At 38.0% G+C, this 56251-nt stretch carries 64 protein-coding genes and 1 tRNA gene (2 of these 65 only partly in view); 37 read left to right on the top strand and 28 right to left on the bottom strand.

Annotated features, from left to right (window positions below; all coding sequences use genetic code 11):
* Positions 1–3: the end of a dihydrolipoyl dehydrogenase gene (lpdA, locus tag ACICP9_RS03960; RefSeq protein WP_395496962.1), read on the top strand. 1410 nt of this gene lie to the left of the window's left edge; only the last 3 of its 1413 coding nucleotides appear in the window; its start codon lies off the left edge, out of view; it ends in the stop codon at positions 1–3.
* 141 nt (positions 4–144) lie between these two features.
* Positions 145–1035, top strand: coding sequence for a hypothetical protein (locus ACICP9_RS03955; RefSeq protein WP_071661892.1), 891 nt, complete (start codon positions 145–147; stop codon positions 1033–1035).
* Here ACICP9_RS03955 and recG read toward each other — a convergent pair.
* Positions 1032–3191, bottom strand: coding sequence for an ATP-dependent DNA helicase RecG (recG, locus tag ACICP9_RS03950; protein ID WP_395496960.1), 2160 nt, complete (start codon positions 3189–3191; stop codon positions 1032–1034). The two genes, ACICP9_RS03955 and recG, sit on opposite strands and share 4 nt — an antisense overlap.
* A 240-nt stretch (positions 3192–3431) precedes the next feature.
* Between recG and accB the strand changes: the two genes are divergently transcribed.
* The 4 genes from accB to hemA all read left to right on the top strand — a co-directional run bounded on the left by accB (position 3432) and on the right by hemA (position 7430).
* Complete coding sequence (gene accB / locus ACICP9_RS03945) at positions 3432–3872, top strand: acetyl-CoA carboxylase biotin carboxyl carrier protein (RefSeq protein ID WP_395496958.1); 441 nt, start codon at positions 3432–3434, stop codon at positions 3870–3872.
* A 75-nt stretch (positions 3873–3947) separates the two neighbouring features.
* Positions 3948–5288, top strand: a complete 1341-nt coding sequence (gene accC, locus ACICP9_RS03940) for an acetyl-CoA carboxylase biotin carboxylase subunit (RefSeq protein ID WP_395496956.1) — start codon at positions 3948–3950, stop codon at positions 5286–5288.
* Positions 5289–5309: 21 nt separating this feature from the next.
* Positions 5310–6200: a 50S ribosomal protein L11 methyltransferase gene (gene prmA, locus ACICP9_RS03935; protein WP_395496954.1), complete on the top strand. Its 891-nt coding sequence runs from the start codon at positions 5310–5312 to the stop codon at positions 6198–6200.
* A gap of 6 nt (positions 6201–6206) precedes the next feature.
* Positions 6207–7430 carry a glutamyl-tRNA reductase gene (gene hemA / locus ACICP9_RS03930; RefSeq protein WP_395496952.1) on the top strand — a complete coding sequence of 408 codons (1224 nt, stop codon included), beginning with the start codon at positions 6207–6209 and terminating at the stop codon, positions 7428–7430.
* A gap of 89 nt (positions 7431–7519) precedes the next feature.
* Here the strand turns inward: hemA and ACICP9_RS03925 are convergent, their stop codons facing one another.
* Both ACICP9_RS03925 and ACICP9_RS03920 read right to left on the bottom strand, forming a co-directional pair.
* Positions 7520–8203, bottom strand: a complete 684-nt coding sequence (locus tag ACICP9_RS03925) for a hypothetical protein (protein WP_395496950.1) — start codon at positions 8201–8203, stop codon at positions 7520–7522.
* A gap of 157 nt (positions 8204–8360) precedes the next feature.
* Entirely contained in the window at positions 8361–9578 is a 1218-nt protein-coding gene (locus tag ACICP9_RS03920) for an MFS transporter (RefSeq protein ID WP_395496948.1), read from the bottom strand.
* A 137-nt stretch (positions 9579–9715) separates the two neighbouring features.
* On the opposite strand from ACICP9_RS03920, the gene ACICP9_RS03915 reads away from it, so the two are divergent.
* On the top strand, positions 9716–9889 hold the full coding sequence (locus tag ACICP9_RS03915; protein WP_395496946.1) for a hypothetical protein: 174 nt from the start codon (positions 9716–9718) through the stop codon (positions 9887–9889).
* Between the two features lie 33 nt (positions 9890–9922).
* Here ACICP9_RS03915 and ACICP9_RS03910 read toward each other — a convergent pair whose 3' ends face one another.
* The 5 genes from ACICP9_RS03910 to ACICP9_RS03890 all read right to left on the bottom strand — a co-directional run bounded on the left by ACICP9_RS03910 (position 9923) and on the right by ACICP9_RS03890 (position 13872).
* On the bottom strand, positions 9923–10570 hold the full coding sequence (locus ACICP9_RS03910) for an ABC-type transport auxiliary lipoprotein family protein (protein WP_395496944.1): 648 nt from the start codon (positions 10568–10570) through the stop codon (positions 9923–9925).
* 1 nt (position 10571) lies between these two features.
* Positions 10572–11372 (bottom strand): MlaD family protein, encoded by an 801-nt coding sequence (locus ACICP9_RS03905; RefSeq protein ID WP_395496942.1) that lies wholly within the window; start codon positions 11370–11372, stop codon positions 10572–10574.
* Positions 11362–12150 (bottom strand): ABC transporter ATP-binding protein, encoded by a 789-nt coding sequence (locus tag ACICP9_RS03900; protein ID WP_395496940.1) that lies wholly within the window; start codon positions 12148–12150, stop codon positions 11362–11364. Before ACICP9_RS03900 ends, ACICP9_RS03905 begins: the two co-directional genes overlap by 11 nt.
* A gap of 58 nt (positions 12151–12208) precedes the next feature.
* Positions 12209–13339: an MlaE family ABC transporter permease gene (locus ACICP9_RS03895; protein ID WP_395496938.1), complete on the bottom strand. Its 1131-nt coding sequence runs from the start codon at positions 13337–13339 to the stop codon at positions 12209–12211.
* Positions 13340–13548: 209 nt separating this feature from the next.
* Positions 13549–13872 carry a hypothetical protein gene (locus ACICP9_RS03890; RefSeq protein WP_395496936.1) on the bottom strand — a complete coding sequence of 108 codons (324 nt, stop codon included), beginning with the start codon at positions 13870–13872 and terminating at the stop codon, positions 13549–13551.
* A 165-nt stretch (positions 13873–14037) separates the two neighbouring features.
* Here ACICP9_RS03890 and prfA point away from each other — a divergent pair, with 165 nt between their 5' ends.
* The 6 genes from prfA to pncA all read left to right on the top strand — a co-directional run bounded on the left by prfA (position 14038) and on the right by pncA (position 20105).
* The gene (gene prfA, locus ACICP9_RS03885) at positions 14038–15120 is read left to right on the top strand and encodes a peptide chain release factor 1 (protein WP_395496934.1); all 1083 of its coding nucleotides are present in this window, start codon (positions 14038–14040) and stop codon (positions 15118–15120) included.
* A 38-nt stretch (positions 15121–15158) separates the two neighbouring features.
* Complete coding sequence (locus ACICP9_RS03880) at positions 15159–15488, top strand: hypothetical protein (protein WP_071661904.1); 330 nt, start codon at positions 15159–15161, stop codon at positions 15486–15488.
* Between the two features lie 126 nt (positions 15489–15614).
* Positions 15615–16457 (top strand): peptide chain release factor N(5)-glutamine methyltransferase, encoded by an 843-nt coding sequence (gene prmC, locus ACICP9_RS03875; RefSeq protein ID WP_395496932.1) that lies wholly within the window; start codon positions 15615–15617, stop codon positions 16455–16457.
* 655 nt (positions 16458–17112) lie between these two features.
* Positions 17113–17613, top strand: a complete 501-nt coding sequence (dksA, locus tag ACICP9_RS03870) for an RNA polymerase-binding protein DksA (RefSeq protein WP_084028680.1) — start codon at positions 17113–17115, stop codon at positions 17611–17613.
* Between the two features lie 192 nt (positions 17614–17805).
* On the top strand, positions 17806–19296 hold the full coding sequence (locus tag ACICP9_RS03865) for a nicotinate phosphoribosyltransferase (RefSeq protein WP_395496930.1): 1491 nt from the start codon (positions 17806–17808) through the stop codon (positions 19294–19296).
* Between the two features lie 191 nt (positions 19297–19487).
* A complete protein-coding gene (gene pncA / locus ACICP9_RS03860; protein ID WP_395496928.1) occupies positions 19488–20105 on the top strand; it encodes a bifunctional nicotinamidase/pyrazinamidase in 618 nt (205 codons plus the stop codon).
* A 50-nt stretch (positions 20106–20155) separates the two neighbouring features.
* On the opposite strand, the gene epmA is transcribed toward pncA, so the two are convergent.
* The 5 genes from epmA to rsmD form a co-directional block, all read right to left on the bottom strand.
* On the bottom strand, positions 20156–21139 hold the full coding sequence (gene epmA, locus ACICP9_RS03855; RefSeq protein WP_395496926.1) for an elongation factor P--(R)-beta-lysine ligase: 984 nt from the start codon (positions 21137–21139) through the stop codon (positions 20156–20158).
* Positions 21126–22262 (bottom strand): Dot/Icm type IV secretion system ATPase DotB, encoded by a 1137-nt coding sequence (gene dotB / locus ACICP9_RS03850; protein ID WP_395496924.1) that lies wholly within the window; start codon positions 22260–22262, stop codon positions 21126–21128. The genes epmA and dotB overlap by 14 nt, the downstream gene beginning before the upstream one ends.
* Positions 22237–23160, bottom strand: a complete 924-nt coding sequence (locus ACICP9_RS03845) for a type IV secretory system conjugative DNA transfer family protein (RefSeq protein WP_395496922.1) — start codon at positions 23158–23160, stop codon at positions 22237–22239. The genes dotB and ACICP9_RS03845 overlap by 26 nt, the downstream gene beginning before the upstream one ends.
* A complete protein-coding gene (gene dotD / locus ACICP9_RS03840; protein WP_395496920.1) occupies positions 23147–23629 on the bottom strand; it encodes a type IVB secretion system lipoprotein DotD in 483 nt (160 codons plus the stop codon). The genes ACICP9_RS03845 and dotD overlap by 14 nt, the downstream gene beginning before the upstream one ends.
* 79 nt (positions 23630–23708) lie before the next feature.
* The gene (rsmD, locus tag ACICP9_RS03835) at positions 23709–24281 is read right to left on the bottom strand and encodes a 16S rRNA (guanine(966)-N(2))-methyltransferase RsmD (protein WP_395496918.1); all 573 of its coding nucleotides are present in this window, start codon (positions 24279–24281) and stop codon (positions 23709–23711) included.
* A gap of 143 nt (positions 24282–24424) precedes the next feature.
* On the opposite strand from rsmD, the gene ftsY reads away from it, so the two are divergent.
* Together ftsY and ACICP9_RS03825 are read left to right on the top strand one after the other, a co-directional pair.
* Positions 24425–25420 (top strand): signal recognition particle-docking protein FtsY, encoded by a 996-nt coding sequence (ftsY, locus tag ACICP9_RS03830; protein ID WP_395496916.1) that lies wholly within the window; start codon positions 24425–24427, stop codon positions 25418–25420.
* Between the two features lie 129 nt (positions 25421–25549).
* Positions 25550–25732 carry a rubredoxin gene (locus tag ACICP9_RS03825; protein WP_395496914.1) on the top strand — a complete coding sequence of 61 codons (183 nt, stop codon included), beginning with the start codon at positions 25550–25552 and terminating at the stop codon, positions 25730–25732.
* Here ACICP9_RS03825 and hemJ read toward each other — a convergent pair.
* Positions 25727–26155, bottom strand: coding sequence for a protoporphyrinogen oxidase HemJ (gene hemJ, locus ACICP9_RS03820; protein WP_395496912.1), 429 nt, complete (start codon positions 26153–26155; stop codon positions 25727–25729). The genes ACICP9_RS03825 and hemJ overlap by 6 nt on opposite strands.
* Before the next feature lie 56 nt (positions 26156–26211).
* On the opposite strand from hemJ, the gene hemF reads away from it, so the two are divergent.
* Complete coding sequence (hemF, locus tag ACICP9_RS03815; protein WP_395496910.1) at positions 26212–27126, top strand: oxygen-dependent coproporphyrinogen oxidase; 915 nt, start codon at positions 26212–26214, stop codon at positions 27124–27126.
* Between the two features lie 48 nt (positions 27127–27174).
* Here hemF and ACICP9_RS03810 read toward each other — a convergent pair whose 3' ends face one another.
* Positions 27175–28413: a tyrosine-type recombinase/integrase gene (locus ACICP9_RS03810; RefSeq protein ID WP_395496908.1), complete on the bottom strand. Its 1239-nt coding sequence runs from the start codon at positions 28411–28413 to the stop codon at positions 27175–27177.
* 147 nt (positions 28414–28560) lie between these two features.
* Here ACICP9_RS03810 and ACICP9_RS03805 point away from each other — a divergent pair, with 147 nt between their 5' ends.
* From ACICP9_RS03805 to ACICP9_RS03795, 3 genes are all read left to right on the top strand, one after another.
* On the top strand, positions 28561–30069 hold the full coding sequence (locus tag ACICP9_RS03805) for a hypothetical protein (protein WP_395496906.1): 1509 nt from the start codon (positions 28561–28563) through the stop codon (positions 30067–30069).
* Positions 30070–30184: 115 nt separating this feature from the next.
* Positions 30185–31579, top strand: a complete 1395-nt coding sequence (locus ACICP9_RS03800) for a hypothetical protein (RefSeq protein ID WP_395496904.1) — start codon at positions 30185–30187, stop codon at positions 31577–31579.
* A gap of 42 nt (positions 31580–31621) precedes the next feature.
* Positions 31622–32536 carry an SPFH domain-containing protein gene (locus tag ACICP9_RS03795; protein ID WP_395496902.1) on the top strand — a complete coding sequence of 305 codons (915 nt, stop codon included), beginning with the start codon at positions 31622–31624 and terminating at the stop codon, positions 32534–32536.
* Between the two features lie 8 nt (positions 32537–32544).
* On the opposite strand, the gene pdxT is transcribed toward ACICP9_RS03795, so the two are convergent.
* The 3 genes from pdxT to ACICP9_RS03780 form a co-directional block, all read right to left on the bottom strand.
* A complete protein-coding gene (gene pdxT / locus ACICP9_RS03790; RefSeq protein ID WP_395496900.1) occupies positions 32545–33123 on the bottom strand; it encodes a pyridoxal 5'-phosphate synthase glutaminase subunit PdxT in 579 nt (192 codons plus the stop codon).
* Positions 33120–34001, bottom strand: coding sequence for a pyridoxal 5'-phosphate synthase lyase subunit PdxS (gene pdxS, locus ACICP9_RS03785; protein ID WP_395496898.1), 882 nt, complete (start codon positions 33999–34001; stop codon positions 33120–33122). Before pdxS ends, pdxT begins: the two co-directional genes overlap by 4 nt.
* A gap of 208 nt (positions 34002–34209) precedes the next feature.
* Complete coding sequence (locus ACICP9_RS03780; protein ID WP_395496896.1) at positions 34210–35496, bottom strand: DEAD/DEAH box helicase; 1287 nt, start codon at positions 35494–35496, stop codon at positions 34210–34212.
* A gap of 515 nt (positions 35497–36011) precedes the next feature.
* Between ACICP9_RS03780 and ACICP9_RS03775 the strand changes: the two genes are divergently transcribed.
* Entirely contained in the window at positions 36012–36875 is an 864-nt protein-coding gene (locus ACICP9_RS03775) for an outer membrane protein (RefSeq protein ID WP_395496894.1), read from the top strand.
* An 85-nt stretch (positions 36876–36960) separates the two neighbouring features.
* Here the strand turns inward: ACICP9_RS03775 and ACICP9_RS03770 are convergent, their stop codons facing one another.
* From ACICP9_RS03770 to ACICP9_RS03735, 8 genes are all read right to left on the bottom strand, one after another.
* Positions 36961–37911 (bottom strand): hypothetical protein, encoded by a 951-nt coding sequence (locus ACICP9_RS03770; protein WP_395496892.1) that lies wholly within the window; start codon positions 37909–37911, stop codon positions 36961–36963.
* A 206-nt stretch (positions 37912–38117) separates the two neighbouring features.
* Positions 38118–38297, bottom strand: a complete 180-nt coding sequence (locus ACICP9_RS03765; RefSeq protein ID WP_071661816.1) for a hypothetical protein — start codon at positions 38295–38297, stop codon at positions 38118–38120.
* Between the two features lie 139 nt (positions 38298–38436).
* Positions 38437–38622 carry a hypothetical protein gene (locus ACICP9_RS03760; protein ID WP_395496890.1) on the bottom strand — a complete coding sequence of 62 codons (186 nt, stop codon included), beginning with the start codon at positions 38620–38622 and terminating at the stop codon, positions 38437–38439.
* 333 nt (positions 38623–38955) lie between these two features.
* Complete coding sequence (locus ACICP9_RS03755) at positions 38956–39723, bottom strand: hypothetical protein (RefSeq protein WP_395496888.1); 768 nt, start codon at positions 39721–39723, stop codon at positions 38956–38958.
* Positions 39724–39758: 35 nt separating this feature from the next.
* Positions 39759–41033, bottom strand: a complete 1275-nt coding sequence (locus ACICP9_RS03750; protein WP_395496886.1) for an HBL/NHE enterotoxin family protein — start codon at positions 41031–41033, stop codon at positions 39759–39761.
* Positions 41034–41068: 35 nt separating this feature from the next.
* Positions 41069–42322, bottom strand: coding sequence for an HBL/NHE enterotoxin family protein (locus ACICP9_RS03745; RefSeq protein WP_395496884.1), 1254 nt, complete (start codon positions 42320–42322; stop codon positions 41069–41071).
* A gap of 173 nt (positions 42323–42495) precedes the next feature.
* Complete coding sequence (locus ACICP9_RS03740) at positions 42496–43572, bottom strand: tyrosine-type recombinase/integrase (RefSeq protein ID WP_071661811.1); 1077 nt, start codon at positions 43570–43572, stop codon at positions 42496–42498.
* An 82-nt stretch (positions 43573–43654) separates the two neighbouring features.
* Entirely contained in the window at positions 43655–43999 is a 345-nt protein-coding gene (locus tag ACICP9_RS03735; protein WP_071661810.1) for a hypothetical protein, read from the bottom strand.
* A 122-nt stretch (positions 44000–44121) separates the two neighbouring features.
* Here ACICP9_RS03735 and ACICP9_RS03730 point away from each other — a divergent pair, with 122 nt between their 5' ends.
* The 10 genes from ACICP9_RS03730 (at position 44122) to cgtA (ending at position 49855) form a co-directional block, all read left to right on the top strand.
* A complete protein-coding gene (locus ACICP9_RS03730) occupies positions 44122–45048 on the top strand; it encodes a YdaS family helix-turn-helix protein (RefSeq protein ID WP_395496881.1) in 927 nt (308 codons plus the stop codon).
* Between the two features lie 33 nt (positions 45049–45081).
* A complete protein-coding gene (locus ACICP9_RS03725) occupies positions 45082–46050 on the top strand; it encodes a hypothetical protein (protein ID WP_071661808.1) in 969 nt (322 codons plus the stop codon).
* The gene (locus ACICP9_RS03720; RefSeq protein WP_071661807.1) at positions 46047–46628 is read left to right on the top strand and encodes a DUF6475 domain-containing protein; all 582 of its coding nucleotides are present in this window, start codon (positions 46047–46049) and stop codon (positions 46626–46628) included. Before ACICP9_RS03725 ends, ACICP9_RS03720 begins: the two co-directional genes overlap by 4 nt.
* 56 nt (positions 46629–46684) lie before the next feature.
* Positions 46685–46864 (top strand): hypothetical protein, encoded by a 180-nt coding sequence (locus ACICP9_RS03715; RefSeq protein WP_071661806.1) that lies wholly within the window; start codon positions 46685–46687, stop codon positions 46862–46864.
* Positions 46865–47011: 147 nt separating this feature from the next.
* A complete protein-coding gene (locus tag ACICP9_RS03710) occupies positions 47012–47215 on the top strand; it encodes a hypothetical protein (RefSeq protein WP_216095000.1) in 204 nt (67 codons plus the stop codon).
* 136 nt (positions 47216–47351) lie between these two features.
* On the top strand, positions 47352–47519 hold the full coding sequence (locus ACICP9_RS03705) for a hypothetical protein (protein ID WP_395498918.1): 168 nt from the start codon (positions 47352–47354) through the stop codon (positions 47517–47519).
* 467 nt (positions 47520–47986) lie between these two features.
* A tRNA-Asn gene (locus ACICP9_RS03700) sits at positions 47987–48062 on the top strand.
* Positions 48063–48199: 137 nt separating this feature from the next.
* Positions 48200–48505 (top strand): 50S ribosomal protein L21, encoded by a 306-nt coding sequence (gene rplU / locus ACICP9_RS03695; protein WP_071661827.1) that lies wholly within the window; start codon positions 48200–48202, stop codon positions 48503–48505.
* A 10-nt stretch (positions 48506–48515) separates the two neighbouring features.
* A complete protein-coding gene (rpmA, locus tag ACICP9_RS03690; protein WP_071661828.1) occupies positions 48516–48797 on the top strand; it encodes a 50S ribosomal protein L27 in 282 nt (93 codons plus the stop codon).
* A gap of 44 nt (positions 48798–48841) precedes the next feature.
* Positions 48842–49855, top strand: coding sequence for an Obg family GTPase CgtA (gene cgtA, locus ACICP9_RS03685; RefSeq protein WP_395496877.1), 1014 nt, complete (start codon positions 48842–48844; stop codon positions 49853–49855).
* 38 nt (positions 49856–49893) lie between these two features.
* Here the strand turns inward: cgtA and ACICP9_RS03680 are convergent, their stop codons facing one another.
* Entirely contained in the window at positions 49894–50205 is a 312-nt protein-coding gene (locus ACICP9_RS03680) for an HU family DNA-binding protein (RefSeq protein ID WP_395496875.1), read from the bottom strand.
* A 35-nt stretch (positions 50206–50240) separates the two neighbouring features.
* On the opposite strand from ACICP9_RS03680, the gene ACICP9_RS03675 reads away from it, so the two are divergent.
* Together ACICP9_RS03675 and hda are read left to right on the top strand one after the other, a co-directional pair.
* Positions 50241–50846 carry a CDP-alcohol phosphatidyltransferase family protein gene (locus tag ACICP9_RS03675; RefSeq protein ID WP_071661831.1) on the top strand — a complete coding sequence of 202 codons (606 nt, stop codon included), beginning with the start codon at positions 50241–50243 and terminating at the stop codon, positions 50844–50846.
* Positions 50847–50893: 47 nt separating this feature from the next.
* Positions 50894–51589 carry a DnaA regulatory inactivator Hda gene (gene hda, locus ACICP9_RS03670; protein ID WP_395496872.1) on the top strand — a complete coding sequence of 232 codons (696 nt, stop codon included), beginning with the start codon at positions 50894–50896 and terminating at the stop codon, positions 51587–51589.
* A gap of 65 nt (positions 51590–51654) precedes the next feature.
* Here hda and wrbA read toward each other — a convergent pair whose 3' ends face one another.
* Positions 51655–52248 (bottom strand): NAD(P)H:quinone oxidoreductase, encoded by a 594-nt coding sequence (gene wrbA, locus ACICP9_RS03665; protein WP_395496870.1) that lies wholly within the window; start codon positions 52246–52248, stop codon positions 51655–51657.
* Between the two features lie 224 nt (positions 52249–52472).
* Between wrbA and rpsB the strand changes: the two genes are divergently transcribed.
* The 5 genes from rpsB to ACICP9_RS03640 form a co-directional block, all read left to right on the top strand.
* Positions 52473–53264 (top strand): 30S ribosomal protein S2, encoded by a 792-nt coding sequence (rpsB, locus tag ACICP9_RS03660; RefSeq protein ID WP_395498916.1) that lies wholly within the window; start codon positions 52473–52475, stop codon positions 53262–53264.
* Positions 53265–53268: 4 nt separating this feature from the next.
* The gene (gene tsf, locus ACICP9_RS03655; RefSeq protein ID WP_395496868.1) at positions 53269–54168 is read left to right on the top strand and encodes a translation elongation factor Ts; all 900 of its coding nucleotides are present in this window, start codon (positions 53269–53271) and stop codon (positions 54166–54168) included.
* A gap of 152 nt (positions 54169–54320) precedes the next feature.
* On the top strand, positions 54321–55046 hold the full coding sequence (pyrH, locus tag ACICP9_RS03650; protein ID WP_071661836.1) for a UMP kinase: 726 nt from the start codon (positions 54321–54323) through the stop codon (positions 55044–55046).
* Between the two features lie 3 nt (positions 55047–55049).
* The gene (gene frr, locus ACICP9_RS03645; protein WP_071661837.1) at positions 55050–55610 is read left to right on the top strand and encodes a ribosome recycling factor; all 561 of its coding nucleotides are present in this window, start codon (positions 55050–55052) and stop codon (positions 55608–55610) included.
* A 12-nt stretch (positions 55611–55622) separates the two neighbouring features.
* On the top strand, positions 55623–56251 hold the 5' portion of the coding sequence (locus ACICP9_RS03640; protein WP_395496866.1) for an isoprenyl transferase. 121 nt of this gene lie beyond the right edge of the window; only the first 629 of its 750 coding nucleotides appear in the window; the start codon lies at positions 55623–55625; its stop codon lies off the right edge, out of view.

The raw sequence follows: 56251 nt of genomic DNA, 5'->3' as shown, positions 1-56251 counted from the left end.
TAATCAAATAAGATGAGTATCAACGAATAGGCACATCTATTATTTTTAATTAATAAAAGAAAGACTGATCCAAGGCAAGGAAGGTGTTACACTTTTTAATGACAGTAGTTTGATAAGAATAGATTTTATTTGCAAGGAGAGTATATGAAAACTTATCGAATAAAAAAAATCTATGCAGATAGTCTAATAGGTTTGCATGGTCTGTATATGACGCCTTCAGAATGTTGGTATTGCGTGAATGTTAATGTGTTTGACCATCAAACGACAAATAGTTTTTTGGCATGCCCTGATTTGTTGACGCATTTACCTAAAAGTTGCGATAGTGGGCTGGTCCATACGGTTTTAAAACAAGCTCAATTTGATAAAAATGCGCCTGAGCAATTCAAAAGACTCAAAGAATATTTGAAGTTAGCCCAACAAAAAGATAAAAATGATGAAATAAAATTTGATTTGGGAGACTCGATTAGGCAATTTTTTTTTGGTTTTTTGGTCATTGCAGTTGGTGGTGTTGGTATTGCTTTGATGCTTCTTCTTATGGGTTTGTCACCCGCTAATTCTGGCTGGATAGCATTATTATTTATTATTCCTGTGCTAGTCTGTACAACGCATGGTTTTATCAAGCTAAGTATAAGCTATTTAAAATTAGGGATGGGAATTTTTTTGTCTTGTTTTAGGAAAAAAAATGTTAGACGGCTAACGGAATTAGAAAATGAACTACATTTTTTTTGCTCTCAAGTACTGCCGCCACCAAGTTATACGGATGTGATGGCAAGTAGTAGTAGTACAGTTTCTCTTTCTGCGCCTGAGTGGGATGTAGAACCTCCTACTTATGAAGAGGCAATTAGATTGGCGCATATGGTGACAGCTCCAGCTTCAGTTCCAATGTCTCTTTCTGCATCGGCTTTATTGGGCAGTCATTCAACCCATTTTTTTCATCAGGCTCATTTTGTTTCTAGCAACAGTCTAATCAATGATAATCCATCATCGCTAACTAGTCAGTATGGTTTTAGTAAAACGATCGCTGCACAACACTAAACTTTGCTATAGCTACCATCATTATTTTCTGCCCAGCGTTGAATAATAGGTTTGATTAAATGAGGATAGTCGCTGTTTAGTGTTGTGCTGAGATTTAAGACATGTGGAATTAAATCATGATCGCGTTTAAGATCAGCGATGCGTAATTGCTGCCAACCGGTTTGGCGCAAGCCCCAAATTTCACCGGGGCCGCGTAATTCTAAATCGCGTTGAGCGATCATAAAACCGTCGTTGCTGCTTCGCATAATACCTAAACGTTCTTTAGCTAATGGGGATAAGGTTTGATAAAGTAAAATACAAAAACTTTTGTTATCACTACGACCGACGCGACCCCGCAATTGATGAAGTTGTGCTAAGCCTAAGCGTTCAGCATTTTCAATGACAATTAAATTAGCACTACTGACATCGACACCCACTTCAATGACTGAAGTGGCTACTAATAAATCAATCTCACCCTTTTTAAAATCACGCATAATCCGTTCTTTTTCAGCACTCGGCAGTCTTCCGTGTATTAATCCCAAGCGTAAATCGGTTAAATCCGCTTTTAATGCTTTAAAAGTCGTTTCAGCCGCTTGATAATGTTGTAAATCCGATTCTTCTATGAGTGGACATACCCAATAGACTTGTTTTTGTTGAGTGCACGTGGCACGCACTCTTTCTATTACATCTGAACGGCGATGATCGGAGAGAACAATAGTTTGTACAGGTAGGCGGCCGGGTGGTAATTCATCTAGAAAAGAAATATCTAAATCGGTAAAACTTGTCATGGCTAAAGTTCGCGGAATCGGTGTGGCGGTCATGAATAGCTGATGGGCTTGTAAATTTTCTTGCTGACCTTTTTTCCATAAGGCTAAACGTTGTTGTACACCAAACCGATGCTGTTCATCGACGATAATGAAACCTAAGTTTTCAAAATGCACGCCATCTTGAAAAAGTGCGTGAGTGCCAATAGCGATATGTGCTTTGCCAATTTTTATTTCATCCAAAATTTGTTTTTTGACTTTGCCTTGTAAACCTGCATTTAAACACACCACATGAAAACCTAAAGGGGTTAGCCAGCGATGAAAATGCTGATAATGCTGTTCACTTAATAATTCAGTTGGAGCCATGAGAGCGACTTGATAGTGATTAGCAATGGCAATTAATGTAGCAAAGGCAGCGACGACGGTTTTACCTGAACCCACATCACCTTGTAATAAGCGCTGCATCGGAATCACGCCTTGCATATCGTGATTAATTTCTTTGATGACGCGTTTTTGTGCTTGAGTTAATTGAAAAGGTAAGGCAGTCAAAAACCGTTTAATTAAAGCAGGATCAGCTTTTAAATGAGGTGCAATTTCGGCAGCACGTTTTTTCTTCATTTGTTGAACACTAAGCGAATGAGCGAGTAATTCTTCTAAGGCCAAACGTTGTTGGGTAATATGTTTTCCAGTTGCTAATTCGTCTAAAGGGGCATCGGCAGGAGGGCGGTGGATGTAATATAAAGCTTCCAATAAAGTAGGGAATTGGATGCGTTTTAGTAAATCTTCGGGTAAATATTCAGGAAAATAATGCTGTTGTTTGTGGATTAACTTAGTTTCAGCCTTTGTGAATAATAAATGTAATACTTGAGTGATCAGTTTGTGCCATAGGCGTTGGGACATACCCGGTGTACTGGGATAAATACCGGTTAAATAATTGGGTAAAATAAGCTGATTATGACTGCGTAAGAATTCATAGTCGGGATGAATCATTTCTAATTCAAAAAACTTATTTTTTTTTGTGCGTATTTCTCCAAAGCAAAGTAAACGCAGTCCTTTTTTAAATTGTTGAGATTGCTTAGGTTTGAAATGAAAAAATCGTAGCGTAATACAGCCTGTCTCATCACTGAGGTTACAAGAATAGCCTTTTCTGCTTTTAATGCGGTGTGAGTCGGCCTGAATAACGCCTGCAATTAGTGCGTGCGTGCCACTACGAAGCGCTTCGATAGGCGTAAGTTGAGTCCTATTTTCATAACGTAACGGTAGATGCAGCAGCAGATCTTGTAAGTTAAGTATTCCACATTTGTTCAAATAGCCGGTTATTTTTTGGCCAACACCGAGCAATTGTGTACAGCTAATTTCTGCCAACGTCTGTTTGTTAGCGACATTGGGGTTTTTTAAACCTAGGTTTTGCATAATGCAATCTCTACGCTAGCGATTATTTAAACAACCAATAAAAATGTCATTATACTCAGCTTAACAAACTTGAGTGTATACTCATAGCAATTGGTTTTTTGGCAAGTGGCGCGAAGAGAGCGAGTTGAGCAGCAACACAGACAAAAATTCAAGTGGGAAGAATAGATAAAGACTAGCAAAGTCAGCTAGGATATGCTCCAATAAGTCGCATATTATTGTTTGAAAAAGAGGCCGTTTTTTATGGATTCGGAAAAAATTAATCAGCTTATTAAACTCCTGAATGAGCATGGTTTGACTGAAATTGAATTTTCTGAAGGGGATCAATCGATACGCATAAAGCGACAATCATCTTCACCTGCTCGGACAACACGCTTACAGCCTAGTTCTGCGGGTGAAATTATGCCACCTCAAACAGCGTCTTCAGCCTTTTCAGATGCTGAAATAAGTGGTCATAAAGTGCGTTCACCGATGGTAGGTACTGTTTATTTGGCGCCCAGTCCAGATGCTCCTCCTTTTGTGAGTTTAGGTCAGACAGTTAAATTAGGTGAAGTGTTGTGTATAGTCGAAGCTATGAAAATGATGAATCAGATTGAAGCAGATAAAGCGGGCATCATTAAAGCTAGGTTAGTAGAAAATGGTACGCCCGTTGAATATAATCAAGCGTTATTCGTGATTGAATAGAAACTTACTAATTGACTTTATTTCGTTCTTGCAACAGCGGGTGTTACGGCTAGAAAAAATGAGTAGGTAAAAATAATGCTAAATAAAGTGGTTATTGCAAATCGTGGTGAAATTGCTTTACGTATTTTACGTGCCTGTAAAGAATTAGGTATACAAACCGTTGCCTTACATTCAACTGCCGATGATAATTTAAAGCATGTGAAATTAGCTGATGAAACGGTTTGTATTGGTCCTCCGTCTGCTGCGAAAAGTTATTTAAACATTCCTGCCATTATCAGTGCGGCTGAAATTACCGATGCGATGGGTATACATCCAGGTTATGGTTTTCTTTCTGAAAATGCAGATTTTGCAGAACGTGTTCAGCAAAGTGGTTTTGTTTTTATTGGGCCTGAGCCTGAGACCATTCGTATGATGGGTGATAAGGTATCGGCAATTGCTGCGATGCGTAAAGCTAAGATTCCTTGTGTACCTGGTTCAGAAGGAGAATTAGATAATGATGACAAAAAAAATCTAAAAATTGCGCAAAAAATTGGTTATCCAGTTTTGATCAAAGCGGCAGGAGGTGGTGGTGGGCGAGGAATACGCGTGGTGCATAGTGAAGCAGCGCTTTTAAATGCGATTGCGATGACACGATCCGAAGCACACGCTAATTTTAAAAACGCAAGCGTCTATTTGGAAAAATTTTTAACGAATCCTAGACATATCGAAATTCAGGTATTAGGTGATGGTCAAGGTCATGCTATACATTTAGGTGAGCGAGATTGTTCAATGCAACGCCGTCATCAAAAGGTTATTGAAGAAGCGCCTGCTGTCGGGATTACTGAAAAGCAACGTCAGCATATGGGTGAACTGTGTGTGAAAGCCTGTCGTGATATGAACTATCGAGGGGCGGGTACTTTTGAATTTCTGTATGAAAATGGTGATTTTTACTTCATTGAAATGAATACACGTATTCAAGTCGAGCATCCTATTACGGAAATGATTACGGGTGTTGATTTAGTGGTTGAGCAATTGCGTATCGCATCCGATGAAAAATTAAATTATAAACAAAAACAAATTAGGATACGGGGTCATGCGATTGAATGTCGTATTAATGCTGAGGACCCGAAAACGTTTATGCCTTCCCCAGGAACAATTACCTTATATCATCCTCCAGGGGGTCCTGGGATCCGTGTTGATACGCCCATTTATACTGGATATCGGGTGCCGCCTTATTATGATTCCTTGATAGGTAAATTAATTGCGTATGGAGAGACACGCGAAATTGCACTGGCACGATTACGCAATGCCTTAGATGAAATTGTGATCGAAGGTATTCATACTAATATTGCGATGCATCAAGCTTTAGTACGTGATGCCAATTTTATTAAAGGTGGAACCAATATCCATTACCTTGAACAACGTTTAGCGTTATAAATAGTATGAGATCTCATTTCAATGATGGCTTGCTTACAATTACATCTTAATACACAGCGCGAGCATACCGAAAGGCTGAGTGAATTTTTAGAGAACGCCTCCGCTTTATCGATTACTTGGCAGGCATTGGATGAACAAAGTGTGTATGAACCCCCTTTAGATAGCACACCCCTTTGGCAGCAAGTTAAAATCAGTGCTGTCTTCCCAGAGCATACTTCATTATCTGCGTTGATGGATGCTTTGCACCAAGAATTTAATGAAAAAATTATTTTAGCCAGTCATAGTGAAATATTAGCGGATCAAGCTTGGGAACGACTATGGCTGAATGATTTTAAACCAATGCGCTTTGGAAAAAAGATCTGGATTTGTCCTAGTGCTTATGAACCACCGGTGAAAACCGCTGTGAATATACGTTTAGACCCGGGTTTAGCCTTTGGTACCGGCACCCATCCGAGTACTGCCTTATGTTTAGAATGGTTAGATAGCCAGCGACTTCAAAATAAAACGGTAATCGATTATGGCTGCGGTTCCGGTATTTTAGCGATAGTGGCTGTCAAATGTGGCGCAAAGCAGGTGATAGCCGTGGATCATGATCCGCAAGCATTAGCTGCAACGACAATGAATGCTGAGAAGAATGAGATATCCGCAGAAAAATTAAAGATTTTTTTGCCTATTGATTTTCAATCGCAGGAACCGGTCGATATTTTTCTGGCTAATATCTTAGCTCAACCCTTGATCGATTTAGCGACTTATTTTAGGTCCTTAGTTAAATCGGGAGCCTATTGTGTATTAGCAGGGATTTTAAATGAACAAATTGAGTCTGTGCAGCAAGCCTATCGTGTTGCAGGATTTAAAATAATGACTATTCATCATCAACAAGAATGGGTCAGTTTGGTGGGGAGTGCAGTGTAAAATTTTATGAAATTGCTTGCCTGTGGAATTAATCATGAAACAGCGGATCTCACAATCAGGGAACAGTTAAGTTTTAGTAAAGATTATTTGGCAAGTTCTTTGCGCGCTATGTTACAGGATACCTTCACAGAAGAGGTTGTGATTTTATCGACCTGTCATCGTACGGAATTCTATTGTATTAATGGTGATCCACAAAATACTATGAACTGGTTGTATCGACATAAAAAGCTTCCACAAGATAGCCTAAAATCTCATTGGTATGTTTACCAGCAAGAAGATGCTTTGCGTCATTTACTGCGTTTAGCCAGCGGTTTAGATTCTAAAATTTTAGGTGAACCACAAATTTTAGGGCAGATAAAACAGGCCTATTCTTTAGCACATTCCTTAGGAAGTGTGGGGGCGCATTTTAATCAACTGTTTCAATATGTATTTTCTGTCAGCAAACAAGTGCGTTTTGCCACTGATATTACCGCCCACCCGGTATCGCTTGCATTTTCGGTGGTGACTTGCGCCAAACAAATTTTTGCCCATTTGGCTGATACGCGGGTTTTGTTGGTAGGTGCGGGCGAGACGATTTCCTTAGTGGCTAAACATTTATTCTCACAAGGCGTTTGTCATTTCTGGATTGCCAATCGAACGCCACAGCAAGCAGAAAAACTGAGCACAGCTATCGACGGCCAGGCGATTTGTTTAAATGCGATCCCTTATTTTTTAGCTAAAGCCGATATTATTATTGCCGCGACGGCGAGTGATGCACCGCTAGTTAAAAAGGTTATGTTAGAAGAGGCTTTAAAAGAACGTAAACGCCGACCTTTATTTATTGCTGATCTCGGTATGCCTAGAGATATAGAGCCTAGTGTCCATGAATTAGAAGATGTATACCTTTATACACTTGATGATTTGCATAAGTTAATCCAGAAGAATCAACAAGGCCGAAAAGCCGCAGCTGTAAAAGCTGAAAGTCTGATAGAAGAAAAGGTTCAACATTACCTAGAACAGTTGAAAATAAAAGCCGCTGCTACACCGATCATTTGTTCTTATCGCCAGAAAGCGGAACAATTCCGTGATGCAGAAGTCAAAAAAGCCTTAGCTTTGTTAGAGAAAGGCCATGCACAAGAGGAAGTCATCAAACACTTAGCTTATCGATTAACCAATAAACTCATCCATGCGCCGAGCGTTGCTTTAAGTAAAGCGGCGAAACTCAATCAAAAAGATCTATTCACAATTTGATCAATGAGATTATGCAAGGACTATAATGCGGGATGGGATGTTCAGGCCGAAACGCAAGCCTCAGCCTGGGGTTGACAAATTATAACGAGTTAGAAGCTTTTACTTACTTGTTTCGTTGGGATTGTATTTTGAGAGTCTTCTATATTTTGACTGCTTGTATTGTTAAATACACTGTACCGTCTGGGTACTGTTACTGTTTTGAGGCTTTCTGAAGCGTCTTCTCCGCTTGACGAAACCAATCTTTCCAATTCATTTTCAATGGATGATTTCATCGATGAATGATGAGGTATTGTTTCCATTATATGATTTCTAGCGTGTTCTAATTGCTTTGATAGATCCTTACTGATCTCAAGTGTTGTTTTAATTTTATTGCAACTGCGTAATGCAAAGAGACTTGCTATGCCCAGACCTGCGCTGGGTAAAAAGGTAGTGAGTACGAGTAAAGGCAGCCAACTCCCGATCGCTGTAAAGATGGGTAGGATAAGCGCAGCCGCAGGCGGAAAAAATTGGACTAATAATGTTGCAGCAGCGAACAATAGGACTGTCGTTATAAAAGCTCCACTAAGCCATAAAATCATTTTATTAGTTTTAATTTTCGCTTTTTTAAAAGCATCTTCAGTTTGAGCTTGATAAGTTTTTTCAAGTGAATCTAAATTTTCAATGAGGCTAGATAGTTTTGGATCGATCTGAGGATTAGCTAAATATTCGCGACTGGCTGGACAAAGTAAAGGGGTATTAATAGTTTTTTCATCAAAATCAAATAGGACGGGCATAATAACCTCATTTTTATTGTAATAAATAATTAATTGCTTAATAGTGTCAATTCACTATTGAGTATTTTGATCTTACAGGATGAGGTTAAAAAAAAACTAATTCGAAGTTTACCTAAGCAGTAATAATTTTGGTAATCACATCTAAAAAATAAAAATTTTAAACACTAAAAAAGTATTTCAAGCTAAACCAACGCACTAAACTGGCGAGACTGGCGAGTATAAATAATAAGCTAGCAAACCAGAGTAAGCTGCCGGTATAAGTGAAGCTAAATAAAAAGCTCGCTAAAGTGCAAAATAAACTCATCAAAGTGGCATAGATGGCTATCCGTGCTTCCATCGGTTCAGGGCTTGCTTCGATGCAGAGTCGTTGTAAAGGACTGGACAGTGCGGTACCGAAACAAAAAATCATTAAGCTGATAACCAGTCCGATGAGCTTATTTGGAAAAATAAAACTTAAACCTACTGCGAGTAAGCTCGAGAATAAGGAAATGACTAAGCCGTAATTAATTAAATGATTTATTTCTATATGATGGATAATTCGTTGCACAATTCGTGTGCCTAAAATCTGACTGCCAAATATTAAAATTTGTATTAGACCAAAATAAAGCGAATTTAATTTAAATTGACTGATGATTAAAAACGGACCACCCACGATCCATGCCATTTTAGCTGAGACATTAAAACTAATAATAAATAGATTAAACATAAATGCTTTATTTTTAAGAATCTGCTGATAGTTTATTAGTACAGGTGACCATCTGAACATTAATCTTCGGGTGTTTGTGTGAGTTCCTGGCATGATGAAACATAAACCTAACCAAATGATACTGGCACTTAGCGCTAAAAAAACAAATATCCAACGCCAGTTGAGCGATTGTAAAAAAATCCCACCTAGCAGAGGTCCTACAGCCGGAGCTAAGATCACTACACTGCTCATCACAGTTAAAATTTGAATCGCTTGTTTACGTTGATAAGCTTCGTGTATGCAGGCGTAACCGGCTGGACTTAAAGTAGACACCACAGCTCCTTGCATAAATCGTGCGATGAGTAAAATGCTAATGTTCTCAGTGAATGCGCAGATCCACGTGGCGGTAGTAAATAAAACTCCACCTATCAGTAAAACGGATTTTCTACCAAATCGATCCGAGATAGGACCTGATAATAAATGAAAAGCGCTTGCGCCGAAAAACCAGGCAGTTAAAGTTTGTCGGCCTAATTCGGCACTGATTCCGAGATCGTTAATCATATTCGGCAAAGCCGGTAAGTACATATCGTTGGCTAAATAATTAATTATTTCGTAGCAAACTAATAACAACGGAAAAAATGGGATCAGTAGAATTTTTTTTTTAAATTCTATTTTTAAATAGTGAGACATATTTTTAATAATTTATTGAGTCAATTTAATTTTTATTTAATATAGGCTTAATATAATCTATTTATACTAATTATCTATTTTTTTATTTTATTAAAAATTTATTAACTCATTTTAACATTAAGAGGTTAAGCATCGCTATGTTATCGATACCAAAAAGAATTAAGAAAAAGAATCACCGTTATTCATTGAGGAAAAAAGTAAATGGCTTGAAGAAAATCAGCAACGATAAAAAAATTTATGTTTGGCCAGAAGATGCGAAACAAAAAAATGATCATTTAAATGTTATTATGTTATTTCCTACCAAAGCTTAAATTGCAATCTTAGTTCGGATAAAATCTATCATCTCACGTTAAATTTCTTAAGCAAAAACAATTAATTTCATTGAGTATTTTTTGTGTAGCTAGGTTGGCGGCCAGCGCTCCACCGTAAGGATCATCATGCGGTGCGATTTGCATTACAATAAAATCCTGAGTCGCAATGACATGTCTGGATCGAGCATCAATGAGTTGCGCACGTATCGCGATGCGGAAACGACTGGGAAGGGTGATAAATTCTTGTTGAAAGCTGAGTAATTGCGTATTGAGTATCCAATCGTAATAAGTGGTGGACGGTGTATTAATAATTGCTTGAAAATAACCGGTATGTTGTAACGAGTTGATCAATAAAGACTGTAACATTTGTGTGGGCATGTTGGCCCAGCGGTTTTGTGAAAAATATTGGATTTGATAACAGGCCGGAATATAAATCATACGTGGGCTATTATAAGCTGCATTCGCACGGGGTTGATTGACTAAAATAGTGCTACATCCTTGTTGAATGGAGCAATCCCAATCTGGATCAGGCATGGCTAAGGTAAAGTAATGCATCGGTGGTATTTTAACGGGTTCAAATATCGAGCAGGCGGATAACAGCAGGAAACTTAACAAACAGACAGCCGCTTTATGGACGCTATTATTTTTACTGAAGCCAAGACAACGTAGAAAGTTAAACACGCTATTGTTCTCCTGGTCCTAAAGGGGGTGGTTTTTGTCCGCGAATTAATATACTAGGGTTTTGTCTTAGATTATCTGATAGTTCAAGCAAATTATCGGTCATGATACTTAAATTATTTAATACTTGATTGGTAGAAGGAAGCGTTTGTTGGGTTAATGTATTCATTAAAGATGGAAATGAACGGGTTGAACGAGCCGTATTGATTAAAATAGTATCGAGACGTTTACTTTGAGCGGCTAAATGATGACTGGTTATGGATAAATTATTTAAAATCTTTCTAAATAAAATGGGGTTTTCGCCACCTAATACCTCATTAATATCCTGCGTAATTTGTTTCATGTTATTATTTAAATTGCGCAATGTCGTATCTAAACGCAAAAACAAGGAAGGAATACTTTTAATAATAGGATATTTTTCACCGGGAAGCAGTGGAATACGATTGACGTTAGAGTCACTACCTTTTAACGCGAGATAGGTGATACCCGTCAAACCTTGACTATTTAAGGTGGCTGTCGTTCCCTCAGTAATGGGTGTATGCTCTTCTATTTGTAGCAGCAAGCGAACTTGTTCTGGATTTTTATGAGTTAAAAAAATTTTCTTAACCGTACCGACATTAACACCATTATATTTAACGGGAGAATTAACACCTAAGCCGGCTACGGATTCATTCATGATGACCATAAAATTTTTATAGCGCTTTGTGGATAATCCAGCCGATAACCACGTAATGAAAATAATGAGGGCGATGGTTAAAATAAGAACAAAAGCACCGACTAAGGTATAATTGACTTTAGATTCCATGATTTCCCTCGTAAAGATGTTGCGTAGTGCGTCCCCGTGGCCCTTGAAAATAAGCGCTTATAGCAGCTTGCTTGGATTGTGTTAGTTTTGCCATGGGTGCAAATTCTAAAACGCGTCCTGCACTTAAAAAAGCAACTTTATCGGTAATTTGCCATAAGGTATCCAAATCATGCGTGACCATGACGATGGTTAATCCTAAAATACTGCGCAAATTTAAAACAAGTGCATCAAATTCTTCGGCACCTTGTGGATCGAGGCCTGATGTGGGTTCATCCAGTAACAGTAATTCAGGATCCATCACCAAAGCTCGTGCGAGAGCGGCTCGCTTAAGCATCCCGCCACTGAGTTCAGAGGGATATTTTGTGACGGATTCTATCGGCAAGCCCACCGCTAATAATTTAATTAAAGCGAGTTCTTTGATAGTCGTTTTGTCCAATTGAGTATGTTCTTGTAGAGGAAAAGCAATATTTTCAATCACGTTAAGCGATGTAAAGAGTGCAGATTGTTGAAATAAGACTCCCCAACGACATTGTAATTTGAGCAACTCAGTTGAGGAAAGTTTGCTTAAATTTTTACCAAATACGGTGATGTTTCCCGAAGTCGGTGTCAGTAATGCTAAAATTTCGCGCAACAAGGTCGATTTACCAGAACCACTACCCCCGACAATGGCAATGATTTCTCCACGTTGCACTTGTAAATTAATGCCACAGTGGATCCATTGGCCAGCGAGGTATAGTTTAACATTTTCAACTTTTATAACCGGGTCCGATGACTGCATAATCTGAGTATAGCGCGATTTTGACTACCTGAGACTTCACATGAGAAAATAACGAGGATTAGATATTTAGCTTGCTAAATAAAATTGAAAAGAGTGCATCGGCGACAATAATAAAAAAGATGCCTTGTACCACGCTGCGTGTGGTTTGTTTGCCGACGCTATCAGCACTGCCACTGACACGCAAACCTTGGAAACAAGCAGTGCTGGCAATAATCAGCGCAAATATGGGTGCTTTACCGATGCCAATAATGAGCGAAGAAAGTGAAACAACTTTTGGAAAGCGTTGTAAGAAATCAGTATAACTAATATTTAGCATATTATGTGTCATCGCCATCCCACCGAGTAGACCAAAAATATCTGCCCAAATCGTGAGTAAGGGTAAAGCAATCAATAAGCCCCAAATACGTGGTAAAATTAACAATTGGCTCGGTAAAACACCCATCGTGTTTAAAGCATCAATTTCTTCTTTAATCTTCATCATACCCAGTTGAGCCGTAAATGACGATCCACTACGACCGGCTATCATGATCGCCGTCAACAATGGCGCAAATTCACGTAGTATGGCCAGTCCTAATAAATCAATGATAAACATGGTCGCGCCAAAATTTTTTAATTGAAACCCCATTTGATAGGTTAAGACAATACCAATCATAAAAGATAATAAGGCAATAATGGCTAAGGCATCTAAGCCGGTATTTTCAATGATACCTAGTATGGCATGACCACGAAGTTGACGCGGATGCCAAATAGTATGCCAGGCGCTAAAAAAGTTTTTCCCAATAAAACGTAAAAAAGATTTAAATTCCTGCCATGATTCGACTGTTTTTTTACCGAGTAAGGCTAAACCGGTATAAGTTTTTACAGTGGGTAGCGGTTTTATTTGTTTGGCTGTCTGTTCTATCATCCCAAACAGTGCGTTGTGTTTGGGATTCAAACCGATGAGTTGGACTTCTCTTTTTTTAGCCAGTTGTTTTTTCCATTGATAAAGTTGCCAAGCACCACTGCTATCCATAAGTGTGATGGATTTAGTATTTAAAATGAGTGGGGATGCTGTGTTGTGGTTCAGCTTTTTAAAAGATTGATCTAAGCTTTTTTTATGAATACCGTTTAAGGTCCAGGAACCGAAACAGTCGATCTGATTTTTTTGCTGTGCTGAGATGGCAATAGAAGCATTAACTGATTTCGACATGAAGCATAACCTAAGATAATAACTTAAACTTTACCAGCAAATATCGAGAAGCATACTCACAGCCATTGAGTTTTTGGCAAGTGCCGCGAAGAGGATTGCAAGTTGAGCGACAACACACAGACAAAAATTCAAGTACGAAGCGTATCACGCACAAAAAAATATCCCTTCACTGAAGAAGGGATACCTAAATTTGCCCGGCGCCTTTTTTATTAAAAAGGTTTTGAAGTATGCCAATAAATAGTTGGGCCTCGGTTAGGAATTAATTTATTGGTAGCGAGATTATGGTATTCGCTGCAAACATAACGATATTGACATGATGCAATATTTGTACATGCATGTGGTGAAACGTTTAGTCTGGTTAATAACTGCCGTATACATGCGCAATCATAATATGAACCAGAGCAAAAACCAGCCTTTTTTACTAAGTGAGCATTAAATGCACAAGGACTTTGTCCTGGATGGGCATTAGCCACATTGATGCTACTTAATAAACCCATGCAAATAGCTGAAGCCATTAGTAATAATTTTTTCATACTATCCCCTTAGGTTATATAGTGTAAAACCTTATAGCGCCCGCTATAGTGGTCTACTCATTTTTAGAATAGCTTATGAATCATTAAGATTCAATTTTCCAAGCTTTATATAACGCGCTATCCAGCACTCGACTTCGTGATGAGCTTTAGGTATAAAGTGGTCATATGAAGACCTCTTTATTCAATAGATTGACCTTAATTGTCGAACGTTACGAAGAATTAACTGCCTTGTTGGGTGATATGGACGTGATTAAGGATCAAAATCATTTCCGTGACTTATCTAAGGAGTATGTTCAGTTAGGCTCTGTCGTACAATGTTTTCAGCAATATCGGACTAACTTAGATATCCTAAATCAAGCCGAGCAATGTTTGCATGATAAGGATACGGTAGTGCGAGAGCTTGCCGCAGAAGAAATTAAAATTGCACAACAAAAACAACAAGAGTTAGAAAAAGAATTAGAACACTTATTATTGCCGCAAGATCCTAATGATCAACGGAATGTTTTTTTAGAAATTCGTGCAGCTGCTGGAGGCGACGAAGCGGCTATTTTTGCCGGTGATTTATTTCGGATGTATTCGCGTTACGCCGAAAATCAAGGTTGGACAATGGAAATTATTCATATGAATCCTAGCGAACAAGGAGGTTATAAAGAAATTATTGCACGTATCGCCGGAACAGCTGTTTATGCGCATTTGAAATTTGAATCCGGCGCGCATCGTGTGCAACGCGTGCCTAAAACCGAAGCACAGGGGCGTGTGCATACATCGACTTGTACAGTGGCGATACTACCGGAAATCGAATCGGTGGATGATGTCACCATCAACCCAGTAGATTTAAAAATTGATACCTTTCGTGCCTCAGGTGCAGGAGGACAACATGTACAAAAAACCGATTCTGCCATCCGTATTACCCATTTACCCTCTGGCTTAGTGGTTGAATGTCAAGATGAACGTTCGCAACATAAAAATCGTGCTCGGGCTATGTCATTACTACAAGCTAAATTATTAACCGCTCAGAAAGCAAAGCAACAACGCGAGGAAGCAGAAACCCGTCGCGATCTTGTTGGTACTGGGGATCGTTCAGAGCGTATCCGGACCTATAATTTTCCTCAAGGTCGTTTAACCGATCACCGAATTAATCTAACGCTGTATCAATTATCTGATATCATGGAAGGCCATTTAGAGCCGGTTATTCAATCCTTGACGCGTGAATATCAAGCGGATGAATTAGCTGCCTTAGGTGATTAGACGTAAAAATTAATCGTTTTCATGTGGAGGGAAGATCAATGTTTCGATCGATGGCTATTGCATTGTTTATTCTGTTATTACTCATTATTGGCGGTCACATCGCACTGACTTTATTTACCGGTGCTGTAATGATTAGTTTTAGCGTCTGGGGGTTTTTGGTTGCTTCAGTATTCTTTTTTTCGTTAAGTATTTTACTCTTATTTATTTTAACCTGGGCTGGAGCATTGATAATTGGTGCTATTGCGGTTATTTGGACGATTGTTGCTATTATTTTATTTCCGATTTTATTGCCGATTTTATTGCCGTTGTTAATTATCTTATTTTTTGTCTCCTATATTCGACGTAAGCAAAATCCTAAAGAATTTTAAGCGAGACTCTTCGCACTTGAATTTTTACCTGTGCTGCTGCGTGATTTGCAATCCTCTTCACGGCATTTGGGCACTTACCAAAAGACCAATTGCTGTGAGTATAATGACTTCTAACAGGCGCCTCTTATGTTGTTAGTTTCCTATTGGCGTTGGGCAATCAAAGAGTTAAATCGAACCAGTCCCAGCGCCTATTTAGACACAGAATTGTTATTTGCTCATGTTTTAGGACTAACACGGGCTCAATTACATAGCCAACTTCCCGATAGATTACTGACATTATCTCAGCAAAAAAGAATAAAACAATTGATTGCCCGTCGACAATCTGGAGAACCGATAGCCTATTTACTGGGTCGGCAGGAGTTTTGGTCGCTGTCTTTTGAAGTAACTCCTGAGGTACTGATACCTAGGCCAGAAACGGAATTATTAGTGCAAAAGATACTAGATGATTTTAGTACTGAGCAACGAAACATAGTGGATTTGGGAACCGGCTCGGCAGCCATTGCGGTCGCATTAGCATTGGCTAGACCTACATGGCAATTTATTGCAACGGATTATTCACCAGGTGCTTTACAGATTGCCGAACGCAATATCCGCCGTTATCACATACAAACGATAGAACTACGCCAGGGTGATTGGTGCCAGGCATTATTAGTCGGTGAAAAATTTGATATTATTCTCAGTAATCCACCTTATCTTACTCTCGATGATCCACACTTTCAAACGGAATGTGCTTTGGCTTACGAACCGAAAAATGCTTTAATTTCAGGGGAAAAAGGCTTGAATGATTTAGAAATTATTATTCTACAAGCGCGTGAACATCTTCATCAAGGGGGTATTTTATTTTTAGAGCATGGCTATCAGCAGGCAGCTTTTGTTGAGGAATTTTTTTTAAAATATGGTTACCAGGAGATAAAAAATTACAAAGATTTAGCAGGTCATCAACGAGTTAGTAGTGGAAAATGGAATTAATTGAAAATATGATCTATAAATCATTAATAAAAAGAAGCGCATTAATAAAAAGAAGAGACATGGCCCTGTACTTTGAAATAATTGCCATGTCGAATTATTTTTGGTATAGATGTGTTTGGTTTATGTGTGTGTGCCAATTCCGGCAAATGTTAAATTCTCAAGAGGAGAACTTTTTATGCCAGTAAAAAGAAAATCTGCAGCTCCAAAGCGACGTAAAAAACGCTCTACGGTTGCAAAGTCCACACCTACACGTAAAAGAAAAACGATAAAACGAAGAAAGAAAAAAGTGGGGATGACTGCTAAACCACGTCGTCGTAGAAAAACCACGGCTAAAAAAGTGACGCGCAAACCACGTCGCAGAAAAGCGGCAACACGTAAGAAGCCAGCGACTCGCCGTAAGACTGCTACGCGCAGAAAAGCTAAAAAAAAAGTAGTTAGTCGGGTAAAAAAAAAGCCTAGTAAAAGCAAAGCCTCAAAAAAAACGTCGACGTCTTCCCGTGTTACCAGAAGTAGAAAGCCTATAGCTAAAAAAAAATCAACAAAAGTAGCGAAGGCAAAAGTTATCCGAGCTCCTTCTAAAAAAAAACAACAGCAAGCAAAGTCTGATTCCCAGGCGCTACCTGCGGTAAAACAACAATCATCAATAGAAACTAAAATGGCAGAACATAAAAAACCTAAAAAAGAATCTAAAAAACAACGTTCTTTACCAGAAACAAGGCTAGAATTGACTTCTATTAATTCGGAAATCGATTTAAATATAGCGCCTTATAAGGAACGTCCTGGGGAAGACTATATGAGCTCGAGCCAGCAGGCGTATTTTCGCCGTTTATTATTACAGCGAAAACGCGTATTGTTGGAAGATATGGGTCGAACCGTGCATCATCTACAAGATGAGGGTACTTCTTTGCCCGATATTAGTGATCGTGCCACGCAGGAAGAGGAATTTAATTTAGAACTTCGTGCACGTGACCGTGAACGTAAACTTATTAAGAAAATTGAGGATGCTTTACAGCAACTTGATGAAGGTCATTATGGCTTCTGTAATTCGTGTGGCGTTGAAATTGGAATTCGCCGCTTAGAAGCACGTCCTACCGCCAGTCTTTGTATTGATTGTAAAACTTTGGATGAGATTCGAGAAAAACAAACCGGTGGTTGAAAGGTCAAAAAATGCGAATTTTTCAAATAATGCTGAAAGAACCTTGCATGGCTGAAGCTAACCCAGCGTGTGCGCAGCCATTCAAGGAAAAAGTGACGACGCTTTCCTTGAAAATCCCCACCGCTACAAAAGAAAAACACAACTATTATTCAAGGCGCGGAACTTGTTCGTCCTTGCTGGGGTTTCTTTTCAATGGAAAACGCATTAGTATCACTTTATAAATCCTCCTTAATTTTATTAACGGATTTTTACCAGTTGACCATGGCCTATGGTTATTGGAAGGCGGGTATTCACGAACGTGAAACGGTTTTTTACCATAACTTTCGACAAGCACCGTTTAATGGCAGATACACGATTTGTGCAGGCTTAGGTACATTAATTGACTACTTGCTTAATTTTCAATTTACTAAAGACGATATCGATTATTTAGCTGGATTGACTGATACGCAGGGGAAAGTATTATTTCCTACCGATTTTTTAAATTATTTACAACGTTTACGTTTTGCTTGTGACATCGATGCAATAGAGGAAGGCACTGTAGTTTTCCCGCAAGAACCTTTAGTTCGTGTTAAAGGGCCGTTATTACAATGTCAGTTACTTGAAAGTATTTTACTGAATATTATTAACTTTCAAAGTCTCATTGCCACGAGTGCCGCACGTTTATTACAAGCAAGCCGCGGCGAACCGATATTCGAATTCGGTTTACGTCGTGCACAAGGTTTCGATGGTGCGTTGATGGCTAGTCGAGCTGCTTATATTGGTGGTTGTTCTGCTACCTCTAATGTATTAGCTGGAAAATTATTAGGCATTCCAGTGCGTGGGACACATGCACATAGTTGGGTATTATGTTTTGAGAATGAATTAGCAGCGTTTCGTGCTTATGCGCAAACCTTTCCCGACCGCTGTATTTTTTTAGTGGATACCTATAACACAATTAAAGGAGTAAAAAATGCCATCAAGATCGCCGAAGAATTAAAACCGGAAGGATTTAAATTAGCCGGCATACGTTTAGACTCAGGTGATTTAGCTTATTTGAGTCAACAAGCACGCAAACTTTTAGATGCTGCAGGCTATCATGATGCGCTGATAGTGGGTAGTAATGATTTGAATCCTTTAGTGATTACCAGTTTAAAAGAACAAGGTGCAAGTATTAACGTTTGGGGAGTGGGCACACATTTAATTACTGCTTACGAACAGCCCGCACTCGAAGGTGTTTATAAATTAAGTGCAATTAAGTCTGCGCAAGGTGCATGGGAAAATAAAGTTAAATTATCCGAACAAACCATAAAAATTTCTACTCCTGGGATTTTATCAGTGCGGCGTTATTATGCGGATAAAGTGGATGGTTCGGCGATGGCGGATGCCATTTATGAGGAACGATTAGGGATTTCAGAAGATAATATTACTATTATTGACCCTATCGATCCGACGAAACGGCGCTCTATTTCCGCAGCAGCACCACACCGTGATTTATTAACGCCTATTTTTAGACGAGGAAAATTAGTTTACAAAGTACCTTCGTTAAAATCCAGTCAAGAAAAAACTCATCAGGAGTTACAACAATTTCATGAAAGTATTCGTCGATTGCTAAATCCTCATACTTATCCAGTGGGCTTAGAAGAGAAGCTGTATCATTTAAAGTTACAACTTATTTTAAAAGCAAAAACTTCTATTGATTCTTAAACTTTGAATTTAAATTAATTAAATTTTTTAGTAAAAATAATTTTTTTTAAAAATGACAGGGAGCTCATATCGCAAAAGCCTCTTTCCTGCATTATCAAAAGAGTTTAAAATGAAAAATGCTAGATACTTTTTTTAAAGTAGCTAGCTTAATTAAATATAACAATTTTCTTTGCCCCAGGAATCTAACTTTTATGAAAAAAGCTTTGATCTTAGTAGATTTACAAAATGATTTTATGCCTGGAGGGTCCTTAGCAGTAGATAATGCTGACGAAGTTATTCCAGTGGCTAACCGAGTTCAGCAGTATTTTAAATATATTATTGCAACGCAAGATTGGCACCCAAAAGATCATACCTGTTTTGCAACGAATCATAAGGGACGTTTTCCAGGCGAGTTTATTCAGCAAGCAGGTTTGTCACAAATATTATGGCCTGTACATTGTGTACAAAATACCAAAGGGGCTGAATTTGTTAAAAATCTTAAATTGGATCATATTATTAAAGTCGTTCGCAAAGGCAGTGATCCAAAAATTGATAGTTATAGCGGTTTTTTTGACAATGATCATCAAAAAGAAACTGGTTTGGCTGAGTTTCTTAAAGAATTACAGATTACCGAAGTGTATATTATGGGAGTAGCAACCGATTATTGTGTTAAATATACGGTGTTAGATGCCTGTAAATTAGGCTTTAAAACTTATTTGATTGAAGATGGATGTCGTGCTGTGAATGTTAACCCAGAAGATGGACGTTTGGCAATTTCCGAAATGAAAACCGTCGGCGTAAAAATAATTCAAAGTGATGAAGTTGAATAAGTCACTTATGAAAGTAGTGTGCGGAAAATAAAACAAAAGACACCGATTATTTAGGAACGTTGGATCGGAAAGCTAAGCACCTCTGATATCTCATCTACTTTTTCCATGAGCATTAATAGACGATCAATGCCTAAAGCAACTCCAGAACAATCAGGAAGTCCGTGTGTCAAAGCCGCTAACAAATATTGATCGAGAGGTATTTGTGGGGAATGATTTTTAGCACGGATGCAGAGGTCATTTTGAAAACGTAGTTTTTGTTCGTTCGCATCATTTAATTCATGAAAGCCATTGGCAAGTTCTATGCCCTTTAGATAAACCTCAAAACGTTCCGCCACAGGGATTGTTTCGTGACGTATTTTGGCTAAAGCGGCTAAACCAACAGGAAAATCATAAATAAAAATTAATTGTTTAGGCAATTGTGGTTCAATGACATGAGACATTAAAAAGTTTAAATAATCTTCAACCGTGTTTAAATTTAAATTTTCGGTTGTTAAACCTAAATGAGCAGCGAGTTGTTTTGAATTTTTAAGCGATAGTAGGTGCGGATTGATCTTCAAATAACGTTGAAAAATTTCTGCATAACTAAAACGTTGCGCCGACTCGCAAACTAACAATCGTTTTAATAAGGTTTCTACTTCATCCATTAATTGATGATGATTATAGCCAGGACGATACCATTCTAATAAGCTAAATTCAGGATTGTGATAACGTCCCGATTCTCCTTGGTTACGAAATGCTTTAGAAATCTGATAAATGGGACCTGATCCCACGGCTAATAAACGTTTCATTGCAAACTCAGGCGAAGTTTGTAGATAAAGCGTTTGTTGATGGTCAGGATGATCTAAACAATATTGCGTCTGAAAACTATGCAAATGTGGATCTGTCACTGTGGCATGGGAAAGTACTGGAGTTTCTACTTCTAGAACCTCACGTTCGACAAAAAACTCACGAATAGCTTCTAAAAGTTTTGCGCGACAACGCAGCATGGATAACGTAGCAGTGGGTTGCCAGACGTTTTTTTTAAATTTCGTCATGGTGTTCGGCTATTTCTGTCCTGAGAATTAACCGTTTATAAACCCGTTCACTGATGAGGCCGGCGTTAAATTTGCGTTTAGCGTCAACAGACATCGGTTGACCATATTTTTTTAATACGAGACGGGTATGGGCACTGATATTTTCTAGTTTAGAGTCTAATAAAATATCTCGTAATTTTTCATCAAAAACTAAAAATTCACGTAAAGCAATACGTTGTCCATCGGTGCTAGGGACCAGCTGTTGCCAAATGACTACGCGTATGGTCTCGATAATATCGATCATTCTCGTTTTAGCTTCTTCAGCAGGAAAAGAGTTGACTAATCGTCTTAAAGTTTCAGCCACTCCATTACTATGCAGTGTGGTATAGACGGGATGCCCGGTTAAAGCCGCTTCAATTGAAGCGCCAATAGTTTCTGGGTCACGCGATTCGCCGACTAAGATTAACCGCGGTTTACGTCGCAAGGCATTACGTACGCCGGCTGCGAAGCTGGGGAGATGTCTAGGTATCTCGGATTGACTGATGATGGAACTAGGCATAGCAATCGAGTCGTAAACAAATTCTATAGGGGCTTCATAAGTAAGGATTTTACGATGTGAATCTTCTTTTTCAGCCAGATCGCGAATGATAGCGGCTAACAACGTGGTTTTGCCGGAACCGGTTGCACCGGTGACATAGACGATACCTTGTTCTGGCGCTAAAGCGTCGATTAATGGAGTTTCTAGATTCAGATCGGACATTTTCGGTGGTGTACTCGGAATGGTACGAAAACTGATTTGGATCGCATCATGACCTTCTACTAAGCAACCTGTGGCATTGACACGAAATCGATAACGCTCGTTACGATTAGGCCGAAATTCATAGTGTGTATCGATATCAACGCCACTTAAAATTTGTGCGCTACCATTCGGGCCATAGATAAGATTGAGTGTTTCTGAGACTTCAGTGTTGGATAATTTACGTTGGGTAATACGTAATAATCGACCGTAACTTTCAGCAAAGACTCGTTCACCGGTCTGTAGTGTAATATCTGAAGCGCCCACTTTTTGGCAATGGATTAGTAGCCGGGTTAAACAAGCCGCGGTGAAACGTACCGGTTCATCGGGAAGTAGATGGGCTGTCATCGTGTGTCACGATGGATTTCCATCGACTTGGATTAACTTGTAATTTTGGAAATGAAGTGATACGTAATATTTGATCATTAATATGTAAGTCAGAATTATCACCAGTAACACCTAAATCGGTATGGGCAACAAAAGGTTTACTGACCATTCCTTTCAGTAATAAATTCCGATATAAAGCCATACCGGTATAATCACGAGTTAAACGCGCTAAATTATCATTAAAAATAGCATTGGCTTGATTAATACCATCTTGCCAGCCCAATGTGGCATATTTTTTCCAAACGAGACGTTCTTCAGGTGTTTTCGGTAAAAAAGCAGGTAAAGGTAATTCGGGGTGCTGATAATCCATCCAGAGATAGTTACGCCATTGTGGTGGCGCGGTAGTGAAGTGTGCTTGGCTGATAATTTGATAAGTACGATCATCGATACGTAAGGTTTGTCCATCAGTGAGATTCAGCGAATTATTTCCCTGGACTAATACAGGAGGAATGACATTGTGGTCGAGTAAGATAAGATTAAAATTAAAAATACGATCTAATTGTGATGAATTTTTAGTTAATACGTGATTAATATGCTCAGATCGCCAAGCCAAACCGGCTTGAGCACCGACACTCATCGCAATATCTTGAAGCGCTTGTGAGTGTAAAGCGGTCATTTGTTTTTTGGCAGTCGTGACCTGTGCATGTAAATTCTGTAGTTGCGTTAAATTATCTAAATTACCTACGGTTTTATAATTAGATTGTGTGGTAGTGCAGGCACTGATCAGTGCACACAGACTTAAGCCTGTTACTAACGGGAGAGTATTTTTTCGATACCGTGGAATTTTTTTCAGGTCAAATGATAGGTGTAAGTATTTAGGTAATAAGTTTTCGACCCATTTAACATTAATTTTTAGCATAACGTAATTCAATGGTCTTAATGCCCGGATAAACAAAGATATTGGCTTTTTCCCCTGCTTGTAGATTGGCATTGCGAATGATATAGCTTAGGGGTGTATTTTGTGAGGAAATCGTTACTAAAACCGGAACTGCTGGGCATTTTCCTATGACTTCTAAATGGAAGTGAGCAAGTTTGGCGATACGCTGCAATAGCGGTTCAATCGGGCCTGACCAATCAACCGAAGCGATCGTTTTTTCTAAGCCTGAAGAGCTAGGGTAGGGTAGTGGTTTGGTAATAGGAGGGCTAGAAGCTTTCTCCAGTGCTTTTAATTCATTTAATGATTGACTAACGGAACGTGCTGCTTCGGCTAGTTTAATCGAGGCGTCGTCTGAACCCGTATTGATAGTGGGAGTTATGGAGTTAGGTAAGGTTTGTGAAGCACACCCTGATAGTAGACTCACAAAAAGCGCCACTGTTATTTTTTTCATGCTTATCTTATTGTAGATAAAATTCTGTAACTTACTTCTGCATTGAAACAAGAAGGAAATATAATGTCAAGCCATGGTTTTAGGGGTTCAGTTTAATTAAGGCATATTGCACTTGGCCTGCCGTTTTACAGTGTTGAATTTGCCAATTTTCTGGAAGCGTCAGGTTTTTGAGACTGGCTTCGGCTTCAATATAAATCTTACCTTCCGGTGCCAAAAGCGTTTCTTTAGCCAACCAGAAGCAGGCTGAGCCGATCAAATTTTGATGAAAAGGCGGATCCAGAAAGATGATATTAAATAAAGGTTTTTTTGGTTTAAAGAGTTGTGTTGCTACAAAAGGAAATTGTCCCTGATAAACGTTGGCGCGGTTTTCAGCGGCGAGCTGTTTGAGCTGGGTTTTTAAATAGGAAACTAATACAGTGGATTGTTCTACAAAAGTAACAGATTGAGCATATCGGGAGAGCGCTTCAAAACCTAAAGCACCGCTACCGGCAAATAAATCTAAGCAATGGGCATTAGCAATGTCAGGGGCTAACCAATTAAATAAAGTTTCTCGGATGCGATTGGGAGTAGGGCGTAAGTCGGGTATCGCTGGAAAATGAAGTTTTCTCCCGCGCCATAGCCCGCCGATGATTCTGACTTCACCCTTTTTCATAGAACAGACGTCTCTAAAGCGATTAAGTGTTATATTCTTACATAGAACTTTAAGAATAATGTGACCTGATTCGGTTAATAACGGATTGCGTTTAATTAGAAAAGTCATTTATTATAAGTGTTTTCAGTTACACTGCATAGACTATGTTTAAATTTTTAAAACGCAAAGAATCTCAACCCGACGCCTCTGATGAGAAGAGAGTGATTGGCAGTAAACAGCATTTTTTTAATCGAATAAAAAATAGTTTGCAAAAAACTCGTCATCAATTAACCGAAAGTCTCGCCCGTTTAGTATTAGGTAAAAAAAAAGTTGATGCTGAATTAATTGAGGAAGTTGAAGAGTTACTTTTAACAGCCGATGTCGGTTCCACAGTGACTGAAGAAATTATCCAGCACTTAACCACAAAATTAGCACGCAATCAATTAGCGGATGGGCTAGCGGTATGGGAGATATTAAAACAACAATTAGGCGAATTATTACGACCGTGTGAATCTGCTTTAGTGATTAATCCTGCACATAAACCGACTGTTATTTTAGTGGTTGGCGTTAATGGTGTCGGTAAAACGACAAGTATTGGTAAGCTAGCTCATTACTTGCAGAAACAAGGTAAACAGGTGATGTTAGCTGCAGGTGATACCTTTCGAGCAGCGGCTACTGAACAACTAACGATTTGGGCTGAACGTAATCATATTCCTATCGTCGCCCAACATCAGGGCGCTGATAGTGCTTCAGTCATTTATGACGCTTTTCAAGCCGCTAAAGTGAGAAACATCGATGTATTGATTGCAGATACGGCGGGCCGTTTACATAGTAAAAATAATTTAATGCAAGAATTACAAAAAGTAAAAAAGGTTATCGGTAAATTGGATGCGACAGCTCCCCATGAAATTATGTTAATTTTGGATGCGGGCACGGGCCAGAATGCGCTACTGCAAGCGGAAGCTTTTAACAAAGCGATATCTTTAACCAGTTTGATGCTGACTAAATTAGATGGGACTGCAAAAGGAGGTGTGATTTTTGCCATCGCCAAAAAATTATCGTTGCCGATACACTTTGTAGGCTTGGGTGAAGGTATCGAAGATCTACAGGTTTTTTCAGCACAGGAATTTGTGCGCGCTTTATTTTCGATAGAAAAATAACTTAGTTTTATACTAAAAAATGGCTTAAAAACTTTGCTAAACGGGAATAATTTCTTTACTATTCGGTAGCGAACTAGAAATAGAATACAAATAATAATAAGATTCAAAAAGTTAATTGAAAGAGGAAAAATGACTGACAAAAACGTTTTTAGAAAATATATGTGCCTACTTTGTGGTTATGTTTACGATGAGGAGCTAGGCTGGGAAGAAGACGGGATTCCGCCGGGGACTCGTTGGGAAGATGTCCCTTTAACCTGGCGTTGCCCTGAGTGTGGTGCCATGAAAGAAGATTTTGAAATGGTAGAATTATAAGCTAAAAGGATGTACCTCAGTGACAATGACGATAGCGATGAGCAATAAGGTTGGAAACTCATTCAGCCAGCGATAAAATAGGCTGGAATGTGGATTGTTATCCTGCTTAAAATCATGTAAACATTTTCCACAATAGAGATGAAATAGGATTAATATAGCCACTAAAGCTAATTTTAGATGCATCCAGGTGGCAGCTGCATAGTAGTTGGCAGCCAAGCTAAACAAGATAAAACCAAAAAGGAGGGTTAATAAAGCAGCCGGTGCCATTATGTAATAATAAAGGCGATGTTCCATGAGCTTAAAGCGTTCAATACTGATTTTATCTTTAGCATTGGCATGATAAACAAATAAGCGTGGTAAATAAAATAAACCCGCAAACCAAGCGACCATTGCAATAATGTGCAATGCTTTAATCCAGGGCATAGGTAGCTCCAAGTTCTGATAATACTTTTAATTTTAATAAATAAAATAGCCTTGCTATGAATTATGACGTAATTATTCCGACAATCAAAGATTATTTACTCGCTTTGCAGACTAAGATTTGTTTAAGTTTAGAGAACGAAGAGCAAGAAAAAAAATTTTTAATCGATGATTGGGTACGCAATGAAGGGGGCGGTGGAAAAACCTGTGTTCTGACCGGTGCACTAATAGAACGAGGTGCAGTTAATTTTTCTCATGTTTTTGGTGGAGCTTTACCACCCAGTGCCAGTCAACGTCATCCTTCTTTAACGGCAGCAGCGTTTCAAGCAACCGGTATTTCCTTAGTGATCCATCCACGCAATCCCTATGTGCCCACTGTGCATATGAATTTGCGTTTTATTGTTGTGTTAGGCACTGATCAACAAGTGGCACAATGGTGGTTTGGTGGTGGCTTTGATTTAACACCTTATTATCCTTTTTTAGAAGATTGTCGGCATTGGCATTTAATCGCTAAACAAAGTTGCGACCCCTTCGGCATTGAACTTTATCCGCGCTATAAAAAAAATTGTGATGAATATTTTTATTTAAAGCATCGTCAAGAGGCGCGCGGTATCGGTGGACTTTTTTTTGATGATTTAAATCACTGGGAATTTAATCGATGCTTTGAATTGATTCAAAGCGTGGGGAATCATTTTTTAAAAGCTTATTTACCCTTATTACAACGACGTAAAGATTATGCTTATGGCCAGCGCGAACGTCAATTTCAAGCCTATCGACGGAGTCGCTATGTTGAATTTAATTTGATTTATGATCGCGGGACATTGTTTGGCTTGCAAAGTGGTGGGCGAGTTGAATCGATATTAACTTCACTGCCGCCACAAGCGAATTGGCACTATAATTGGCAACCGGAACCAGGCTCTCAAGAAGCAGAATTAACCGAAAATTTTTTAATTGCTAGAGATTGGTTAGCTTAGTTTTATTGCGAGATAGATTAGGCAAAAACTCAAGTGCGAAGAGTATGACTAAGCTAAGGGATCTAATTTTTTCTTCTTAGCGGATGCATGGCGTGCACGCATTTCAACGTCGATATATTGATCGGTAATTGCGCTAGAGCTATGGCCGGCATCATCCCTGACATGCTCACGGGGCCGATGCTTGACATCCTCGGAAATCCCCGTGTGTCGCAACCAATGTACAGTAGCGGTTTTTAATTCTATTGCCTCGTCTTTAAGTCCATCCTTAACCATACGAGCAAAAGCCGCATCAAAACAAGCTTGGACGATACAACGAATTTGTCGCGTACTTTGAATGGCCGTTTGGCCATTAACTTTTCTAATTAAAGGCGTGGTTTCACCGCGGCTAGGTAAACTCATCAGTCCTAAACTTTTGCGGTACTGCTTTAATGCATTTAACATATCATCACTGACACTGATTAAACGCTCTTTATTTCCCTTACCCACCGTTAAAAACCACCAGTTTCTATCGGCATCTTTTTGAAAATGACCCATCTGTGGTTCCCAACGTGGGCTCGCGGCGAGTTCAGAAATTCGTAGATACATCCCATATAATGCCTTCATAATGAATAAGGTTCTATTGTGCAAGGCAGGTTTCTGTTCGAAGAGGATTTCTGCGGTTTCTATGACATACGACCATTGTAAATCACTTAAACGACGCACTTGATGATTACTTTTTTGTTGCCGTATGAATTTACTTTTTTGCCGAATTTGTGCTACAGGATTGAAATGAATGTAGTCTTCTTGAATCAAATAGTTATAAAAGCTTCCACACACCGCAAAAATCGCTTGTAATGCTTTTTGTGATAAGGCATATTTTTTTATATCCGGCATCAGGCCTTGTTGACTGGCCATTTTATTAATCGTCGCGACAAAAGGCCGCCAATGGGGATGGGGTTTTCTCTTTCCCTGATGTGTGAAATAGCGCGCAACGGTTTTAACACCAATCCAGTGTTTAGGGGGTTGCTGGCAAAATTCTATGAAGGCTTCAAAGTCATCGCGGCGCAATTCTTTGATCGACTTTCCTAAAACGAACCAACTCCACTGTAATAAACGTTCAATTTCGCGTCGATACGCATTAAATGTAGCCTCGCTGCCCCGATAACTATACAGAAACTGTAAGGCTTGAGAATAATCTTGGCTGGCATAAGGCTTAGGGTGGGTTGTGTTTGAAATGGGTTGCAGTTTTTTTTTGGGATCGATAAATTTTAAACTATCAAATAATGGAATCGGAGAAATGAGTGGCATAATCAAGTATCTTAGTAAAACTTTGGCTAGTTTAACAACCTTTTATGAAAAAATAGGGAATAAATAAAAAAAATAATATTTGACAAGAAATTTTCAAAAAAGTTTAGTATAATGCCGGCCTTCCTAGTTAGGGGGTAAATAAACTTAATGCCCAGGATTGTTTCTAGCATAAAGAAACACATCACTACAACTGAGTTTTGGCGGGCCTTGTCGTTCGTCTTGAAGCGCCTAGAAAGTATCGCAAAATACCTCACTAAACTTCCTCTACCTTTTGCCTTTAGCCTTTATATCTTACACCTGCTAAGAGCAGCTTTAAGGATATATAGTTATTTTTATAAAATTAAAAATAAAAACTTAGGTGATACGTGTAAGCTATTATTTGCTGTATTTAAAGTATCGATAGCTATTATCGCATTAGTTTTACTCGGATGTGGTTTTGCTTCACTACCTTCGATTTTGTTAGCCTCGTTTTTTGCTTACAGTATTTTAAAGCTTATTCATAGCGCGATAGTTTTGTTAGCCAGCACTATCGCCTATCTGAAAATCGATAAACAGAGTATCGAACAGCGATGGAGGCGAGCACACTATCGCGATAACATGACCAAACACGTCGGTATGTTAGGCGCAGGCCTATTGTTTGTGTTATTTACCTGCCTGTTCAACGTTGGAAAGAGTATTTTAATCTGGTCTAACCCGTGGCTACTGTTAGCGGATACGATGATTGGTGTGGGATTGCTCGCTGCATTTTATTTAGGCTATAAAATTCGAAAAAATAAACACCTCGCAGGCGAAAATTCAGTTTTAATGGCGGATCAGACTGCGAAAATAAAGAAATTTTTATTGTTGTTCGGTTTAGCGATCGTCGCTTTGCTATTAACTGCCGCTACGCCTAGTCTCGGAGTTTCTGCTATCACGATCGCGTTGATATTACTTTGTTCACAAGATATCGTATTGACTGTTTATTATTATTTTAATGGGGTTTATATACCGGATCCTGAACCGGCTAATCTTAACGAAGAGCCATTAAATACCTACTTCGGTCAAACCAATCGAGATTATTATCACACTTTTTCACCCATATTATATTTACAGACACAAGTTTCAGACAAGCTGCAGCAGATTAAGGAAGTTAATAAAGCCAATAAAAAACTGATTTTAAAAGTAACATTGGTCAAATTACTGCAATTAGAAAATAAATTAGCAAAAATTAAAAAAGGCACATTCAGTCGATTTTTTTTTTCACAAAAAAAACTCAATATCAAAAAAGAATATTTACTCCGAGAGTTAACTTGGGCTTTAAATACCGATGATCAAGAAGCTTTAATCGATCTTTTTATCCTAGCCATTATCGATTTGGCTGAAAATAAAAGAACTATGCTTTTAAAAAATAATCTATGTGAATTACTGGATTTATTGGATAGAGGTAATCTCGTTTATCACCTACTACAAAAAAATAGCTTGGCCCAATTATTTTTTTTAGCGAGGCAGGGGGAGTGTACCCAACAAGCAGAAATTATTAAACCCAAAGCGTTTTATCAATCTTTTTGGAAAAAAGTCGGGGCCTGTGATGCCTTATCCCAGGCATTTCGAGCATCACGAAACATAGAGGAACAGATAAGCGTATCCAACCTACCTCTGGTGGCTTATTTAAACTAATGAGTCAAAAATAATGACTAGGTGGTGTTAAGGATAGTAAAAGGAAACTTAATTATAATGAGCGGCTTGATGCCATCAGGCATGCAATTAAGAAACATGTCATAGAGTATAGACTATGCTTTACGTGCTTAACGATTGGTTTCTTTTAGAGGTAGAGAAGTATATTGATCAGCTTCAAGCCTTATTGGCACTAAGTGAGCTGCGGTGCTTAATCGGCCAATTTTTAGACCCGTTACAGCAACTGTACCTCTCTATTACTTCCATTTCTCTTTGGCGTCTAATTTTTCTGGTACTGAAACGCTTAATCAGTGTTATCAAGGCCGGTTTGAAGTATTTTTTAATTGATTTACCTATTCCTGTGCTGGAATTTTTCTATGTTTTACATTTTGCTAGGGCATTTTTAACGCTGATTAATTTTTTTGGAGATACGGAGAATAAAAATTTAGTTGAAGGAACTAAATTTTTATATGCTTGCTTTAAGATCGTTATTTCGCTTTTGATGCTCGGTTTTCTGATCGTACTATTCGTCCATGGTATGGCGCCTTTGGGACTAGTTGCTTATGCGCATCTTAAAAACTTATTTCGTGCTTATACGTTTTCAAAATTTGGCATTAGCTTGCTGACCTTAGGATTTAGTTACTATAAGACCAAATCCTTTGGTAACGGGGCAGAGCATGCTTGGTTGCTTGGGCAATATCAAGCGAATGTTCAAAAACATATGCATATCTTAACGTTGGGTACATTAATAACGGCGTTATTGACGCTAGTGAGTATATTTGGTTTTGGCTTGGGAGTGATAGGATTGGCGGTGGTTATCGTGTTAGCGGGTTTGCTGCTGATAATTGATATCGCCAAAGCGATTTATTTTTATAAAAATGGTTGTGATGTTCCAGAGCCTGAAATAGGTAGTTTGCCGCAGCATAATTCACTACTCGATTTTTCTAAGAGTGATTATTATTATAGAAAGTGTCGAGTTGGCAGATTAAAGATAGACGAGGCCGAAGAAAGTTCTGAAGCAAATCGAATTTATCTATTAAAAGAAATAGTGGTTAAAATTATTCAGTTGGAAGCTAAATTAAAAAATTCTTCTTCTAGAATAAGCTTTTTTTCAGAAAAACAAAAAATACAGGAGAAAATAGAAGGTTTAAAACAAGAGGGGAGTTTGCTTTTAAATGATGATTATGAAGAAAATAAATCATTGTTTAGTAAGATTATTAAGTCTTTAAAAGAAGATTATCAGCAATTAAACGAAAATGATAAAACGCTAATCCCTAAAAAAAATCTTGAAAATTTAATGATTAGTAATGAAATAGCTATCTTAAATGAACTCCATGCACGAGGTGTTATCAGAGAAGAAAAGAAGGTAGAGTATTCACAACCGTTTCGGCAATCGTTTTTTAGAAAAAAAGGGGATTGTGAAGATATTAGAGACGCCTGTCAGGAGCTGTTAAAGCAACAAAAGCCTAACTATGACGCAATCACATTGCGGCTTAGTATGGCAACAGGCTGAATACATGCTAGAATAGGCTAAATTTTAAACAGAGTTACGCTTATGCCCCTATCGCTGTTACTTATTCTCATTATACCTATAGCAATCTTGTTATTGAAGACCTTTTTCACCGTTAGTCAACAATCTGTTGAGGTGATTGAACGTTTTGGAAAATATACGCGTTGTGCACATGCAGGCTTAAATTTCAAGATTCCGTTCATCGAACGCATTGCCGGTGCTATTTCACTGCGGATCTATCCATTGGAGGTCACCTTAGATACCAAAACTCAAGATAATGTGATCGTTAAAATCCAGGTTTCCGTCCAATACCGGATTAAAGAAGACCGTGTTTATGATGCTTTCTATAAATTAGAAAATGCGAGAGAACAAATCACAGCTTACGTTTTGGATTTGGTCCGTGCTGAAGTACCGACTATGAGTTTAGATGCGGTCTTTGAAAAGAAAGACAGTATTGCAAACGCGGTAAAAAGTGAGTTGACCGGGACCATGCAAGAATTTGGTTATGAGATAGTGAAAGCTTTAGTGACCAATATTGATCCCGATGAGAAAGTAAAACATGCCATGAATGAAATCAATGAGCAGCAACGTTTACAGGTGGCGGCGCAAGCCAAAGGGGAAGCAGAAAAAATTCTAAAAGTAAAACAAGCAGAGGCAGAAGCAGAAAGTAAGCGCTTGCAAGGAGAGGGTATTGCTAACCAACGTAAAGCCATCATTTGTGGGTTACAACAATCAGTAGGTGAATTTCAAAAGGCGATTCCTGGCGTAACAGCGGCGGATACTATGAATTTAGCCTTGATTACACAATATTTTGATACACTGAAAGAAATCGGTGCCAATAGTAAAAGCACAACTATCTTATTACCGCACTCTCCTGGCGGTTTAAAAGACATTGCCGCGCAACTCCAAGAAAGTATTATTACTGGGAATTTAGTTGCAAATTCAGAGCAGGCAGAATAATTTAAATTTTAAGTTTGTGCGGAATTTCGGCCGACTTGCTGGATGAAATAACGATGTAAATAATTATCTTGACTCAGCTCAGGATGAAAGCTAGTAGCGATGATATTTTTTTCATGTACAGCAACAATCTGATCTTGGTATTTGGCTAATACTTTAATGTGGCTGTTGTCATCTAGCAAGGTGAGTTTAGGAGCGCGGATAAAAACCATTTCCATCGCTCGATCGCTTATAACACAATGTCCGCTTACCACTTGCGAAGCGAGTTGTCTGCCGTAAGCATTTCGTGTCGCACAGATATTTAGACGTCCCAAGCTTTCTTGTATGGGTGATAATACCGATTTGGCGAGTAGTATGGCTCCCGCACAGGTCCCTAAGATGGGTTTATCATAATCGATCAGACTCGCCCAAAGTTGTTGTTGCTTAAGTAACTTAATTAATACCGAACTTTCTCCACCCGGTATAATTAATGCGTCGCTGGCGGTCAATGTGCGGCGATCACGTACCCATGAGCAAAACACACCCAGCTTATTTAAACAGCGGATATGTGCTTGATATCCACCTTGTAAGGCTAAAACTCCAATATTCATATTTTCATATTAATTAATTGGGATTCTTCAGATTTTAAATTAAACCCACTCATCCCTTCTGCCAAATCATTCGAAACATTGAGTAAAATTTCCGGATTATCAAAATGGGTAGTGGCTTGTACGATAGCAGAGGCGCGTTTTTCAGGATCAGCCGATTTAAAAATTCCTGAACCGACAAAGACGCTTTCTGCACCGAGTTGGCGTAATAAAGCTGCATCTGCAGGTGTCGCAACACCTCCCGCAGAAAAATGTGGGACGGGTAATTTACCTTGTTCAGCAACCCAAAGTACTAATTCTAAAGGAGCATTTAAGTTTTTTGCTTTGGCGTAAAGTTCTTCTTTTTTTAAAATCGACAGTTGTTTAATTTCGCGTGTGATAGCTCGCATATGACGCACAGCTTCGAGAATATTTCCAGAACCTGCTTCGCCTTTAGTACGTATCATAGCAGCACCTTCGGCAATGCGTCTTAACGCTTCGCTAAGATTGCGACAACCACAGACAAAGGGGACTTCAAATGCTTCTTTATCAATATGACATTCATCATCGGCTATGCTTAATACTTCACTTTCGTCGATAAAATCAACACCCAATGATTGTAATAGTTGTGCTTCAACAAAGTGACCAATACGCACTTTGGCCATCACCGGTATCGAGACGGCTTGCATAATATCGTGAATTATTTTAGGTGAGGCCATACGCGCAATACCACCCATTTTACGAATGTCTGCGGGTACACGTTCTAAAGCCATTACTGAACAAGCGCCTGCTGCTTCCGCGATTTTTGCTTGTTCAACGTTAGTGACATCCATAATGACGCCACCCTTTAGCATTTCAGCCAGGCCGATTTTGATGCGCTGGGAATCATCAAGAAAATTCATAGTGTTATCACCACAATAAAAGTTTTATTCTGTTCGTACAGAAATAGCCTGGCTATTGTACAATAAATCTCAGTAATGCGTCATTTTTGCATAATTTATTTATTTCAGACGTTTTTTGAATCAAATTAGTTTTACGATTCCGGCCCTTTAGTTTCGAAAAGAGGAGTATTACGGTTTTGGCGGTCTTAGAAAATAATCATAAAGTGATTTAGTCGGTCGTTTTCCTTTTTCGGCCGGTATAACTTTTTTGATAACTAAGGCGTGACTTTGGTTTTCTAGGCGCTGAATTTTGATGAGTATAAGAAAACTGTCTGGGTCGGTCTGCTGTGGTGAGTTCAGCGGGGGCTTTTGCTTTCGCTTTATAATCAAATTCAGGGATAATGCATTCTTCTAAACGTTTCTTCAGTAAATACTCAATGGAACGGATTTGACGTCTATCGCCGTTGGTAATTAAACTAAAGGCTGCTCCTAATTTAGATGCGCGTCCAGTTCGCCCAATCCGATGTGTATAATCTATCGCTGTATTAGGCATATCAAAGTTAATCACATGGGATATATGATCGATATCAATTCCACGTGCCGCAATATCAGTGGCTACTAAGAATTTCAATTCACCATGGCGAAATTTACCGAGCGCAATTTTTCGTTTGCTTTGCGATAAATTACCCTGAAAGGAGGTCGCTTTATAACCGAGATGCCCAAGGTGTTCAGCCAAACGCTTGGCACGATGTTTGGTTCGAGTGAAAATGATGGCTGATTGAACCTTATTGTTTAGTAAAATGGTTTCCAATAAATCAGTTTTCAATGCTTCTGAAATTGGGAATAAGGTTTGTGTGACGGTATTGGCTGGAGCCGATTCACCAATTTTTATAGAAACAGGATTATTAAGTACTTTGTCTGCTAATACTCGGATATCTGCCGACATAGTGGCAGAAAAAAGTAAATTTTGGCGTTGTTTGGGTAAATATTTTAAAATATGATAAATAGGTTCTCGAAAGCCGAGATCAAACATATGATCAGCTTCATCTAAGACCAATATTTCAATGTGATGCAGGTTAGCCTGCTCGCGCTTACTTTTGCCTCCTTGGAGTAGGTCAAGCAAACGACCTGGACAGGCGACGACGATGTCGATACCACCGCGTAATGTTCGATATTGCTCAATATAATTGACTTTACCACCGTAAATAGTGGCACAGCGTAAACCAGTTTTGGCACCGAGCTTATTGATAGAAACACAAATTTGGTCAGCTAATTCTCGCGTCGGTGCTAGGATAAGTGCCCGTAATTGACCTTTAGGTCCTGACATTAGGTGTTGCAGTAGGGGTAAAGCAAAAGCCGCGGTTTTACCAGTTCCGGTCTGAGCCAAACCAACAACATCTTGACCTTGTAAGATAGCGGGTATGGCTTTTGCTTGGATAGGTGTGGCTACTTGGTAACCCTCGGCTTGAATACCGGATAAAATTTGGCTGTTTAAGTTAAATTCTGTAAAGTTCACTAAAAAAGTTCCTGGCTGAGTGAGCCAAGTAACATCTTTAGCTCTAAAAGTGGGCTATTCTATCAGGCTTATTCGGCAAATGATAGGAAAATTGCACTAAAAATAGACGGTCTCTAGCGATTGCTAATCCGATAAAAATTCAAGGATCCGAGTTATCTGTTCTTTTGGATATCTGTAGCGGGCGAGTGGATGATTAACAGTCATTTGCTTGCCATTGTAATGCTATGATTAAATTAGATTTTATGAAAAACTTAGTAAGGCATAGTTGCCTAATGCTGCCCTAAGTGGTCCTGCTCACACGTGTAAAAAACCTAGCACGGCGACAAACAAGAACCTAATGGGGCGCAGACCTATTTTAAGATGCAGCAACTTCTGTGTGCCACCCCTATTAAATCAAGTACATCGATTGATTGAAAATAAAAGCAATTGTGGGATGGTGCTATTGGTTTTTTTGTCTTTTTGAACTATTTTTATATAAGTTTATAGTTTTAAATTTTTCAAGGGAGTGGATAAGTGTGCGTTATATAATTTCTAAAAGAGCTATTGCTATCCTGTTTGGTATTATATCTTTATCCTTTTACTCAGGCGATACTTATGCTAAGTGTCTAACTAAGGAAGCGCCTTCCCGCCCCCCTTGTTGTAAATATAAATGTCGATTCCTGCAACCTCCTTCGCCACATCATTGGTATGTCGATGTCGGTGTTGGAAAATCCTATGATTTTGCACATGATAATACAATAGCCCAAATGGAAGATGCGGCAGGGCAGTTACTTTTTAAAACAGATACTTCAGCGTCCCCTGCTTTTTTTTCTGCAGGCGTTGGCCATATTTGGTTTCTACAAGGAGACTATTTGCCTGCTATTAGTGTCGGTTTGCAATATCGTTATACGAGCCCGACCTTAATGACAGGTATTATCTATGATGTGAATGAAGAAGGAGACATTAATCTTCAACAATCTTTGTTTTCTCGTTATCAAGTCAAACAGCGAAGTTTATTGTTGATAACAAAACTAGATTTATATCGTTGGAAAAATGTCATGCCTTATTTTTCTTTCGGCCTAGGTGCATCCTGGAATCGTATTAATAATTTTAGCACACTGGCCTTTGACCCCGATCTTATTCCTTTACCACTCGTCGCTCAGGCGAATACAACAACCGATTTTAGCTATAGTTTGGGTGCCGGTATTGACTATGCGGTCAACCCGGCGCTATGGTTAAGTTTAGGTTATTCCTATGATGATTTTGGGAAAAATAAAATAGGGAATTTATTCGTGTATGAAAATTTTCAGTTTCCATTAATTGATATTCAGACCACGGTAAAAAATTCAAGTTTATATTCACATAATATTCTCCTAACTGCACGTTATCTTTTTGGATAAATAAGACTTTTGACGACGCTACGAATTTAAGTGAATTCATAGCGCCGTCTGATTTGGCAAAAAATTATTTATAAATTTGAGTTTATTATTCTTTAAAGTTATCTAGTAATAAATTTATTTTAAAGATAAGTTCTTTGTTTCTTTTGATTAATTTAAGATTATCTGAGGTTAAAGACGCGTTAATTTTGTCTTTTACTTCAATTTCTTGAGTGAGCTTATCATTTTTATTAGTAAGGTCTTGTATATTTTTCTCATTAATCTGATTTAACTCATTGAGGGTGTCTGTTTTTTTATTTAAAGTTATAATTTTATCATTATTCTCATTGTTAATAATAATTAACTTATTATTGGCTTCGATACACTTATCATGTTGTGATTTGTTTTCTTCGTTTTCTTTGCTTAGATTTTCTAGTTGTTTTTTTAGTAAATCAATAATGTTGTTTAAATCATTTATTTTTTTATTAAGCGTAATATTTTCTTTTTCGGTAATGTCTAATTTTGTTTTATATTGTTCTTTTTCTTTTTCTGAAATTTCCAGTTTAGATTTATATTGATCTTTTTCCTCTTTTATCTGTTTTAATCTTTCCTTACAATGTTTATTTTCAAGTTCTTTTATTTCTAAATCTTCTTTATGTTGTTTATTTTCTTTTTTCAATTGTTCTAATAATTCTTGAATGTGCTTATTTTCAAGTTCTTTATTTTCTATTTGCTCTTTTTTTTCATTATGTTCTTTTTCCATTTGTTCAATTAATTCTTTTTGTTTTTTATTCTCTTGTTCTTTCTTTTCTAAATCTTCTTTATGTTTCTCGTTTTCTTTTTTTAGTTTCTCTATCGTCTCTTTATTATGTTTTTTTTCTAATTCTTTTTTTTCTAAACTTGTTTTATAATCTTCATTTTCATTTTTTTGTTTCTCTAATTCTTCTTTTAGTTCATTGATTTGTTTATGTAGTTCTGATGTATCGTTGAGCAAAGTTTTTTTGTTTTTCTCGTCACGAAGTTTTTGGAGAGGTCCTTTCTTAATAATATTAGGTTCCATGTTGTATATCCTTATTACGATAAAATTTTTTATAATAGATTTAATTTTATTTAAAAAGGCAGCAAAAGTTATTTTTTAGATTTAAAAAATCCAAATTAACATTACCACGTAGTACAGCGCCTAACGTAAACAAGCAAAAAGTATGTTTGCAAGCTAATGTGCCACGCAGGTAACACTACGTGCGTGGCATACTAAACAACTCTTTTTTAGGGAATGATGATAGGGGGTAGTGAGTTTAAAATACCGATTGCTTCTATAATTGAATTAATAGCATTGTTTATAGCTAAAGCAGCTTCTTCAGTTCCTGTGATAGCTTGAACTAGCGATAAAGCAATGGTAAGTATACTTAATGTGTTTGATAACATGCCGGTTATAATAATGGCCATACTTTTTATCCTGCCGTGAATCTATGTTTGTAAATTTTTAAGCCTTGCTTTTTTCTTAAATATTGTTGTTGAGGGTTAATCTATTTTTAAAATTAAATATAATGAAGGAAGCGTAATGGCTTCCTTCATCACTAATTAATTATCTGAAATTAGTAGGTATAGGTAATGAACCTAATATACCTAATGCACTAGTAACTGAAGAAATTGCAGCTTGTATGGGCGCTACAGCGGCTCCAGCACCTGGGACTACAACTAATAATGCTAATACCGTATTTAAAGTAGCCAAAACAGGAGTTAATATTCCGATAATTGCAATTGGGGGCATAATTTTTTCCTTTAATAATGGGTGATAATTTTTTTTTAATGAAGCATTAGTGCTCCAAGGTAATAACTTTCTTATTTTTTGTTATTAAGTGAGCATAAATCGAGAAATCGTCGAATGATCTCTATTACAATAGATTTTTTTATTAACTATTGTTGTTTATGATAGATATAAATTATCACTGATCTGGAAAATAAAAAACTGATATTTATAGCAGTTAGTGAGAAGATATGAAGCGATCTGCAGGTATGCAGGCATAGGGATTACAAGTGGAACGCTCACAGACAAATATTCAAGTGAAGTGGATAGGTGTCATTTGCTTAGCTAAGTAATCTATCAATTCGTACGAGTAATGTTCATTAATCCTGACCAATCTTTTTCCAGAGTCATTAATTTAGGTTTCAAGAAATGCGATTCGAGATCGATTCTTTTTAAAGAGTCTTGGATATTGTTAATATTACCTTGCATTGCATCGCATTGCGTGCATAGTTGCTGATTTGAATTGAATAACTCTATAGATTGATCCAATAATTGTTGTATTTTTTTTTCATTGTTATCCAGATTTTCTATTTCTCGTTCCTTTGCTACTAATTTATCTTTAATTTCATTCAATGCCGCATCGAAAGGTTTTATACTTTCTAAAATTAGTGCAATAATCCAACTGAATATCCAGAACACCGTCATATACCCATCAATTTCAGCTTTTTTGGCTTTAATTTGTCTCTCGATCACTTCTTTTTGGCCATTTAGCCCTTCTTTTTCTGCAGTCAATTTTTCAAGCGTAGTTTTTGCATCGCGAATAGATTGCGCTAGATCATCGCGGATATTGCTGAGTTGATTTAGGGTAGTAATGGATTGGCTTTTGATATACGTTACTTTATTGTTAATCGAGTTTAATATTTCAGTAAATTGCTGAATGGCTAAAGTATCTCCTGTTAACACGGCAGGTAATGTATCTGATAGCATTTGATAGTTTTTTCTAAAACTTGGATCATAATCACGAATGATATGAATGAGTGGCGTCATTACATCTGTGGATAAATTTATGGCGGAATAGGAAAAATAGGCGGGGTTAATGTCGTTGGATCGGACTAAATTAAACATGATGAACAGTTCCTTTTTTTGTGTCGATGAACAAATTACGCTTCTGAGTCATCTTTTGAATTTTCAGCAATAATTTTTTGCATAAAACGTCCATTTTTTACTCGGGGTATACCCAATAGGTTTCGGTCATAAGCATCTATCGTACTGACTACTTCTAAATGAACCGAATTTTGAAAATTGCTCGCTTTTTCATTCAGAGCAGATAAATCGTTGTGCGTTAATGACCATTGCTGCTTAATATATTCAATATCGTTAGTATCTAGTTGGGTTGCAAATTTTTGTTTTAATAAAGAAAAATTATCGGTTAATCCTTGCCAAGCGACAGCAAGATATTTTACGCTACCTTCAAGCAGGCTTATAGTTTTAGTGAAGCTATCCCATTGTTGAATCAATGCGATATAAACAGCCGTTTCGATACTGTATTTTTTTAGTTTTTCAATGCACTCTCTGTATTGAATCATTGTATGTTGTAATTTTGCTTGATAAAGGGAAGGCACGGGTTTGTTATCTGAAAATACTTGAATATTACCGGTGATTATAGGAGTAGGCGCCGCTTTAATTTCTTTAGTGGGTTTAATTTCCGGTTTTGACAGATCGGGTTTAGTTTGGGGTTTTTTATCAGGTATATATTCAGTAATCAATGAGGTTGATATTTTTAAAATATTTTTGATTGAATGCAAAGCGCCACTGGCAATCTGAGCATTATTCTCGTTAATTTCTTTTGCTAGTGTTTTAAGTAACGTTTGTAGCGGTACTATTTCAGTTTGTTCGCCAATATAAAGCTGTTCGGCTATTTTCTGAGTATTTTTTAGCGTATCTGTTAGCTTTAGTTGATCATTGAGATATTTTTGCAGTTCGGTGGCGAGTGTATTAGAGTTATCTTTTTTTTCTACTATGAGGTTGATTAAATCTTCAATTGCTTCAATTACATCTGCCGCTAAACCTGTTTTTTCACCTTCATCTGCTTCATTAAGTGTATTAAAAAACTCATTGATATCGAGGTAATAACTATCAAAAAGATTATAAAGGCCAGTTATTTCAGTAAAAAGAGCCAAGATTTGAGGAATATACTCATCGAGATAAGATCGAGCAATATCGCGCATTTGTGCCTGTAGGATTTTTATATCTAATAATTTTTCTAGGTTGATATTTTTTTGTAGTAACAAAGTAATCGCTTTGGCTTGACCCAAACTTTGTCCTGTCATCACCTGATTCAACGCGATAGGAAAATCGGCAGGAGCTAAAGATTTGATCGTTTGCGTAATAGGCTGAACAGATAGTTGATTATTCTCGAAGATAAAATTGTTCATTTTATAATCCTTATAAAATAGAAGTAGTGATTTTTTTAACAAGTTAAGTCGGCAAGATCGGTTAACGGTAATATCCAAGGCTGAGGACTAGCAAGTCGTTTGGTTGATATACTGAGCGCAGGGAAAGAATAGAATGCTTTTGCCAGTCTCAGTGAATTCGCTAATTCAGAATCAATCTTAACTTCTAAACTACCATTGTTTTGCGCGTTTACTGCTTGTTGCTTTAAATCATCAAAATTTTTCTGTGCCGCTTTTAGTTTATTCACTAGCATAAAGCGTCTTTCGGGATTAATAATATTGACTGTGTTTTCTAATTCTTGAAAATTATTATTAATAGTAACCCATGCTTGGCGCATATTCTCTACCGCGGTATGTGCATTGGTATTATTAGCGGTTAATGAAGTAAACTGATTTTTGGTGTTTTCCAATGCCGCCATTTCATCTTCAAGTTGCTTCATTTTTTGTAATGCTTGTCCATAGTCGCGTTGTTTGTTTTCTAGATCAACGGAGGCAGTGGCGACCATAGCGACTCCGGTTACGGTGGTAATAACACCGGCTACGATTAATTTCACGGCTGCTCCACCCGTCACGACTGACCCGATAGCACCTATCCCTATCATTACAATTCCACCGACGATGGCAACGGCTCCACCGGCAATAAGGCCTATATTTTTATCGATGGCGGTCGTTATTGCATCAATATTTTTTCGTGTCGTCGCAATTTCTCCTTCGCTACCGGCATAAATTTGATCGGCATCGGCAACAATCGTCTGAAAATTACGATTATCGGATTCTAAATCGGTTCTAAACAATGAGAGCTTCTCAATAAGTTGTTGGGTTTTGTTCTCTTTGTCTTGAATATTTTCTTTAAGCTCAAAGATGCCTAATTTAAAATTTTGTGCGTTTGTATCGTTGGCTTGTTGAATCTCAGCGGCTATTTTAATTAAATCTTCCCAATAAGAACTCGATAGATTACAAAATCCTGATACATCGGTATAGGTGGCATTAATCTTGGGTACCAGATGATTTAACCAATGTCTTGCATGTTCACGAGTTTCTTGCTGTGTTTTTTCAATCGATTTAATTTTATCGAGCTTAATATTTCTTTGAGTAAGACAAGTCGCGATGTAGGTTTGTACCAAAGAAGAATTCGTATGAACGCTACCCATGTTTTCTTTTATCAGTGCTGAGGCAATGAGATCATCATCGGATGCAGAATAGGATCGAGTCATTATCGGATCATAAAACTCTAGAGTTGAATAAGTGCGCACTCTATTTAAGGTATTCATAGGATAGTTTCCTTGGTAGACTGAAACATAAACGATCGTTGCCTTTACTAACGATAAAAGCGAATTGATTAACAATCATAAAGGAATAAATTTTTTAAGAAAATTTAAATCAACATAAAGTATTTCTTCGATTATAAATTTTTAGTGGGAATCATTTTTAATCGTACCCTTCGTCACACTGGATTTTTCAATAAAGTTAAAATACTGGTGCTACTTGCTCGTGCCTCAATAGAATTAACGGCTGAAATTAAATTGGCTAACTCCGCACTGGAATAATGCGTAGTCACCCGTTGACTTTTATGACCGAGTAAGTCTTGTCGATCTTCATAACTGACATTTGCTGCACGTAAGCGACGACCAAACGTATGTTTTAGATCATGCACGCGCACCTGTGGAAGCTGGGCTTTAGTTCGTGCATGTAGCCATGCCGAATTTAACATTCGTGATAAAGGTTTATTGCGATAAGTGAAAACAAATATCGGATGATTACCACGTTGTTCTTCGATCACTTGCTTGGCTTGTTGGTTTAAAATAACCAATCGATTCTGACGGTTTTTAACTAAGCTGGCAGGAATAATAAAAACATAGGTTTTTAGTTCAGGTACGATCACTTGCCAACTCCATTGTAAGCGACAAATTTCTTGATCTCGACAACCGGTATTCACTGCAAATAGAGCCATCTGTTTTAAATGAGTCGGTAAATGATCAAACAAGCGTTTTTCTTCTTCTTTTGCTAAAGGGTAGGGTAAACGTTTATTTTGCTCAGGTAGCAAGCGAATTTTTGGCGCACTGGCTATCCAACTTAGACCATTTTCGTCTAACCATTCTTGAGCAGCGAGATTTAAAATGCGACGCACCACTTGCAATCCATAATTAATGGTTCGATTTTTTACTCCAGCTGATTTACGTGCCTTTATGTAGGATTCTAGATTGCCATGATGGATCGCTGTCAGTGCCAAATCACCGATAAACGGATCCAACTGTTTTAATAAGCGTGCATCGGTACGTAAACTTGCTTTATGTTGATTTTCGTTTAGAAATTTAAGCGCAGCTTGCCGAAAACAACGAGTCGGTCTTATTCCGTAAATACTGACTTGGCGAATTTCTTCGAGTCGATGCATTAAATATCGCTCTGCTTCTGCTAATGATGATGAGCGTGTGCTTTCTGAAATTCGTCGACCATAAATTTTTTTATTGATATGCCATATTGAACCTCTTTTAACTAGTCCAGGGCTACGTTTTTTTCCCATTACTTCATTCCGTAACAATCATACTCAATGCGTGATAATCCAAGTGATAGCAGTATTTGAGTGTTGATAACATTTGCAATTTTTAATTCGTTTTATGGTTGCTAGGATTAGTTTTTTTTTCCAAAAGTTCATCAACCAACTGTTGAAATTCTTCATTCACTATTTTTTTTGTGAGAGTCGAATGTTTCTTTTCTCTTAGTAAGGTTAGCATTCCATGATGTTGCCAGTGCATTGTTCGTTGTGCAGGTTTGCCTTGATGTTTCTTAAATTCATTAGCCCATTGATCAAGATCCAATCGATCAAAAGCAACTCCTTGTTGGCCAATTTTTAGTGTGACTAAAAAAGGTCTTACTTCATTATTAAATCGATTTCTATCCATACCTAAGTATTTTGCGGCATCACGTAAGCGAATTAAACGAGGTTGCATAGCTGTTCCTAATTCTCACTAAGTATTTACTTGATCGCACTAAGATACCAATTATGAAGTAAAAAAATTTAATTTTTATTGGTTAGACTTTTTGTAGAACGAAAATAAAAGGATGTGAGTTCATGCAGGAAGCAATGTTAGATAAAGCAATTTATAGTTTAGGTTCAGTTAAACATATGGCAAAAAAGTTAGGTATTCATCGTGAACATATCTACGCCTGGATCAAAGGGGTGAGCAAGATACCTTTAGAATATGCTTTACAAATTGAATATTTAACCGGGGGTGAAATTAATTGGAAAGATTTAGTACCTTTTCATATTGTGCAACGTTTAAAACATTTAACCTTACAATTACCTAAGTTTGATTTACCTCCTTGTGAATTGGTTTATGTGGCTATAGAACGCATAAAATCTGAAAAATATACACTATCAATTTCTGATGAAGATAAATCGATTCCACTTCATAAGCATCGCCCTATTTGTGTTGATGAAGAGAATACGTTGATCTTTGGTGAAAAAATTTTTTATTTATATAAATACTATACAAAAAAAACGATACCAGCTTGGCGAGTTTCTTTATCTGATTTAGCCGATGGTCATTACATGAGTGAATTATTCGTTAAAAATTTTCTGATCAGTGAACGTGTTGATATAGGCATGGCATTAGAAAAATTTTTAGGTAATCGACAAGGCTATCGGACTGATCTGGCTAAATTAAAAAACCAAGTTGATTTGAGAAAAAAAAGAAATATCAGCAAAAAAAATGATCAAAAGACTCGACTTGTGAATAAAGATGCACAAGTTATGCAGAAAAAAATGACACCCTTACGTCAATTAATCGCCAATCGATTAGGCTTTGGTAGTCATTTTACTTATCAAAATGCAAAAAAAATAAAGCTTTATGCGAGCACTGAATTAATATCGCAAGTCGATCAACGAAAGATAAGTATTTCTAAGGCGGCTAAATTAAGCCCGGTGTTATCTAATCAAAACAAACGATTAAAAAGAAAATTACCGCAAGTAAAGCGCAAGCTGATGGTTTACCAATAAGTTCTCAGTCTATTTCATTGAATAAGGGAAATTATGCGTTATCGAATGTTAGATGTCAGAATTTGGTGTGATAAAAAATTTCGATCGTTAACCCCGATCAAACCTAGCGGCCAGGCACTTTTTCTTTATCTGTTAAGTAATCCGCACACAACCTCAATTCCTGGTCTTTATCGCGCAGGTGCGGGTGCTATGGCAGAAGAATTAGCGTGGTCATTAATAGGATTTCAACGTGCGTTGAAAGAAGTGATGACTCAAGGCTTGGTGAAAGCGGATCTGAAAGCGCGTGTTATTTTTATTCCTAATGCGATTAAATACAATAAACCACAGTCACCTAATGTAGTGAGAAGTTGGGCGGTACATTGGGATGAAATTCCAGAATGTGCATTGAAAAATGAAGCCTATTATAAATTAGAGTCGTTTATTAGAGGCTTAGGCAAAGCCTTTGCATTAGCTTTTACAGAAACCTTACACCAATATGAAGTAAAAGATTCTAAGCAATCAAGGGCTAAGCCTTGCTCTAATCAGGAACAGGAACAGGAACAGGAACAGGAACAGGAAGAGACTGAAGGCTCACAATCCCAACCCCAAGAACGTTTGCCTATAAATATCAATCATTCCCATGCCTCAAGCTCAGAGTTTTTATTAACGATACCTCTCGATGGGAATGTTGTTTATCAGGTAACACACCAAGAGTTTAAAAAATGGCAGAGTATTTATAGTGAAATTGATGTTCTAAAAGAATTGCACAAGCTGGTTATTTGGAATGTTGCTAATCCTGATAAACGTAAACAACGTGCTAATATTTTGAGACATATTCATGCTTGGCTGGCTAAAGAACAACAACAAAAATTGCAGTTTTCTTCTGCACGTCATTCATTTCCGATTACTTTTGAACATAATGTACAAATCGCTAAAAAATGGTTGACTACCGCTTTAGACCATGATCAACCCTCTAATAAACAAAATAATTTTCAATTATTAAAAGGAAAAAAAATTTTATGATCACGCAGGACCAGGAGAAATTTACTCAAGGATTAATGGTCCTAGCTGAAGTGTATAATCGCAAACTTTCTTCGTTATTGTTACATACCTATTGGAATTGTTTAAAAAAATATTCTTTCCTCGTGTTTGAATCAACTTTATGGGATTTTTTAAAAAATCCAGATTATGCCAAAAGAAATTTTCCAAGTCCTGCCGATTGGATAAGAGCAATAGAAGGTGATACAGAAAGCAAAAGTTTAGCGGCTTGGATAGAAGTTATTACTACCATTCGTCAAGTGGGTCATTACGAGAGTGTGATATTCGCCGATCCATTGATTCACGGTGTGATTAGAGATATGGGTGGATGGATTTTTTTATGTCAACAACCAGAACGAGAGTTGATTTTTTTACAAAAAGAATTTGAACGTCGTTATCGAAATAATTATGCGTTAAAAAAATTGGCAATAGTACCGCAGTATTTAACTGGACAAATTGAACATCAAAATAAATTAAATGGTTTTACTGAATATATTCCTAGACCTAGGGATATAAAGCAAATCTTAAATTCTAATCATTTAAACACTAAGGAGGAAAAATAAACCTAATAATAGATTTTCGTACAACTAAATTTATAATTCATTTTAAGGAATAAATAATGTTAAAACGTTCACGATTTTTATCATTACTGATTAATTGTTTTCCATTGGTAAGAGAGTTTCGATTGTATAAAAAAATGCGGCATAAAAAATTAAAAATGAGGCGTAAATTAGTAAAAAATGATCCTAAGCATTTAAGGCGTTATGTCATACAGTCAGGGACGATACGTCGTTTGTAACAGACTAGAGCAGCGAAAGCTTATTTTGTAGTTTTGCCCACTAAAAAAAGGTTTAAACTTAGCTTAGAGACTTAAAAAATTTTAAAAATTACTCAATATTAAAGGATTAAATTTTTTTCTTTATGTAACGTTATAGGAAATAAAACGATGAAGTGTTTAAATCCGTTTTGTGAATATGCCAAAACTCGTGTTATTAATTCACGTAAAACAGGGGAGGGGAGAAAAATCTTACGCAGAAGACATTGTCCAAAATGTAATAAGCGTTACACCTCGATTGAAGTGTTAGCATATTTTGGGTATCCCAATGCGCAAAAAAGAGCGTCATTAAATCTATTACTAATGACTTATTAACCGAGGTGATTACGGGTTAATCGGATGCGTTATGATTAACTCGTTTAATTTAGCGAGGTCGATATGAAAACGATAGGCGCTTGAAGCCAAGGCGCATTTTTCAGCGTTACTCGATAAAGTTGAAAAAGGTGAGCAAATCGTTATGACTAAACATGGTCGCGTGGTGGCAAAGTTGCTCCCCGCGACCGCCGCTAATCAATTACGTATTCAACAAGCTATTTTGGCACTCAAAGATTTGATCCTTGGGCATCCCTTGAAAAGTGATTGGAAAATGCTACGTGATACGGGACTAAATTGGGAGTGAGTTTAATTTAATAGAAGCTTTGCGAATTGATTTATTAGAGTAGAATTTTGACGCGCAAAGTTCGCGTCAAGACTTTTTTGATCAACGGTTTTAGTAAGTAACTGATTGTTTTTATAGAACTTTAATTAAAGCAGAGGCAGTCGAGGGTATGATTAACAGTCAGGCACTCGACGGTTGATAGCTGTTTGCTTTAAATGATGGAATTTGCATAAATAAATTCATTTCAGCTCTTGACCCATGCTACCTCTGCTATTACTATACGCCCTGCACATGAAGATGCGAAACCGCAGGTTTATGTGCCGTCCTCTCGCGGTGAAGATTTTGTAAGAGGTGAAATTATTCTCTTATTAAAATGGCTGAGCATCAGCATTGCTAGTGTTAGCCATGTGATAGGGTAACCCCATCACAAAAAAGTTAGGGAATTCGTATCTTCAAACGAGCGGTACAAGGGGCCTTACGGCTTAAATTCCCCGATAGCTCAGCTGGTAGAGCAAATGACTGTTAATCATTGGGTCACAGGTTCGAGTCCTGTTCGGGGAGCCAGTATCATTAAAGATTTTGTAACTAGACTCAGCGTGAGTGTTGGCCAGTGCCGCCAAAAGTATGGGGAGGTGGCAATACAGTCAAATTCAAGTGTGAGAGTATAGACATACATGTCAGATAGTCATTTGGAGAGTATAATGTACGCAGTTATTTCAACTGGTGGGAAACAATATAAAGTCGCTGAAGGCGAAATTATTAAGCTAGAAAAGCTATCGGCAGAGGTCGGCGAAATCGTTGAATTTCCGGTGTTGCTTCTTGCTAATAAAGCCAACGTTAGAGTGGGCTCACCTTATTTAGCTGAATCAAAAGTTAAAGCGTCTATCATAGAGCATGGTCGTGGTGATAAGGTTACCATTATTAAGTTTCGACGGCGTAAGCATCATAGAAAGCAAATGGGTCACCGACAACATTATACAGCAGTAAAAATTACCCAGATTTTATAGAGGTATCACCATGGCACACAAGAAAGCAGGCGGTAGTACACGCAATGGTCGCGATTCACACTCAAAACGCTTAGGGGTAAAACACTTCGGTGGCGAATCGGTTAAAGCAGGAAACATTATTATCCGTCAACGAGGAACACATTACCATGCAGGTAATAATGTAGGAATTGGCAAGGACCACACCTTATATGCCTTAGTGCAAGGCGTAGTTAAGTTTGCTCGTAAAGGGGCTAAATTAAGATGTTATGTGAATGTGGTTCCTGCATTAGCGGAATCAACTGAACGTATTTGAAGCAAAAATAGTTTTTATGGTTACCCCGCTCAGCGGGGTTTTTTATGAAATTTTTAGATGAAGTTGAGATACTGGTAGAAGCAGGAAAGGGCGGAGCAGGCTGCGTTAGTTTTCGTCGCGAAAAATTTATCCCCTTGGGCGGTCCTGATGGTGGCGACGGGGGTGATGGCGGTAGTGTCTATTTGAAAACGAATATCAATCTCAATACACTGATTGATTTCCATTATAATCGGCTCTACAAAGCCGCTCGTGGTGAGAATGGTAGAGGTAGCGACTGTGCGGGAAAAAAAGGGGTTGATCTCATTTTAGAAGTACCGATCGGGACTGAAATCTTTGATGCGGACACACAAGAATTGATCGGCGACTTAACCACTCAAGATCAAATGCAATGCGTTGCCCGTGGCGGTTGGCATGGTTTAGGTAATGCGCGATTTAAAAGTAGTACCAATCGTAGTCCACGTCAATTTACACCAGGTCATCCCGGCGAAACTCGTCGCTTAAAGCTTTCTTTAAAATTATTGGCCGACGTAGGTTTAGTGGGTTTGCCTAATGCCGGTAAATCCAGTCTGATATGCGCGGTATCGGCTGCGACCCCCAAAGTGGCGGATTACCCATTTACTACTTTGCAGCCACATTTAGGTGTGGTGCGCTTAGAAGCAGGCCGGAGTTTTGTGATGGCGGATGTTCCCGGATTGATTACCGGAGCTGCGGAAGGTTTAGGCTTAGGAATAAATTTTCTTAAACATCTCGATCGTACTCGTCTATTACTCCATGTATTAGATATCCAGCCCATCGATGGCAGTGATCCACTAGAAAATATGGCTTTGATTGAAAGCGAACTAATAAAATACAGTCCTGAATTGGCTGCAAAACCTAGATGGCTAGTATTAAATAAAATCGATTTACTCGCTACTGAACAATTAAAGGAGTATGTACAATGTCTAAAAACCCAAATTCCTGCGCATGTCCCGGTATTTGAAATTTCAGCTTTACAGCGTGTCGGGACGCAAGCATTATGTTATTCTCTTGGGGATTTTTTGGAGAATGTTGAACACTAGTTGTATAAAGTTTAGCACGTAAAAATTTTTTTATTGATTCATTCAACGGAAATGGTTTCTGCTTGCTCAGCGGGTTTATTAATACAATATTTAAGCGTTTTTCCCATTTTAAAATGGATACGATATTTCTCAGGGGCTAAAAAATGTTCCCCAGTTTTTGGGTTAAAAGCAGAACGTGCCGCATTATAATGAGGTGAGAAACTTCCAAAGCCGCGTATTTCTATGCGATGGCCCTGGTATAATGTTTGTTCTAACAAATGAATTAAATGCTCCACACCTTTCTTAACAGTAGACGCTTGAAGTTGAGGGAACTTTAGTATGAGTTGGTTAATGAGTTCTGGTTTCAGCATGGATCACCTATGATACGTTTGATTAAGCCAAAAAAATGATGCAAATACAACTACGCTATCTACCTAATTTAATTACTTGTATTCGCTTTATCCTTATAGGTCCTATTTTATGGGCCTTGCTGACAAAGTGCTATCCCCTGGCTTTTTATTTGTTTGTAATAGCAGGTTTGAGTGATGGTTTAGACGGTTTGTTAGCGCGTTTTTTTAATTGGACGACCCCTTTAGGTGCTTTATTGGACCCTTTAGCCGATAAATTATTATTGATGGGGAGTTTTGTTGTGCTCGCCTATTTACAACAAATTCCCTTATGGTTAACGATTATGGTGATAGGTCGCGATATTTGGATTATGGGTGGCGCTTTGCTTTATCGTTATCGGGTCGGACCATTAGATTACAAACCAGTTTGGATTAGTAAATTAAATACTTTTTTTCAATTAGTCTTAGTGAGCTTGCTTATTATTAAATTAGCTTTTTTTGATATACCGAATGAATTTATTCCTCGTATTATAGAAGCGGTTTTTGTGACGACATTATTAAGCTTTATCCAATATACTTGGATGTGGTTTTGGCAAGCGGCGTATTATTTAAAGCTAGAAAGTAAAAAATTAAGCGCTAAAAATCAAAAGCAAGGTTGGTCTTAAATATTGAAATGAAATCGAGTCTAACACCTCGGTTTGGAAAAGGTCTGATGTCGACACAATTAATTTTGCCCATACAACCTCCGGATGCGCATTGTTTGGAAAATTTTTATACCGGTCAAAATGCTATTTTATTAAACTGTTTACGACAATTTTCTTTAAAAATAGGTGAGCCTTACATCTATATTTGGGGTAACCCAGGTGCGGGATGTACACATTTATTACAGGCGTGTTGTCACGCAGCGCAACAAGAAGGATTTTCTGTCGCTTATTTGCCTTTAAATACGATAAAAAAAAATAATAGTAGTGAGATGTTACGCGGCTTAGAATCCGTTGATATGGTTTGTATCGATGAATTAGACAGTATTGTTGATGATAGTATTTGGCAAGAGTCATTATTTCATTTCTATAATCGTTTACAAGAACAGTCACGTTATTTGCTGATTGCGGCAAAGCATAGCCCTAATCAATTAAATTTTTCTTTACCGGATTTAATTTCGCGTTTGTCCAGTGGCGTTTTGTTTCAAGTACGCGAATTAAATGACGCAGAACGACTCATTGCTCTACAACAACGTGCGTATTTAAGAGGTTTAGAACTTTCAGAAGAAGTGGGTCAATTTTTATTGCTACGTTTGCCACGCGATTCGCAAGCGCTTTTTTCTGCATTGACACAACTTGATAAAGCGAGTTTAAGTTTAAAACGCAAATTAACTATTCCTTTAGTCAAAACGATTTTAAAATTATAGTTTTATTTTTTTGGATTAACTGCCTGGGGCATAGAGCGCACTTCTTAACTCGATCGAATAAATAGCTATGCTGACAATTTTAGTGCGACTCGAGCTAAACGTTTACCTAAAGCTTGGCAAAGTCGTTTCTCTTCGTCACTAATCGGATTTTTACTCTCTTTACCGGCCATATGTGTGGGTCCATAAGGTGTTCCTCCGGTTTGGGTGGTGCTTAAATCGGATTCCGTATAGGGAACACCGACGATAATCATGCCAAGATGGATCAATGGTAGCATCATACTCTGTAGTGTGGTTTCTTGCCCGCCATGTAAACTAGAAGTCGAAGAAAACAAACCAGCCGGTTTATCGACTAATTCACCTGAAAACCATAAGCCACTTAAACTATCAATAAAATGTTTTAAAGGGGCGGCCATATTACCAAAACGCGTCGGGCTGCCTAAGGCGATGCCGATGGCACCTCGGACGTCTTCTAATGTAGCATAAGGCGGGCCAGTCGATGGGATTTCCTCTTCCACAGCTTCACAAACAGTCGAAATATTAGGAACGGTGCGAATTCTTACTTCTACACCTTCAGTAGACTCTACACCTCTTGCGACTTGTTGGGCCATTTTTGCCACGGCACCGTAGCGACTGTAATAAAGTACTAATAAATAGGGCATGTGATTCACTCCTTCGTTAGGTCCCAATATAGGATTGGCTTGATGTTGATGCAACAAGTCATTCTATGGTATAAAACATCGCGCTGAAAAGCGATTATTTCACACACCTATTATCTAAATTATTTGAGGGTGGCTATCGTCAAAGATAGTCTTCAAATATTAGACCTTGAAAAAAGCTAGTTTGTTTTGAGGCGATACTAGGTGGAGGTTTAACCCAATAGGAGATTAATACAGTGTCAGCAACATTAAGACAGTTATTTGAAGCAGGTGTCCATTTTGGTCACCGTACTTGTTTTCGCGAGCCTAAAATGGCTCCCTATATCTACGGTGTGCGTAATGGAATTAGCATCATCGATCTAGAGAAAACCCGAGAATATATTACTGAAGCGCTTAACTATATCGCTAAGATAGCGGCACGGCCGGGTAGTAAGATCTTATTTGTCGGAACTAAACGGGCCGCACAGGATTTAGTGAAAGAACAAGCATTACACTGCAGCATGCCTTATGTTAACCATCGCTGGCTAGGCGGGCTGTTAACCAATTATCGGACCATCCGTCAGTCGATTAAACGACTTAAAGAATTAGAAACACAAAGCCAAGATGGCAGCTTTAACCAACTGACTAAAAAAGAAGCGCTGAATTTACAACGGCAATTGGATAAATTGGAGCGTGGTTTAGGTGGTATTAAAGATATGAGTGGTTTGCCGGATGCTTTATTTGTGATTGATAGGGGCTATGAGCATATTGCTATCTGTGAAGCACAAAAACTAAAAATACCAGTTATTAGTATTGTCGATACGAATCATTCACCCGAAGGTATTGATTATATCATTCCAGGTAATGACGATGCAGCTCGTGCAATTACGCTGTATACGCAAATGGTCGCGGATACTATTTTAGAGGCGCGTGCTTCTGCAAAAAAACCAACCGATTTAACACCACTTTCTGAAGTGGAAAAAGTCGAGGTTCAAGAATCTGTAGTGAAATCGACTAAATCTACAGATGGAAAGGAGTAAGTATATGACACCAACAATAATAACAGCGGCCATGGTTCAAGCTTTACGCGCTCGAACTGGGGCAGGCATGATGGATTGTAAAAGGGCTTTAGAATCTGCGGAGGGCGATCTGGATGTAGCGGCTGAGTCGATGCGTAAATCGGGTCAAATTCAAGCAGAGAAAAAATCAGGGCGTATCGCAGCTGAGGGTTTAATTGTGATTAAATCAAAGTCAGCGACAGGTCCTGCTGTCATCTTAGAAGTCAATTGCGAGACAGATTTTGTAGCGCGCGATGAAAATTTCAAACAATTTGCTGAGAAGACTGCGCAAGGCGCTTTAGATCATCAGATTGCAAACATCACATCCTTGTTAGACTATCAATTTGCTGATAGCGGCGAAAGCGTAGAAAAAACCCGCGAAGCCTTAGTTGCTAAATTAGGTGAAAACATTCAATTAAGACGTTTTCAGGTTGTTACTGCACAGGCTGATATCATTCTGGGATCCTATGTGCATAGGGGGCGTATCGGAACTATTGTGCAGCTAAAAGGGGGTGATGAACAACTGGCTAAAGATTTAGCCTTACATATTATTGCAAATAATCCCGCAGTCATTTCTGCTGATGAGATTGCTGAACAAATTCTGGCGAAAGAGCGGGAAATCATTATGGCGCAATCTCAGGGTAGTGGTAAACCACAAGCAGTCATCGAAAAGATGGTAGAAGGGCGATTAAATAAATTCCGTGATGAAATGAGTTTGCTAGGTCAAGCGTTTGTAAAAGATCCTAATGTACGCGTAGGACAACTCTTAGAAAGCACCGGAGCAAAAGTTATCAGTTTTGTGCGATTTGCAGTGGGTGAAGGAATAGAAAAACCAATCGAAGATTTTGCTGAAGCAGTAATGGCGCAAGTTAAAAATTCTTCTTAATTTTAAAAGAGTAGTTTAAGGTGATAGCTTAATGAGTTATTGCCTTTTTTATTATCTGTAAACTGGAAGGAAGTTTGTCAAATGAGTTGCCGGGCTAGAAACAGTGCGCGGCATAGGTTATTATCTTATCTACTTTGACCTATTATTTTATCATGGCATATTCATTAAAATATCGACGTGTTTTGCTAAAGCTCAGTGGAGAAGCACTCCATGGAGAAACTTCGCAAATGCTGGATCCAGTAGAGCTTAACCGTATTGTATCTGACATTGTTGCTGCGGTGGATTTAGGTGTGCAAATAGGTATCGTGGTAGGAGGTGGTAATATTTTTCGTGGCGAAGTATTAGCGCGTACGGGTATTGATAGAATTACCGGCGATCAAATGGGTATGTTAGGCACCGTAATTAATGCACTGGCGTTACGTGATTCAATTGAAAAGCACAAAAAAGTAGCTAAAATCATGTCAGCAATCTCTATCGGTGGTTTTGCTCCACTTTTTGAGCGCTATAAAGCGATACGTTATCTAGAAAAAGGTTATATTGTAATTTTTGCCGGTGGTACTGGAAATCCGCTGGTGAGTACAGATTCTGCAGCCAGTTTACGTGGCATAGAGATCGGTGCTGAATTATTACTTAAGGCAACACACGTTGAGGGTGTTTATAGTGCTGATCCCAAAAAAGATTCCAAAGCTGTGTTGTATTCCCAGGTCAGCTATGAAAAAGCCTTAGAACAAGAATTAGGTATCATGGATTTAAGCGCATTTACGCAATGTCGCGATCATGATTTACCCATACTTGTCTTTAATATTAAATCTAAAAACACATTAGTTGATATTCTGCAAGGCAAAAGTAAAGGTACATTAGTGAGTAAGAGGAATTAAATTATGATAGGACCGATAAAATTAACAACTGAGCAGGGTATGAAAAAAGCTTTGGATGCTTTAAAAGTTAACTTAGCTAAGTTACGTACTGGCAGGGCCCATCCTAGTTTATTAGATCAACTACGCGTTCCTCAATATGGGGGTAAAGAAGTGCCTTTGAATCATATGGCCAGTATTACCGTTACTGATGCGCGCACTTTATTGGTTACACCTTGGGAAAAATCCTCTATTCCCACCATAGAAAAAGCGATTATTCAATCTAATTTAGGTTTAAATCCTTTAACTGCAGGCAATGTTATTCGCGTACCTTTAGCGATGCTAACCGAAGAGCGTCGACGCGATATGAGTAAGTTAGTCAAACAAGAAGCTGAGGATGCACGCGTATCGATTCGTAACTATCGTCAAGATGCCAATCATCAACTGAAAGAACTGGTAAAGAAAAAATTGATTACTGAAGATGAAGAACGTCGTGCTAAAGACATGATTCAAAAAATGACGGATCACAATATTTCTGAAGTAGAAAAGATAGCTAAGACAAAAGAAGAAGAGTTAATGCAAATTTAACCGCTACATTTTATGTCAACTCTAGACAATCAGGCACTAAAACTTCCAAGGCATATTGCTATCATTATGGATGGAAATGGCCGTTGGGCGAAGCGTCGCTATTTACCTCGGATGTTAGGTCACCAAGAAGGTGTGAAAGCAGTTCGTAAAGTGATTAAGTTCTGTGGTGAAATGGGGATTGAAGTGCTTACCTTGTTTGCTTTTAGCAGTGAAAACTGGCAGCGTCCTGAGCAAGAAGTTAATTATTTAATGACGCTATTCCTGAATACGTTGAAAAATGAAATTGACAAATTAACCAAGAATAATGTGCAATTAAGAATGGTGGGTAATTTAGATCGTTTTAATCCGCCACTACGCGCATGGATCGACAAGTCTCAGGCTTTAACGGCTAAAAATACAGGCCTGCAATTGGTTATTGCTGTGAATTATAGTGGGCAATGGGATATTGTTCAGGCCACTCAAAAAATCATGAGGCAAGTTAAGTCAGGTGAATTAGCAACAGAAACTTTAACCCGAGAAATATTTGCTAATTATTTAAGTTTAGCTGATTTACCTGAGGCCGATCTGTTAATTCGCACCAGTGGTGAATATCGGATTAGTAATTTTTTACTCTGGGAATTGGCTTATACCGAATTATATTT

The sequence above is a fragment of the Rickettsiella endosymbiont of Litargus connexus genome, assembly GCF_964277335.1.
In the GTDB taxonomy this organism is placed as follows: domain Bacteria; phylum Pseudomonadota; class Gammaproteobacteria; order Diplorickettsiales; family Diplorickettsiaceae; genus Aquirickettsiella; species Aquirickettsiella isopodorum.
This window is presented reverse-complemented; position numbering and strand designations above follow the sequence as displayed.

What these genes read in the sequence shown, in the direction of transcription:
- ACICP9_RS03955 (WP_071661892.1), top strand. Translation starts at nt 145, where the DNA reads ATGAAAACTTATCGAATAAAAAAAATCTATGCAGATAGTCTAATAGGT.
- recG (WP_395496960.1), bottom strand. Translation starts at nt 3,191, where the DNA reads ATGCAAAACCTAGGTTTAAAAAACCCCAATGTCGCTAACAAACAGACG.
- accB (WP_395496958.1), top strand. Translation starts at nt 3,432, where the DNA reads ATGGATTCGGAAAAAATTAATCAGCTTATTAAACTCCTGAATGAGCAT.
- accC (WP_395496956.1), top strand. Translation starts at nt 3,948, where the DNA reads ATGCTAAATAAAGTGGTTATTGCAAATCGTGGTGAAATTGCTTTACGT.
- prmA (WP_395496954.1), top strand. Translation starts at nt 5,310, where the DNA reads ATGATGGCTTGCTTACAATTACATCTTAATACACAGCGCGAGCATACC.
- hemA (WP_395496952.1), top strand. Translation starts at nt 6,207, where the DNA reads ATGAAATTGCTTGCCTGTGGAATTAATCATGAAACAGCGGATCTCACA.
- ACICP9_RS03925 (WP_395496950.1), bottom strand. Translation starts at nt 8,203, where the DNA reads ATGCCCGTCCTATTTGATTTTGATGAAAAAACTATTAATACCCCTTTA.
- ACICP9_RS03920 (WP_395496948.1), bottom strand. Translation starts at nt 9,578, where the DNA reads ATGTCTCACTATTTAAAAATAGAATTTAAAAAAAAAATTCTACTGATC.
- ACICP9_RS03915 (WP_395496946.1), top strand. Translation starts at nt 9,716, where the DNA reads ATGTTATCGATACCAAAAAGAATTAAGAAAAAGAATCACCGTTATTCA.
- ACICP9_RS03905 (WP_395496942.1), bottom strand. Translation starts at nt 11,372, where the DNA reads ATGGAATCTAAAGTCAATTATACCTTAGTCGGTGCTTTTGTTCTTATT.
- ACICP9_RS03900 (WP_395496940.1), bottom strand. Translation starts at nt 12,150, where the DNA reads ATGCAGTCATCGGACCCGGTTATAAAAGTTGAAAATGTTAAACTATAC.
- ACICP9_RS03895 (WP_395496938.1), bottom strand. Translation starts at nt 13,339, where the DNA reads ATGTCGAAATCAGTTAATGCTTCTATTGCCATCTCAGCACAGCAAAAA.
- ACICP9_RS03890 (WP_395496936.1), bottom strand. Translation starts at nt 13,872, where the DNA reads ATGAAAAAATTATTACTAATGGCTTCAGCTATTTGCATGGGTTTATTA.
- prfA (WP_395496934.1), top strand. Translation starts at nt 14,038, where the DNA reads ATGAAGACCTCTTTATTCAATAGATTGACCTTAATTGTCGAACGTTAC.
- ACICP9_RS03880 (WP_071661904.1), top strand. Translation starts at nt 15,159, where the DNA reads ATGTTTCGATCGATGGCTATTGCATTGTTTATTCTGTTATTACTCATT.
- prmC (WP_395496932.1), top strand. Translation starts at nt 15,615, where the DNA reads ATGTTGTTAGTTTCCTATTGGCGTTGGGCAATCAAAGAGTTAAATCGA.
- dksA (WP_084028680.1), top strand. Translation starts at nt 17,113, where the DNA reads ATGGCAGAACATAAAAAACCTAAAAAAGAATCTAAAAAACAACGTTCT.
- ACICP9_RS03865 (WP_395496930.1), top strand. Translation starts at nt 17,806, where the DNA reads ATGGAAAACGCATTAGTATCACTTTATAAATCCTCCTTAATTTTATTA.
- pncA (WP_395496928.1), top strand. Translation starts at nt 19,488, where the DNA reads ATGAAAAAAGCTTTGATCTTAGTAGATTTACAAAATGATTTTATGCCT.
- epmA (WP_395496926.1), bottom strand. Translation starts at nt 21,139, where the DNA reads ATGACGAAATTTAAAAAAAACGTCTGGCAACCCACTGCTACGTTATCC.
- dotB (WP_395496924.1), bottom strand. Translation starts at nt 22,262, where the DNA reads ATGACAGCCCATCTACTTCCCGATGAACCGGTACGTTTCACCGCGGCT.
- ACICP9_RS03845 (WP_395496922.1), bottom strand. Translation starts at nt 23,160, where the DNA reads ATGCTAAAAATTAATGTTAAATGGGTCGAAAACTTATTACCTAAATAC.
- dotD (WP_395496920.1), bottom strand. Translation starts at nt 23,629, where the DNA reads ATGAAAAAAATAACAGTGGCGCTTTTTGTGAGTCTACTATCAGGGTGT.
- rsmD (WP_395496918.1), bottom strand. Translation starts at nt 24,281, where the DNA reads ATGAAAAAGGGTGAAGTCAGAATCATCGGCGGGCTATGGCGCGGGAGA.
- ftsY (WP_395496916.1), top strand. Translation starts at nt 24,425, where the DNA reads ATGTTTAAATTTTTAAAACGCAAAGAATCTCAACCCGACGCCTCTGAT.
- ACICP9_RS03825 (WP_395496914.1), top strand. Translation starts at nt 25,550, where the DNA reads ATGACTGACAAAAACGTTTTTAGAAAATATATGTGCCTACTTTGTGGT.
- hemJ (WP_395496912.1), bottom strand. Translation starts at nt 26,155, where the DNA reads ATGCCCTGGATTAAAGCATTGCACATTATTGCAATGGTCGCTTGGTTT.
- hemF (WP_395496910.1), top strand. Translation starts at nt 26,212, where the DNA reads ATGAATTATGACGTAATTATTCCGACAATCAAAGATTATTTACTCGCT.
- ACICP9_RS03810 (WP_395496908.1), bottom strand. Translation starts at nt 28,413, where the DNA reads ATGCCACTCATTTCTCCGATTCCATTATTTGATAGTTTAAAATTTATC.
- ACICP9_RS03805 (WP_395496906.1), top strand. Translation starts at nt 28,561, where the DNA reads ATGCCCAGGATTGTTTCTAGCATAAAGAAACACATCACTACAACTGAG.
- ACICP9_RS03800 (WP_395496904.1), top strand. Translation starts at nt 30,185, where the DNA reads ATGCTTTACGTGCTTAACGATTGGTTTCTTTTAGAGGTAGAGAAGTAT.
- ACICP9_RS03795 (WP_395496902.1), top strand. Translation starts at nt 31,622, where the DNA reads ATGCCCCTATCGCTGTTACTTATTCTCATTATACCTATAGCAATCTTG.
- pdxT (WP_395496900.1), bottom strand. Translation starts at nt 33,123, where the DNA reads ATGAATATTGGAGTTTTAGCCTTACAAGGTGGATATCAAGCACATATC.
- pdxS (WP_395496898.1), bottom strand. Translation starts at nt 34,001, where the DNA reads ATGAATTTTCTTGATGATTCCCAGCGCATCAAAATCGGCCTGGCTGAA.
- ACICP9_RS03770 (WP_395496892.1), bottom strand. Translation starts at nt 37,911, where the DNA reads ATGGAACCTAATATTATTAAGAAAGGACCTCTCCAAAAACTTCGTGAC.
- ACICP9_RS03765 (WP_071661816.1), bottom strand. Translation starts at nt 38,297, where the DNA reads ATGGCCATTATTATAACCGGCATGTTATCAAACACATTAAGTATACTT.
- ACICP9_RS03760 (WP_395496890.1), bottom strand. Translation starts at nt 38,622, where the DNA reads ATGCCCCCAATTGCAATTATCGGAATATTAACTCCTGTTTTGGCTACT.
- ACICP9_RS03755 (WP_395496888.1), bottom strand. Translation starts at nt 39,723, where the DNA reads ATGTTTAATTTAGTCCGATCCAACGACATTAACCCCGCCTATTTTTCC.
- ACICP9_RS03750 (WP_395496886.1), bottom strand. Translation starts at nt 41,033, where the DNA reads ATGAACAATTTTATCTTCGAGAATAATCAACTATCTGTTCAGCCTATT.
- ACICP9_RS03745 (WP_395496884.1), bottom strand. Translation starts at nt 42,322, where the DNA reads ATGAATACCTTAAATAGAGTGCGCACTTATTCAACTCTAGAGTTTTAT.
- ACICP9_RS03740 (WP_071661811.1), bottom strand. Translation starts at nt 43,572, where the DNA reads ATGGGAAAAAAACGTAGCCCTGGACTAGTTAAAAGAGGTTCAATATGG.
- ACICP9_RS03735 (WP_071661810.1), bottom strand. Translation starts at nt 43,999, where the DNA reads ATGCAACCTCGTTTAATTCGCTTACGTGATGCCGCAAAATACTTAGGT.
- ACICP9_RS03730 (WP_395496881.1), top strand. Translation starts at nt 44,122, where the DNA reads ATGCAGGAAGCAATGTTAGATAAAGCAATTTATAGTTTAGGTTCAGTT.
- ACICP9_RS03725 (WP_071661808.1), top strand. Translation starts at nt 45,082, where the DNA reads ATGCGTTATCGAATGTTAGATGTCAGAATTTGGTGTGATAAAAAATTT.
- ACICP9_RS03720 (WP_071661807.1), top strand. Translation starts at nt 46,047, where the DNA reads ATGATCACGCAGGACCAGGAGAAATTTACTCAAGGATTAATGGTCCTA.
- ACICP9_RS03715 (WP_071661806.1), top strand. Translation starts at nt 46,685, where the DNA reads ATGTTAAAACGTTCACGATTTTTATCATTACTGATTAATTGTTTTCCA.
- ACICP9_RS03710 (WP_216095000.1), top strand. Translation starts at nt 47,012, where the DNA reads ATGAAGTGTTTAAATCCGTTTTGTGAATATGCCAAAACTCGTGTTATT.
- rplU (WP_071661827.1), top strand. Translation starts at nt 48,200, where the DNA reads ATGTACGCAGTTATTTCAACTGGTGGGAAACAATATAAAGTCGCTGAA.
- rpmA (WP_071661828.1), top strand. Translation starts at nt 48,516, where the DNA reads ATGGCACACAAGAAAGCAGGCGGTAGTACACGCAATGGTCGCGATTCA.
- cgtA (WP_395496877.1), top strand. Translation starts at nt 48,842, where the DNA reads ATGAAATTTTTAGATGAAGTTGAGATACTGGTAGAAGCAGGAAAGGGC.
- ACICP9_RS03680 (WP_395496875.1), bottom strand. Translation starts at nt 50,205, where the DNA reads ATGCTGAAACCAGAACTCATTAACCAACTCATACTAAAGTTCCCTCAA.
- ACICP9_RS03675 (WP_071661831.1), top strand. Translation starts at nt 50,241, where the DNA reads ATGATGCAAATACAACTACGCTATCTACCTAATTTAATTACTTGTATT.
- hda (WP_395496872.1), top strand. Translation starts at nt 50,894, where the DNA reads ATGTCGACACAATTAATTTTGCCCATACAACCTCCGGATGCGCATTGT.
- wrbA (WP_395496870.1), bottom strand. Translation starts at nt 52,248, where the DNA reads ATGCCCTATTTATTAGTACTTTATTACAGTCGCTACGGTGCCGTGGCA.
- tsf (WP_395496868.1), top strand. Translation starts at nt 53,269, where the DNA reads ATGACACCAACAATAATAACAGCGGCCATGGTTCAAGCTTTACGCGCT.
- pyrH (WP_071661836.1), top strand. Translation starts at nt 54,321, where the DNA reads ATGGCATATTCATTAAAATATCGACGTGTTTTGCTAAAGCTCAGTGGA.
- frr (WP_071661837.1), top strand. Translation starts at nt 55,050, where the DNA reads ATGATAGGACCGATAAAATTAACAACTGAGCAGGGTATGAAAAAAGCT.